At 40.5% G+C, this 57,411-nt stretch carries 61 protein-coding genes and 1 pseudogene (2 of these 62 running past the window's edge); 32 read left to right on the top strand and 30 right to left on the bottom strand.

Annotated features, from left to right (window positions below):
* The 12 genes from AC25JC_RS10255 to AC25JC_RS10200 all read right to left on the bottom strand — a co-directional run.
* Positions 1–295 carry the 5' end (the start) of a DUF4198 domain-containing protein gene (locus tag AC25JC_RS10255; RefSeq protein WP_249680180.1) on the bottom strand. 530 nt of this gene lie to the left of the window's left edge, so only the first 295 of its 825 coding nucleotides appear in the window; the start codon lies at positions 293–295; its stop codon lies off the left edge, out of view.
* Between the two features lie 136 nt (positions 296–431).
* Positions 432–1,085: a MiaE family protein gene (locus AC25JC_RS10250; protein WP_249680177.1), complete on the bottom strand. Its 654-nt coding sequence runs from the start codon at positions 1,083–1,085 to the stop codon at positions 432–434.
* Positions 1,086–1,102: 17 nt separating this feature from the next.
* A complete protein-coding gene (pdxJ, locus tag AC25JC_RS10245) occupies positions 1,103–1,828 on the bottom strand; it encodes a pyridoxine 5'-phosphate synthase (protein WP_180003244.1) in 726 nt (241 codons plus the stop codon).
* Between the two features lie 9 nt (positions 1,829–1,837).
* Positions 1,838–2,554: a DNA repair protein RecO gene (recO, locus tag AC25JC_RS10240; RefSeq protein ID WP_249680314.1), complete on the bottom strand. Its 717-nt coding sequence runs from the start codon at positions 2,552–2,554 to the stop codon at positions 1,838–1,840.
* Between the two features lie 8 nt (positions 2,555–2,562).
* Positions 2,563–2,757 (bottom strand): NF038104 family lipoprotein, encoded by a 195-nt coding sequence (locus AC25JC_RS10235; protein WP_078192000.1) that lies wholly within the window; start codon positions 2,755–2,757, stop codon positions 2,563–2,565.
* Positions 2,758–2,788: 31 nt separating this feature from the next.
* On the bottom strand, positions 2,789–3,817 hold the full coding sequence (gene era / locus AC25JC_RS10230) for a GTPase Era (RefSeq protein ID WP_067765139.1): 1,029 nt from the start codon (positions 3,815–3,817) through the stop codon (positions 2,789–2,791).
* A complete protein-coding gene (rnc, locus tag AC25JC_RS10225; protein WP_111883979.1) occupies positions 3,817–4,515 on the bottom strand; it encodes a ribonuclease III in 699 nt (232 codons plus the stop codon). Before rnc ends, era begins: the two co-directional genes overlap by 1 nt.
* The gene (locus AC25JC_RS10220) at positions 4,487–4,855 is read right to left on the bottom strand and encodes a DUF4845 domain-containing protein (protein ID WP_078190327.1); all 369 of its coding nucleotides are present in this window, start codon (positions 4,853–4,855) and stop codon (positions 4,487–4,489) included. Before AC25JC_RS10220 ends, rnc begins: the two co-directional genes overlap by 29 nt.
* 22 nt (positions 4,856–4,877) lie before the next feature.
* Positions 4,878–5,705: a signal peptidase I gene (gene lepB, locus AC25JC_RS10215; RefSeq protein ID WP_180023354.1), complete on the bottom strand. Its 828-nt coding sequence runs from the start codon at positions 5,703–5,705 to the stop codon at positions 4,878–4,880.
* Between the two features lie 21 nt (positions 5,706–5,726).
* The gene (gene lepA, locus AC25JC_RS10210; RefSeq protein WP_111883977.1) at positions 5,727–7,544 is read right to left on the bottom strand and encodes a translation elongation factor 4; all 1,818 of its coding nucleotides are present in this window, start codon (positions 7,542–7,544) and stop codon (positions 5,727–5,729) included.
* A 195-nt stretch (positions 7,545–7,739) separates the two neighbouring features.
* On the bottom strand, positions 7,740–8,189 hold the full coding sequence (locus AC25JC_RS10205) for an acyl-CoA thioesterase (protein WP_180003252.1): 450 nt from the start codon (positions 8,187–8,189) through the stop codon (positions 7,740–7,742).
* A gap of 120 nt (positions 8,190–8,309) precedes the next feature.
* On the bottom strand, positions 8,310–9,692 hold the full coding sequence (locus AC25JC_RS10200; RefSeq protein WP_111883975.1) for a Do family serine endopeptidase: 1,383 nt from the start codon (positions 9,690–9,692) through the stop codon (positions 8,310–8,312).
* A gap of 229 nt (positions 9,693–9,921) precedes the next feature.
* Here AC25JC_RS10200 and nadB point away from each other — a divergent pair, with 229 nt between their 5' ends.
* Positions 9,922–11,568, top strand: a complete 1,647-nt coding sequence (gene nadB / locus AC25JC_RS10195) for an L-aspartate oxidase (RefSeq protein ID WP_486923976.1) — start codon at positions 9,922–9,924, stop codon at positions 11,566–11,568.
* Positions 11,569–11,622: 54 nt separating this feature from the next.
* Here nadB and AC25JC_RS10190 read toward each other — a convergent pair whose 3' ends face one another.
* The 6 genes from AC25JC_RS10190 to pabC form a co-directional block, all read right to left on the bottom strand.
* The gene (locus AC25JC_RS10190) at positions 11,623–12,489 is read right to left on the bottom strand and encodes an arginase family protein (protein ID WP_078190334.1); all 867 of its coding nucleotides are present in this window, start codon (positions 12,487–12,489) and stop codon (positions 11,623–11,625) included.
* Between the two features lie 11 nt (positions 12,490–12,500).
* Positions 12,501–13,469, bottom strand: a complete 969-nt coding sequence (locus AC25JC_RS10185) for a hypothetical protein (RefSeq protein WP_486923975.1) — start codon at positions 13,467–13,469, stop codon at positions 12,501–12,503.
* A gap of 195 nt (positions 13,470–13,664) precedes the next feature.
* Positions 13,665–14,084: a PaaI family thioesterase gene (locus AC25JC_RS10180; protein WP_486923974.1), complete on the bottom strand. Its 420-nt coding sequence runs from the start codon at positions 14,082–14,084 to the stop codon at positions 13,665–13,667.
* 68 nt (positions 14,085–14,152) lie between these two features.
* Positions 14,153–14,758: a dTMP kinase gene (gene tmk, locus AC25JC_RS10175; RefSeq protein WP_486923973.1), complete on the bottom strand. Its 606-nt coding sequence runs from the start codon at positions 14,756–14,758 to the stop codon at positions 14,153–14,155.
* Between the two features lie 9 nt (positions 14,759–14,767).
* Positions 14,768–15,820 carry an endolytic transglycosylase MltG gene (mltG, locus tag AC25JC_RS10170; RefSeq protein WP_180022488.1) on the bottom strand — a complete coding sequence of 351 codons (1,053 nt, stop codon included), beginning with the start codon at positions 15,818–15,820 and terminating at the stop codon, positions 14,768–14,770.
* A gap of 1 nt (position 15,821) precedes the next feature.
* Complete coding sequence (gene pabC / locus AC25JC_RS10165) at positions 15,822–16,631, bottom strand: aminodeoxychorismate lyase (protein WP_486923972.1); 810 nt, start codon at positions 16,629–16,631, stop codon at positions 15,822–15,824.
* Positions 16,632–16,792: 161 nt separating this feature from the next.
* Here pabC and AC25JC_RS10160 point away from each other — a divergent pair, with 161 nt between their 5' ends.
* The 8 genes from AC25JC_RS10160 to AC25JC_RS10125 all read left to right on the top strand — a co-directional run bounded on the left by AC25JC_RS10160 (position 16,793) and on the right by AC25JC_RS10125 (position 24,861).
* Positions 16,793–17,800, top strand: coding sequence for a sulfate ABC transporter substrate-binding protein (locus AC25JC_RS10160; protein ID WP_180054964.1), 1,008 nt, complete (start codon positions 16,793–16,795; stop codon positions 17,798–17,800).
* Between the two features lie 176 nt (positions 17,801–17,976).
* Positions 17,977–18,990, top strand: a complete 1,014-nt coding sequence (locus AC25JC_RS10155; protein WP_180115008.1) for a sulfate ABC transporter substrate-binding protein — start codon at positions 17,977–17,979, stop codon at positions 18,988–18,990.
* Positions 18,991–19,023: 33 nt separating this feature from the next.
* Positions 19,024–19,629, top strand: a complete 606-nt coding sequence (locus tag AC25JC_RS10150; protein ID WP_180115007.1) for an alpha/beta hydrolase — start codon at positions 19,024–19,026, stop codon at positions 19,627–19,629.
* An 85-nt stretch (positions 19,630–19,714) separates the two neighbouring features.
* Entirely contained in the window at positions 19,715–20,548 is an 834-nt protein-coding gene (cysT, locus tag AC25JC_RS10145; protein ID WP_078190342.1) for a sulfate ABC transporter permease subunit CysT, read from the top strand.
* Positions 20,545–21,432, top strand: coding sequence for a sulfate ABC transporter permease subunit CysW (gene cysW / locus AC25JC_RS10140; RefSeq protein ID WP_078192018.1), 888 nt, complete (start codon positions 20,545–20,547; stop codon positions 21,430–21,432). Before cysT ends, cysW begins: the two co-directional genes overlap by 4 nt.
* Before the next feature lie 11 nt (positions 21,433–21,443).
* Positions 21,444–22,505, top strand: coding sequence for a sulfate/molybdate ABC transporter ATP-binding protein (locus AC25JC_RS10135; protein WP_180048716.1), 1,062 nt, complete (start codon positions 21,444–21,446; stop codon positions 22,503–22,505).
* 55 nt (positions 22,506–22,560) lie between these two features.
* Positions 22,561–23,484: a CysB family HTH-type transcriptional regulator gene (locus tag AC25JC_RS10130; protein WP_078192020.1), complete on the top strand. Its 924-nt coding sequence runs from the start codon at positions 22,561–22,563 to the stop codon at positions 23,482–23,484.
* 162 nt (positions 23,485–23,646) lie between these two features.
* Positions 23,647–24,861: an OmpP1/FadL family transporter gene (locus tag AC25JC_RS10125; RefSeq protein WP_180115006.1), complete on the top strand. Its 1,215-nt coding sequence runs from the start codon at positions 23,647–23,649 to the stop codon at positions 24,859–24,861.
* A gap of 56 nt (positions 24,862–24,917) precedes the next feature.
* On the opposite strand, the gene carO is transcribed toward AC25JC_RS10125, so the two are convergent.
* Positions 24,918–25,628: an ornithine uptake porin CarO gene (carO, locus tag AC25JC_RS10120; protein WP_180023341.1), complete on the bottom strand. Its 711-nt coding sequence runs from the start codon at positions 25,626–25,628 to the stop codon at positions 24,918–24,920.
* Between the two features lie 374 nt (positions 25,629–26,002).
* Here carO and dapD point away from each other — a divergent pair, with 374 nt between their 5' ends.
* From dapD to AC25JC_RS10095, 5 genes are all read left to right on the top strand, one after another.
* Positions 26,003–26,824 (top strand): 2,3,4,5-tetrahydropyridine-2,6-dicarboxylate N-succinyltransferase, encoded by an 822-nt coding sequence (dapD, locus tag AC25JC_RS10115; RefSeq protein WP_249680155.1) that lies wholly within the window; start codon positions 26,003–26,005, stop codon positions 26,822–26,824.
* Positions 26,825–26,937: 113 nt separating this feature from the next.
* Positions 26,938–27,648, top strand: a complete 711-nt coding sequence (queE, locus tag AC25JC_RS10110; RefSeq protein ID WP_180111169.1) for a 7-carboxy-7-deazaguanine synthase QueE — start codon at positions 26,938–26,940, stop codon at positions 27,646–27,648.
* A gap of 29 nt (positions 27,649–27,677) precedes the next feature.
* Positions 27,678–28,349 carry a 7-cyano-7-deazaguanine synthase QueC gene (gene queC / locus AC25JC_RS10105; protein ID WP_078190349.1) on the top strand — a complete coding sequence of 224 codons (672 nt, stop codon included), beginning with the start codon at positions 27,678–27,680 and terminating at the stop codon, positions 28,347–28,349.
* Between the two features lie 13 nt (positions 28,350–28,362).
* Positions 28,363–28,770, top strand: coding sequence for a hypothetical protein (locus AC25JC_RS10100; RefSeq protein ID WP_078190350.1), 408 nt, complete (start codon positions 28,363–28,365; stop codon positions 28,768–28,770).
* Positions 28,771–28,905: 135 nt separating this feature from the next.
* Positions 28,906–29,364: a peroxiredoxin gene (locus AC25JC_RS10095; RefSeq protein WP_180007697.1), complete on the top strand. Its 459-nt coding sequence runs from the start codon at positions 28,906–28,908 to the stop codon at positions 29,362–29,364.
* A 60-nt stretch (positions 29,365–29,424) separates the two neighbouring features.
* On the opposite strand, the gene AC25JC_RS10090 is transcribed toward AC25JC_RS10095, so the two are convergent.
* Positions 29,425–30,024: a LysE/ArgO family amino acid transporter gene (locus tag AC25JC_RS10090; RefSeq protein ID WP_486923971.1), complete on the bottom strand. Its 600-nt coding sequence runs from the start codon at positions 30,022–30,024 to the stop codon at positions 29,425–29,427.
* 138 nt (positions 30,025–30,162) lie between these two features.
* Between AC25JC_RS10090 and AC25JC_RS10085 the strand changes: the two genes are divergently transcribed.
* On the top strand, positions 30,163–31,050 hold the full coding sequence (locus tag AC25JC_RS10085; RefSeq protein ID WP_486923970.1) for a LysR family transcriptional regulator ArgP: 888 nt from the start codon (positions 30,163–30,165) through the stop codon (positions 31,048–31,050).
* Positions 31,051–31,067: 17 nt separating this feature from the next.
* Here the strand turns inward: AC25JC_RS10085 and AC25JC_RS10080 are convergent, their stop codons facing one another.
* Positions 31,068–31,634 (bottom strand): YceI family protein, encoded by a 567-nt coding sequence (locus AC25JC_RS10080; protein WP_486923969.1) that lies wholly within the window; start codon positions 31,632–31,634, stop codon positions 31,068–31,070.
* Between the two features lie 87 nt (positions 31,635–31,721).
* Positions 31,722–32,291 carry a nicotinate-nicotinamide nucleotide adenylyltransferase gene (locus AC25JC_RS10075; protein WP_486923968.1) on the bottom strand — a complete coding sequence of 190 codons (570 nt, stop codon included), beginning with the start codon at positions 32,289–32,291 and terminating at the stop codon, positions 31,722–31,724.
* Positions 32,292–32,397: 106 nt separating this feature from the next.
* Here AC25JC_RS10075 and AC25JC_RS10070 point away from each other — a divergent pair, with 106 nt between their 5' ends.
* Positions 32,398–33,198: an enoyl-CoA hydratase-related protein gene (locus tag AC25JC_RS10070; RefSeq protein WP_078192396.1), complete on the top strand. Its 801-nt coding sequence runs from the start codon at positions 32,398–32,400 to the stop codon at positions 33,196–33,198.
* A 94-nt stretch (positions 33,199–33,292) separates the two neighbouring features.
* Entirely contained in the window at positions 33,293–34,066 is a 774-nt protein-coding gene (locus AC25JC_RS10065) for a nitroreductase family protein (RefSeq protein ID WP_078192029.1), read from the top strand.
* A 208-nt stretch (positions 34,067–34,274) separates the two neighbouring features.
* Here the strand turns inward: AC25JC_RS10065 and AC25JC_RS10060 are convergent, their stop codons facing one another.
* Together AC25JC_RS10060 and AC25JC_RS10055 are read right to left on the bottom strand one after the other, a co-directional pair.
* Positions 34,275–34,592, bottom strand: a complete 318-nt coding sequence (locus AC25JC_RS10060; protein WP_180171298.1) for a YqfO family protein — start codon at positions 34,590–34,592, stop codon at positions 34,275–34,277.
* Between the two features lie 15 nt (positions 34,593–34,607).
* Positions 34,608–35,489 carry a LysR family transcriptional regulator gene (locus tag AC25JC_RS10055; RefSeq protein ID WP_180115001.1) on the bottom strand — a complete coding sequence of 294 codons (882 nt, stop codon included), beginning with the start codon at positions 35,487–35,489 and terminating at the stop codon, positions 34,608–34,610.
* A gap of 156 nt (positions 35,490–35,645) precedes the next feature.
* On the opposite strand from AC25JC_RS10055, the gene AC25JC_RS10050 reads away from it, so the two are divergent.
* Positions 35,646–37,388, top strand: a complete 1,743-nt coding sequence (locus tag AC25JC_RS10050) for an FAD-dependent monooxygenase (protein WP_486923967.1) — start codon at positions 35,646–35,648, stop codon at positions 37,386–37,388.
* A 41-nt stretch (positions 37,389–37,429) separates the two neighbouring features.
* Here the strand turns inward: AC25JC_RS10050 and AC25JC_RS10045 are convergent, their stop codons facing one another.
* From AC25JC_RS10045 to AC25JC_RS10025, 5 genes are all read right to left on the bottom strand, one after another.
* Positions 37,430–37,885, bottom strand: a complete 456-nt coding sequence (locus tag AC25JC_RS10045) for a hypothetical protein (protein WP_180023331.1) — start codon at positions 37,883–37,885, stop codon at positions 37,430–37,432.
* A gap of 78 nt (positions 37,886–37,963) precedes the next feature.
* The gene (locus AC25JC_RS10040; RefSeq protein WP_257223223.1) at positions 37,964–38,092 is read right to left on the bottom strand and encodes a KGW motif small protein; all 129 of its coding nucleotides are present in this window, start codon (positions 38,090–38,092) and stop codon (positions 37,964–37,966) included.
* Positions 38,093–38,419: 327 nt separating this feature from the next.
* A complete protein-coding gene (gene purL / locus AC25JC_RS10035) occupies positions 38,420–42,256 on the bottom strand; it encodes a phosphoribosylformylglycinamidine synthase (protein WP_486923966.1) in 3,837 nt (1,278 codons plus the stop codon).
* A 387-nt stretch (positions 42,257–42,643) separates the two neighbouring features.
* Positions 42,644–43,672: a M20/M25/M40 family metallo-hydrolase gene (locus tag AC25JC_RS10030; RefSeq protein WP_486923965.1), complete on the bottom strand. Its 1,029-nt coding sequence runs from the start codon at positions 43,670–43,672 to the stop codon at positions 42,644–42,646.
* Between the two features lie 148 nt (positions 43,673–43,820).
* Complete coding sequence (locus AC25JC_RS10025) at positions 43,821–45,455, bottom strand: arylsulfatase (protein ID WP_180114996.1); 1,635 nt, start codon at positions 45,453–45,455, stop codon at positions 43,821–43,823.
* Between the two features lie 206 nt (positions 45,456–45,661).
* Between AC25JC_RS10025 and AC25JC_RS10020 the strand changes: the two genes are divergently transcribed.
* The 13 genes and pseudogenes from AC25JC_RS10020 (at position 45,662) to pal (ending at position 56,183) form a co-directional block, all read left to right on the top strand.
* Positions 45,662–47,002, top strand: coding sequence for a deoxyguanosinetriphosphate triphosphohydrolase (locus tag AC25JC_RS10020; protein ID WP_180114995.1), 1,341 nt, complete (start codon positions 45,662–45,664; stop codon positions 47,000–47,002).
* Between the two features lie 110 nt (positions 47,003–47,112).
* Positions 47,113–47,715 carry a Holliday junction branch migration protein RuvA gene (gene ruvA, locus AC25JC_RS10015; RefSeq protein ID WP_180114993.1) on the top strand — a complete coding sequence of 201 codons (603 nt, stop codon included), beginning with the start codon at positions 47,113–47,115 and terminating at the stop codon, positions 47,713–47,715.
* Between the two features lie 245 nt (positions 47,716–47,960).
* A complete protein-coding gene (ruvB, locus tag AC25JC_RS10010; RefSeq protein ID WP_180114991.1) occupies positions 47,961–48,968 on the top strand; it encodes a Holliday junction branch migration DNA helicase RuvB in 1,008 nt (335 codons plus the stop codon).
* Positions 48,969–49,065: 97 nt separating this feature from the next.
* Positions 49,066–49,713 (top strand): hypothetical protein, encoded by a 648-nt coding sequence (locus AC25JC_RS10005; protein WP_180114989.1) that lies wholly within the window; start codon positions 49,066–49,068, stop codon positions 49,711–49,713.
* A 24-nt stretch (positions 49,714–49,737) separates the two neighbouring features.
* Positions 49,738–49,863 carry a hypothetical protein gene (locus tag AC25JC_RS10000; RefSeq protein ID WP_257223222.1) on the top strand — a complete coding sequence of 42 codons (126 nt, stop codon included), beginning with the start codon at positions 49,738–49,740 and terminating at the stop codon, positions 49,861–49,863.
* A 66-nt stretch (positions 49,864–49,929) separates the two neighbouring features.
* Positions 49,930–50,337: a tol-pal system-associated acyl-CoA thioesterase gene (ybgC, locus tag AC25JC_RS09995; RefSeq protein ID WP_078190367.1), complete on the top strand. Its 408-nt coding sequence runs from the start codon at positions 49,930–49,932 to the stop codon at positions 50,335–50,337.
* Positions 50,338–50,364: 27 nt separating this feature from the next.
* Positions 50,365–51,063, top strand: coding sequence for a protein TolQ (gene tolQ, locus AC25JC_RS09990; protein WP_180114986.1), 699 nt, complete (start codon positions 50,365–50,367; stop codon positions 51,061–51,063).
* Positions 51,063–51,512 (top strand): protein TolR, encoded by a 450-nt coding sequence (tolR, locus tag AC25JC_RS09985; RefSeq protein WP_078190369.1) that lies wholly within the window; start codon positions 51,063–51,065, stop codon positions 51,510–51,512. The genes tolQ and tolR overlap by 1 nt, the downstream gene beginning before the upstream one ends.
* Positions 51,513–51,515: 3 nt before the next feature.
* On the top strand, positions 51,516–52,883 hold the full coding sequence (gene tolA, locus AC25JC_RS09980) for a cell envelope integrity protein TolA (protein ID WP_486923964.1): 1,368 nt from the start codon (positions 51,516–51,518) through the stop codon (positions 52,881–52,883).
* Between the two features lie 264 nt (positions 52,884–53,147).
* Positions 53,148–53,468 (top strand): annotated as a pseudogene (locus AC25JC_RS09975) (cell envelope integrity TolA family protein); the annotation flags it as partial.
* A gap of 79 nt (positions 53,469–53,547) precedes the next feature.
* Positions 53,548–54,069 carry a TonB C-terminal domain-containing protein gene (locus AC25JC_RS09970; RefSeq protein WP_257223684.1) on the top strand — a complete coding sequence of 174 codons (522 nt, stop codon included), beginning with the start codon at positions 53,548–53,550 and terminating at the stop codon, positions 54,067–54,069.
* A 192-nt stretch (positions 54,070–54,261) separates the two neighbouring features.
* Positions 54,262–55,545, top strand: a complete 1,284-nt coding sequence (tolB, locus tag AC25JC_RS09965) for a Tol-Pal system beta propeller repeat protein TolB (protein WP_171319182.1) — start codon at positions 54,262–54,264, stop codon at positions 55,543–55,545.
* 68 nt (positions 55,546–55,613) lie between these two features.
* On the top strand, positions 55,614–56,183 hold the full coding sequence (gene pal, locus AC25JC_RS09960) for a peptidoglycan-associated lipoprotein Pal (RefSeq protein ID WP_078192040.1): 570 nt from the start codon (positions 55,614–55,616) through the stop codon (positions 56,181–56,183).
* A 255-nt stretch (positions 56,184–56,438) separates the two neighbouring features.
* Here pal and AC25JC_RS09955 read toward each other — a convergent pair whose 3' ends face one another.
* The gene (locus tag AC25JC_RS09955; RefSeq protein WP_078190373.1) at positions 56,439–56,636 is read right to left on the bottom strand and encodes an NF038105 family protein; all 198 of its coding nucleotides are present in this window, start codon (positions 56,634–56,636) and stop codon (positions 56,439–56,441) included.
* A gap of 184 nt (positions 56,637–56,820) precedes the next feature.
* Between AC25JC_RS09955 and AC25JC_RS09950 the strand changes: the two genes are divergently transcribed.
* On the top strand, positions 56,821–57,411 hold the 5' portion of the coding sequence (locus AC25JC_RS09950) for a class 1 fructose-bisphosphatase (RefSeq protein WP_180073584.1). The gene runs 384 nt beyond the window's last position; 591 of the gene's 975 nt are visible here — the first part of the coding sequence; it begins with the start codon at positions 56,821–56,823; the stop codon falls past the right edge of the window.

Genomic DNA, 57,411 nt, shown 5'->3' with positions numbered 1-57,411 from the left:
CACGAATACGATACGTGCCATCCTGCTTATTTTCTAAACTATAACTGCTGACTGTTTGAGTTTTTGCCCAATCAGCATCCGTTAAATGCAGCTTTTCACCTGACGGTGTATGTACATGGAAATTAAAATTTTTAATGGCTATTTCAGAAACAAACGGATTGTCATAAAAACCAGAAAGAATGGCACTATGATTATTAAATGTTTGATAGTTTAGAGGTGCAACATAAGGATAATGCGCTTCAGCCTGACCAACCGCACACAAAGCGATACAGAGTAAAGTGAATTGTAATTTCATATTGAATAAGTGAGCTTAAATTGTTTGATTCATAGAGATCGTTTCATTTTAGATTCACCCAAGACAATTGTAAATAATTCTTATTATCGTTTATTTTAAGTGCATAAAAAATCCCCCATTTTGGAGGATTATTTTATCAAGCTGCTTTGACTGGCACACCACTATGAAAGCGGAATAAATCATCTGGGCTGCTAATCAGATTTTTTTCAACTTCACGAATATACTCAATACGCATCTGAATATCTTCTTTCGGGTTCTTTAGCTTATTGGTCATCGCCACATCCATGGCCAATGCTAAATAGTCCTCATAATGGCGTGATTCAGACTTTAGCAAATAGCGGTAGTAACGCCCCAACTCTTCATCCACATGTGGTGCAAGCGCATAGAAACGCTCACATGACCGTGCTTCAACAAATGCGCCGATCACCAAGATATCAATTAACGCTTCTGGCTCATAAGTCCGCACTTCTTTGCGTAGACCACCTGCATACCGACCAGCACTGATTGCAGTCCATTCCTGACCACGTTTTGCCATCAGTTCCAGCACTTGCTCATAGTGCAGCATTTCTTCACGAACTAGCTGTGCTAGTTTGATTTGTAAATCAGAGAAAAAACTATAACGAAACATCAAATTCATTGCTGTACTTGCAGCTTTCTTTTCACAATTGGCATGATCCTGCATTAGGATATCCAAATTATTTAAAGCTTCATCTAGCCATGCTTTTGGTGTTTCACACCCCAAGAAGCCAATGACTGGCTTCATTAGGGCATCATAATCAATATTTGACATATACTTTACTTAAAAAATTAACGTGCGGCTTTAATCGCAGCTTTCATTTGTTTCACAGACTGTGCCAATCCAATAAATACAGCATCAGCAATAATCGAGTGACCAATATTCAATTCATGAATTTGCGCAATGCGCGCAATCGGAGTGACATTGTCAATATTTAAGCCATGGCCAGCATTCACAATCAATCCTTTAGATGCCGCATATTCAGCACCTTGAATAATACGTTCCAGCTCTGCTTTCTGCGCCTCAGGTGTTTCAGCATCTGCATATGCACCTGTATGCAACTCAATCGTAGGCGCACCACAGGCAATCGCTGCATCAATTTGAGCAAAGTCAGCATCAATAAATAATGAAACTTCGCAACCAATCGCCGCAAGTGCTTGAGTCGCGTTTTTTACATCTTCAAAATGCCCAACCACATCTAGACCGCCTTCAGTCGTGACTTCTTCACGCTTTTCAGGAACAAAGCATACATGATGCGGCTGAATCTCTTTGGCAAATTCAACCATTTCATTGGTCACTGCCATTTCAAGATTCATATGGGTTTTTAATACAGAACGCATACGACGTACATCATCATCTTTAATATGGCGACGATCTTCACGTAAATGCAGCGTAATCCCTTCCGCCCCCGCTTGCTCACAAATAATTGCGGCATTCACAGGATCTGGATAAGTTGTCCCACGTGCATTTCGTAGTGTTGCCACATGGTCAATATTTACACCAAGCAAAGCTGCCATAATTCTTTCCTAATGACGTTGAGTTTGATAATTCTGTATCCACAATTGACGACTTTTTAATGGACGATCGCCAAGCAAGGAAGTAATCATTTGTCGGTACAACTTAGACAGTAATTGTAACTGTTCAGGATTAAATTCCCCACCTTTTTCATAATCACACATACTTAAAATATGTTGACCTGACAATGTTGCGCGTGAGGCTTTAATGACAGGTTGAAAACCTTCGTTTAAATAAAATTGATAATTTTCATGAGGCTGAATTTGCTGTTGATTTGCATCAGTTGAAAAATCCAACGCAAAACCCAACTCTTCAAGCAGCACATGCTCAAATTGTCTAAGGATTTGCCGTAAGAATAGATCAGGGTTGGCCTGGACAGACATGCATTGAAGTTGTTCCAAGGTGTGTGCATATTGAGCAAATGTCTCAGGCATCTCAACCTCTAACGGACATAGCCTCAATAAGACTTCATTTAGATAAAATCCTGAAAAAAAAGCATCCCCAAAAAAGAAAATCGGTTGATTTACAATTTCGAGTTTACTAAAGTTTTTAAGTTCGGACTTACCAGATGCTTGCAAGCAAATTGGTTGATACTGGGGAGGTGGCGTTTGCCTGAGAATACCATCAATTCGACCATGCTCCTGAGTAAACAAGTGCACAATATGACTTTTTTCACGATATTTACGATGGTGAATTAAATAACCATGCAGTATCTCATTACGCATGATTTGAAATATTAATCCTTGTCTTTCTTTTTCTTGTCGTCTTCATCTTCATCCCCATCTGGAATGACTGCACCCACAACTGCAGCAGTACCTTTAACCACGCCTTTTGTGGTTTTATAAGCCACTTTGACAGGAACAGTAACGATTTTATGAATACACCCTTGTAGAAACAAAACACATGCAACTACGGCCAATACTTTCATCATTACTCTTCCCTCAAAGTTTGTTATTTAACGATTAGATATCGCTATAACCCAAGCTTTTCAACGCACGCTCATCATCAGACCAACCGCCTTTGACTTTCACCCAAAGCGTCAACATGATCTTTTGCTCGAACATTTTTTCCATATCTACACGTGCATCCATACCGATTTTCTTCAGTTTGGCGCCCTTCTCACCAATAACAATGGCTTTTTGGCCAGAGCGATCGACAAAAATCGTCGCATCAATATAGGTACACGCCGCTTTAGGACGACCAGTTTTTGGATTAACTGTTGCTTCTTCTGTTTTAAACGACTCAATTTGAACCGTTAAATCATAAGGAAGCTCTTCACCCAATTGACGCATGATTTTTTCACGAATAATTTCAGAGGCAAGGAAGCGCTCTGAACGATCCGTTAATTGCTCAAGTGAATACAGTGGTGGTTGGAATGGTAAATATTTCTCAATCGTGCTGCGCAAATGATCTAAATTTGCACCACGTAATGCTGATACAGGAACAATTTCTGCAAAATTCATTAATTTTGCACGCTCTTGTATCAATGGTAATGCATGGTTTTTATTCTCTAGTGTATCAATTTTATTGATCACAAGAATCACTGGCATATCGGCATTTTTTAGCTTTTCTAACACTAAATCATCATTCTGTGTCCATTTGTCTGCATCAATCACAAACAAAACTAAGTTCACATCACGAAGTGCAGAATGTGCCGCACGGTTCATCATTTTATTAATGGCACGGACTTCTTTTTTGTGCATCCCCGGGGTATCTACAAATACCGCTTGAGATTTTTCGCGTGAGTCAATACCCACAATTTTATGACGTGTGGTCTGTGGTTTACGAGAGGTAATGGAAAGTTTTTGACCCAAAATATGGTTCATCAACGTTGATTTACCCACGTTTGGACGACCAACAATCGCCACAAACCCACTTTTAAAATCGGCAGGAATTTCAGTGCCTTGTGCACTAAAAAACTGACTAATTAAATCGTTACTGTCGCCTTGCGACTCGTGATCAGCATCTACGTGATCGGAATGAGTAGTCATTAAGACTTTTTCTCCAAAATTTCTAAGATTTCTGCCGCTACTGCCTGTTCAGCAAAGCGACGGCTTGAACCTTCACCGTATTTAACAGGGAGCCCTTCAACTGTACATTCAACTTTAAAATGTTGGTTCGGAGCATCACCCTGAATATCTACAACCTCGTAAACCGGGAGAGGTTTTTTACGTGCTTGTAAATACTCTTGCAAACGTGATTTAGGATCTTTCAGTTGATCAGTTGGTTCAATATGATCTAAATATGGCACATACCATTTAAGAACAATCGGTTCCAGAATTTTTAAATCCTGACAATCGACATAGATTGCACCAATGATCGATTCAACAGTATCCGCAAGTATAGACTCACGATGATGACCGCCAGATTTCAACTCACCTGTACTCAAGATTAATTCTTGACTGAGTTTTAAGTCATTGGCAATTTTTCCTAGCGCTTCCTGACGAACCAGTGTCGCACGCATACGCGTTAGACGCCCTTCATTTTCATGCGGGTAGGCATGGTACAGATAATTGGCAATTATCATACCCAATAATGAATCGCCCAGATATTCTAGGCGTTCATAATTGTATTTATGGCTCACCGATCGGTGGGTCAAGGCCAGTTGTAACAATTCAGGTTGTTTAAACTGATAACCGATACGACTTGCTAAACGAGCTTCATTTAGCTTGGACTGAGCTTTGATCAAAACTTTTCTCGAACTTCAACACAATATCAATATTCAATAAGAAAGGTTTTCTTATTTCATAATTTTTTTCCACGCGTAAACCATTATCATTGTTTACTTGTGCAATATCTGAAAATTTAATATCAATCATATTCATATTAAATCGTTTATCCATTTCCTTTACAAATCCAGCTGGACTAATATTCTTAGGAGCACTAACAAGTTGCTCACGGATCTGACTATTAATCATCCGATCCTCAAAATATGGCCCCCATACTGCAATTGCAACCTTCGCCATAAATGCAAAACCAACTACAGCTAACATTATAGCTAAATAAGACGTTCCCCGTTGATGTCTCATTTTATATTCCTATTTTTATAGACTAATCAATACTGCCATTACGACTAAATGAAGGCAGTTTTAAACCAGGTTCCTTATGCATCCACTTGTAAAAAGCACGTCCAGTGAGGTTTTCTTCAGGCACAAAGCCCCAAAAACGACTGTCCGCACTTTGATCACGATTATCCCCCATCGCGAAATAGTGACCTTCAGGAACCTTAACTTCCCAATATAAACCATTTTCTGTTGAATATTTACCATTTTCAACATAGTTGATAAATGGCGCTTGGCGCGCAACATTGACACCTTCAAGCTCGCGCATAGTAAACGTATGCTTACCCATAGTTTCTTTATGATAAATCGATGTAGGTGTGTCGAGTTGATCTTTTTCACGGCTAAATTCAACTGGAACTTTTGCCACTTTCTGACCATTCACACTCAGTTGACCATGATCATAAACAATATGATCCCCTGGCAAACCGACCACACGTTTAATATAGCTAATGGTTGGTTGTGGTGGATAACGGAATACAATTACATCTCCACGTTCAGGCTCACCAACATCAATAATTTTTTTATTAATAATAGGTAATCGTACGCCATACTGATATTTATTCACCACAATAAAATCACCTGTCTCTAAGGTTGGCACCATAGAGTCAGATGGAATATTAAATGGCTCATATAAGAATGAACGCATCACCAAGACTATCGCTAGAATCGGCCAGAAATCATAAGCCCATGCGATAACGACATTTTCATTCCCCTTACCTTTAGTCTGCCGTTGCTTCCAAACAAACTTATCCAATAGCCAAATTAAGAAAAAAATGACTGTGGCAGGAACAAGGATCAAATTAAAGTCAAAATCCATGAGCTCATAAACCTCTATTTATTATCTTTCTACTTTCAATACAGCAAGGAACGCTTCTTGTGGGATTTCGACGCTGCCCACTTGTTTCATACGTTTCTTACCTTCTTTTTGTTTCGCAAGAAGTTTCTTCTTACGCGACACGTCACCACCATAACATTTAGCCAAAACGTTTTTACGCATCGCTTTTACAGTTGAACGTGCAATGATTTGTGCACCAATCGCTGCTTGAATAGCCACATCGAACATTTGACGTGGAATTAAATCTTTCATTTTTTCCACAAGTGCAATACCACGATGGCGAGCATCTTGTCGGTGGCAAATCATGGCCAAGGCATCAACCTTTTCACCGTTGATTAACACATCCACCTTAACTAGAGATGAACTCTCAAAACGCACAAAGTTATAGTCTAACGATGCAAAACCGCGTGAACATGATTTCAATTTATCAAAGAAATCCATCACTACTTCAGCCATTGGAATTTCAAACGTAATGGCCACTTGGTTCGCCATAAACTTCATATTCTTTTGAACGCCGCGACGTTCAACACATAAAGTCATCACATTACCCAAGTATTCTTGCGGTACTAAAATGTGACATTCAGCAATTGGCTCACGTAAATCTTCAACTGTTGAACCATCCGGCATTTTAGAAGGACTATCGATGTAAATAGTTTGACCATTTTTCATCACCGCTTCATAAATTACGGTTGGTGCTGAAGAAATCAGGTCAAGATCATACTCACGCTCTAAACGCTCTTGTACGATTTCCATGTGCAGCATACCCAAGAAGCCACAACGGAAACCAAAACCGAGTGCATCCGAACTTTCAGGTTCAAAGAATAATGCGGAGTCATTAATTTGCAGTTTGTGCAGCGCTTCACGGAAGGGTTCAAATTCACTTGAATCGATTGGGAATAAACCTGCATAGACCTGTGGTTTCACTTTTTTGAAACCCGGTAAGCTTTCAACTTCTGGTGTAGTTGCCAAGGTAATCGTATCACCAACTGGAGCACCAAAAATATCTTTAATACCCGCAATCACGAAACCAACTTCACCTGCTTCGAGCATGTCAGTTTCTGTATGTTTAGGATTAAAAATACCTACTGAGGTGATAATGTGCGTTTGACCAGTTGATTTCATCAACATTTTATCGCCTTTACGCACACGACCTTCTTTAATACGAACTAAAGAAACCACGCCCAAATAGTTGTCGAACCAAGAGTCAACAATTAAGGCTTGTAATGGTGCATTACGATCGCCTTCGGGTGCAGGAATGACATTGACTAGTGTTTCAAGCACCCCTTCAATGCCTAGACCGGTTTTAGCTGAACATGTAGGTGCTTCAGTCGCTTCGATACCAATAATGTCTTCAATTTCTTGAATAACACGCTCTGGCTCTGCTTGCGGCAAATCAATTTTATTTAAAACAGGTAGGACTTCTAAACCTTGTTCAATTGCTGTATAGCAGTTAGCAACAGACTGTGCTTCGACACCTTGTGCAGCATCGACAACCAATAATGCGCCTTCACATGCAGCAAGTGAACGTGAAACTTCATAAGAAAAGTCAACGTGCCCAGGTGTGTCAATAAAGTTAAGCTGGTATTCTTCACCGTTAGGATGAGTGTAATACAAAGTCACAGATGTAGCTTTAATCGTAATACCACGCTCACGTTCTAATTCCATAGAATCTAGAACCTGTGCCTGCATTTCACGATCTTGCAGGCCACCACAAGTTTGAATAAATCGGTCGGCAAGCGTCGACTTACCATGGTCGATATGCGCAATGATCGAGAAGTTACGAATGTTTTTTATATCAACAGATTTTTTAGCTTGCGCCATGGGCTACCTTGGAAAAATAAAAGCGCTATGCATGCAATTCTTTATGCATAGCAAAAGCCGAATAGAAATTGCCGAGGATTATAGCAGATGGATTTTTCAAAGTATCGAAAATAATGCATTGCTTTTATGCTAACCACTTATCCTGCGTGTAGAACTTAACTAGTCTTCGCTTTAATATGAGGTTTCAATTAAAAATCAGAAATCATAAGCACTAAAATCAAGCGGATTTATGCTATCTGCGATGGGTTGATAAGCTTGGGTAAATGTTGGCGACATGCGCTTTGGACGGCCTGTAGCAATTTCAATGCATGCCCACTGTGTATTGCCTGTAAATAATATCGCTTTGTCTTTAGGGCGATAAAATACATACTGCCGAAACGAATACAATGCATTGATATCATTTAGCCAAGTTCGTAAAATAATCTCCTCACCTTCGAGCGCTGCTTTACGATATTGCACATGATGCTCAACAGCGACCATGGCATGCTTCAATTCAATATATTCTTTTAAGCCTAAACCCAAAGCTTCAATATGTGCTGTCGCGACATCTTGCATCCAACTGACGTACACCACGTTATTCACATGATTTAATGTGTCGATATGTTCAGCTTGAACTGTAATTTTTAAATCAAAGATATCGCTCATAGCGTCCTGCAAATTTTAAATTGTGGCCCACAGTCTACCCATTTTTATCTAAGGGTGAATTGCAAAAACGCTAAAGTTAAAAAAACCACTCGCTTGGAGTGGTTTTCATTTAGTAACTCATTACTGAATACGCATGCCCACAATCGCACGCTGTCCCTGACGAATCAAAGAAACACGTGCAATGCTACCATTTTTCAACTCAGAAATAACTTTCACAAAATCTTCAGCATTGTTTACGACTTTATTATTAACTTGGGTGACAACATCCCCCGGCTGAATTCTCGCTTGTGAAGCTATACCACCAGCTCGCACATCTTGAATCAAGACACCGCCTTTTAGACTCAATTGTTTTAATTCATCTGCGTTTAAGTTGCGGATCGACACCCCAATCACTGGACCTTTTTTCACAGATGTCGTTTCAGCTTTTGCAGGCGTATCATCTGGTGCTGTGATCAAGGTTGCTGAAATATTTTGGCGTTTATCATCACGCAGCACTTCAAGCTGAATACTTTGATTTGGACCTGTACGATTAAGATAATTCAGCAGTTCACCTGTACGTGAAATTGGTGTGCCATTAAATTTCAAAATGACATCACCCACTTTAAAGCCAGCTTTTGCAGCAGGTGAATTTGGTGCAACTTGAGTAATCAAAGAGCCTTCTGGTTTTGAAAGGTTATAAGACTCTGCAAGATTACGATCAATATCTTGTAGCATGACGCCTAAATAAGCACGTGTTACCTTGCCGTTTTTCTTTAATTGGTCTGCAACATCCATTGCAACATCAATGGGAATCGAGAACGATAACCCCATATAACCGCCTGTACCACTAAAGATACGAGAATTTACCCCGACCACTTCACCAGACTGATTAAATAATGGACCACCAGAATTACCCGGGTTCAATGCCACGTCAGTTTGAATGAATGGAACCGAGGTTTCTCCCATCATATTACGCATTTTAGCACTAACGATTCCTGCCGAAGCTGAATAGTCAAAGCCAAATGGTGAACCAATGGCCAACACTGGCTCACCTACACGTAAACGGTCAACATTGCCTGTGCGTAGCTCAGGAAAATTTGAACCTTTGACCTTTAACAAAGCCACGTCAGTCCGCTCATCACTACCCACAACTGTGGCATCAATTTCACGGCGGTCATTCAGTACGATGGTGACTTTCGAGGCATCTTCTACCACATGGTGATTTGTCAATAAATAACCATCTTTACTAATAAAGAATGCGCTTCCATAACCGGTCTTTTCTTGCGGCATTTTTTGCTGCGGAATAACCACCTGATTACCGAAAAAGCGTCGTAATATTTCTGGGACTTGTTGCTGCAAAAGCTCTTCTTGACTAAGCTTTTTAACCACATTCACGCTTACGACAGCTGGGCTGACTTGTTCAACCAAATTGGAAAAATCAACAGGACCCGCTGCCTGAGTCTGCACGCTAGCAACCGTAAACACAGCTGCATAGAGTCCCTTTTGTAAATACGATTTATTCATTGTTAGCATTCACTCAATTGTGCTTATCATTTGAAATACGTTAGTTTTTATCACAATGCAAGTCTAAGCTTCGTAATAAAATGTTTGATGATTATTTATGATAAACAATCTTAAACATTCCTTAAATATTACAGATCTATGAATATTTTTCATTATTTAGTTAATTTATAGTCATTGCGTTTATAAGAAAAAACAGTTGTGATGATCGGACATTTTTTAAAATTAGCTGATGGACATGTCTAATTTAAACACGACACATCAATTTGATGTGATTATTGTGGGAAGTGGCGGTGCAGGCCTAAGTTTAGCCCTATCGTTACCAGATCATTTTAATATTGCTGTTTTAGCTAAATCGACGCTGACGGATGCCAGTACATATTATGCCCAAGGTGGTGTTGCTGCCGTCCTCGATAAAACAGATTCTATTGAACAACATATCAATGACACCATGATTGCCGGTGCGCATTTATGTGAAATGGCAGCGGTAAAACAAACCGTTGAAGGTGGTAAATCTTCTGTCGATTTTCTACTGAATCAGGGTGTGCAATTTACTTTGGACGACCAAGAACAGTTACATCTGACACGTGAAGGTGGTCACTCTCACCGGCGGATTATCCATGCAGCAGATGCCACAGGTCGTGCTATTTCCACAACATTGGTTGAACGTGCGCAAGAAAAAGCCAATATTCATATTTTTGAAAATTTTATTGCAATCGATTTAATCACGGCACAAAAATTAAATCCTGAAGCTGAAAACCGTGCTCTCGGTCTGTATGCTTTAGATGAAAAAACCGAAAAAGTACATACCTTTTTAGCACCCTTCACTGCCCTTGCCTGTGGTGGTGCCATGAAGGCATATTTATATACATCAAATCCCGACATTGCGACGGGTGATGGTATTGCCATGGCGTATCGTGCAGGCTGCCGTGTTGCCAATATGGAGTTTAACCAATTCCATCCAACCTGCTTATACCATCCTCAAGCTCGCTCTTTCTTAATTACCGAAGCGATGCGTGGCGAAGGTGCCTATTTACGTCTTCCAGATGGTGAACGCTTTATGCTGCGCTTTGATGAGCGTGCCGAATTAGCACCACGCGATATCGTAGCGCGCGCTATTGATTATGAAATCAAACGTCTAGGAATCCGTCATGTTTGGCTTGATATCACCCATAAACCTGCAGAATTTGTCAAAGAACATTTCCCAACATTGTATGCACGCTTAATGCAACTCGGTATTGATATTACCAAAGAAATGATTCCGGTGGTTCCGGCAGCACACTACACCTGTGGTGGCGTTGTGGTTGATGAAAACAGTCAGACCGATATTCCAGGCCTATATGCCATTGGGGAAACCTCTTATACCGGCCTACATGGTGCAAACCGTATGGCGAGTAACTCCTTACTGGAATGTTTCGTTTATGGCATGAGTGCTTCAGCACATATCACAGCACAACATCAAGGGATTTATCAGGCGCCTCATGTCCCAGAATGGGATGACTCGCAAGTGACCAACCCTGATGAAGACGTGGTGATTTTGCAGAATTGGGACGAGCTTCGCCAAACCATGTGGAACTACGTGGGTATTGTCAGAACAACCAAGCGGCTTCAACGAGCGCTTCATCGTATTGAAATGCTCAATCGTGAAATTACCGAGTATTACCAAGACTACCAAGTCAGTAAAAATCTGATTGAACTACGTAACTTAGTATTGGTTTCAGAAATGATTGTGCGCTGTGCAATGGAACGTAAAGAATCTCGTGGACTGCATTTCACTTTGGACTATCCTGAACAAGCAGACGAACTACGTAAAACGGTGTTAAGTCCACCCGATTTCACGGTTGATTGCCCTGTAGTTAATACTGAGTTAGTCTCTTAAAACTTTTAAATTAAAAAAAAAGCCGCACATGATGTCGGCTTTTTTTTGATTTTACTACCCATAAATATGTAATGCCGCTTTGAAAGTTTCTAAGTGCAGATTTACAAGATCATTCATATTTTGATAGCCCCCAGCCAATACAAACATCAGCGGAATATCTGCACGTTTAGCCAATTTAAAGACCATTTCTTCGCGTTTCTGTATCAAAGCGGTACTAAACCATGATGAGCCAAATGGGTCAGCTTGATGACAATCCATTCCTGCTTGATAAATGATTAAATCTGCACCCCATGCTTTGGCATGCTGTATTCCCTCATGTATAGCCAAGGTATATTGTGCAAAATTTCCACGATCTTTATGCACATGCCGAGTTAAAGAACGTTCATAAGTAGGGCAACCAAAACGTAGCCCATAAATACTAAAGTTAAAAAGGTTCTCTAAGCGTCTAGTAAACTCAGCTGTACCATTCCCCCCATGTTGATCGCAATCGAGTACAAAGATTTTTTTATTCGGATTCTGCTGTGCCACAAAAGCCAAACCATTGAAGGTGCAAAATGATCCACCATATTCATACACTGCATGGTGAAAACCTTGTGCAACATTCGCTGCGATACCTTTTTGCAAAGCCAAATCTGCAGCCATCAACTGCCCTGCATTGATTCTCAGCACAGCATCTCGAAGCTGAGTATTCCAAGGCTTAAAACCTGAAAAGGTCGCAAGCTTAGCGGGCTGCCCTGTCATAAAAGCATCCACATAAACAGGATCATGTACTTGGCTTAAAATTTCAGCGTCGATACACTCAGGCTCATGTATTCTGATGTTCTGCCATTGTTCTAAAGCTGTTCCAACCGCCAATAATTTTTCCATACTATTGGTATGAGTATGAGCAAAATATTTTGGCGAAAAGCATACATCTAACATGATGGAAACACTCAAAGTTGCGCTATTGCCACATCTATTAATTGCTGAAGCTCAGTCGTACCTGGACTATACAGACCATTATCCACTTGCTGCTGAAAATGTGTACTGAATGCACGCTTTCGATTTTGAGGTGACACTGACAAGGTGGTTAAACGTAAAAACCACCACCCAGAAATGGCCTGATAAGGAATCACAAAACCTTTAAACTCACGATTTTGTCGTTTTTCAACTAATTGTTCAGCATCATAACTCACGGAAAAAAGTGAACCCGCTGGAATACGAACACCATTCATGAGTACAGGTTTCAAGCTGATACAAGAATGGTTATCCCCCATATTTAACTTTTCCATAAATAAGGGCTGACCGTATTCATCTACAAAAATATTAATTTCACCGCTACGAAATACACGTCGATGTGCAATTTTTAAAAAGAAATTTTCAGCCATCGGACAAGAGCCAACTTTTGGCTTATTAGCCAGTGCTTGCACTTCAACGATTTGGTTTTCAGTTGACGATTTTGGCAAAATCAGATCTTCAATCAAGGTACAAATAAGCTTACTTTCTTCCAAATTTGCATGTTGCTGAATTTGACGCAAACTTTTTTGAAGATGTAATTCTATCTGTAAAACCTCGTAAAAGTCTGTAAATTGTTTCAATTGCTGAATGTTTTGATTTAAATTTTGATTTAAATCTAGATGACGCCAACTAGACAAATCTAAATGATAAGCACGACTTTGATCTAAAATTTTGCGTAAACCATGCGTGTCATATTGATCAAAGAGTTTGAGATCTTGAAATTCATGTGATGCACGCGGCAAATTAATATATTCAGCTAATACTCGTGTGGCTTGAGTATATCCACAGCCACGTCGTTCTGTTTGATGTGAGTAATGCTCATTCAGCATTTCTGTCAATTTTTCTGACAAAGGATATGCATGCTCCTGAAAGAGCCGAACAACTTCATGTGCAGTAGCAGTCATGTATTTAACCAATCAAATCTGTGATTCAATTATAGATTTAAAATAACACTTATGAGTTGATTGATTTCCACTAAGCTCTTGAAATTATGCAAATAAAAATACACTATGCAGAAAATTCACCAACCAATGCACAATTTATTTAGACAGACTGCTGCATTTTAATCCAATCTAATGGATCAACTGCATATTTTCAGTTCAATGTCGCTGCGGAGGAATCGAATAACTCCCTGTTATATGTGCAACGGGCTCATCCACACCTACTGAATACACCAACACTTCACCATAAATTATACTTTTACCGACTTTAAGTAATCGACATTCTCCCCGCAAATCTTTATTCGCCTCAGGCTTCCTTAAAAAGTTAATATTCATACTTGTGGTGACTGCAAGTCCGACAATTCCAATCTCTGCAAGTATTGCCACATACAATGCAAAGTCCGCCAAAGTCATCATAGTCGGGCCTGAAACAGTATTGCCAGGCCGCAAATCTTTTTCAGTCACATGCCAAATTAAAGTGGCAGCCTTTTCACCAACTTCAACGATAGTGCAATGCTTTAAGCTTGGCGCAAATTCAGTCTTAAGGAAATTGATAATCTCCTGTTTTGTAGTATGCATAAAAAATCATCCATAACTTTTGCTATGAATGATTTTTAAATCAATTACCTAACAAATACTATGGCATTTTAGATCTGCTGTAGTTGCGATAATGCCTGTTGGAATACATGCTCAGGTGTTTGGGTTGCGTCAAGGCGTTTCATTCGTTCAGGATGCGTTTGATGAATCTCAGCAAAACCTGATCTTACTTTCTCAAAGAAAGTTGCTTTCTCTTGTTCAAAACGGTCTAAAGCACCACGCTCTCTTGCTCTTAACATTCCTGTTTCAATCGGTGCATCAAGCCAAAAAGTAATATCCGGTATACGCGCCACAAAACCGTCATTTAAAACTTTCAGTTTTTCTCGATCCAAACCACGACCTGCACACTGATATGCAAAACTCGAATCTGTAAAACGGTCACATAAAACGATTTTACCTTCTGCCAATGCAGGTAAAATCACGCGCGCCAAATGCTGTGCGCGTGCAGCATACATAAGTAACAACTCTGTATCATCACTCATTGCTTCATCATGATTGACGGCCAGAAGTAATGCACGAATTTGTTCAGCCATAGGTGTACCACCCGGCTCACGTGTAAGTACGACATTTTTACCCAAATTTTGGAAATGATCATGTAATTTACGAATGAGTGTAGTTTTACCCACACCTTCCGTACCTTCAAAGCTAATAAACATGCTCACTCCTTAGTTTTTCGCACGAATTACAGATAAATATTCTTGTACCGCGCGGTTATGGTCTTGCAAATTACTGCTAAATTTATGGCCGCCATTTCCTGTTGCAACAAAATATATATTGTTAGATGAATCAGGATGCATCGCGGCTTCAATTGCTTTTTGACTCGGCAAAGCAATCGGTGTTGGTGGTAAACCATTAATCGTGTAAGTGTTATAGGCTGTTGGTGTACGTAAGTCCTGACGAGTTATATTACCGTTGTACTTATCGCCCATGCCATAAATAACCGTAGGGTCCGTTTGTAAACGCATGCCTTGTTGCAAACGACGGACAAACACCCCTGATACTTGCTCTAACTCACGATCAAGACTGGTTTCTTTTTCAATAATCGACGCCATAATTAAGGCTTCATATTTATCTTTGTACGGTAAATTTTGAGCTCGATTAGTCCAAGCCTGATCTAAGGCTTTGATTTGTCTGTTATACAAATCTTTTAAAATTTTACGATCAGACTCGCCTTTTGCAAAGAAATACGTATTCGGTGCAAATAATCCTTCAGGGTGTGAATACGGAATGCCGAGCTCTTTTAAGATTTCTGCATACGGTAAATGACTGATGTCATGCGTCACCAAAGGGTCATTTTTTAAAGCATCTATCAGTTGCTTAAATGTCGTACCTTCGATCACTAGAATTCGATTCATTTGCGCATTTTCAGAATTCGAAATCAACTCCATAACTTCTCGTACACTCATACCTTCATGAATTTCATACACACCTGCTTTTAAGGTGTCATTAATCATGAACTTTTGGTACAACTTCAAAATAATAGGAAAATGAACTTGTTTCTCTTTGGCCAGTCGGTCAATAAAACCTGAATAGGTATCCCCTGCACCAATCGCCAACATTTGCTTTTTGCCTTCCACGGGATAGGCTTTAAATAAACTCGACCACAGTAAAATCGCCACAAGTACAACGATGCCAAGTAGCACAACCAAACATGCTTTAAATGGAAAACCTGCTTTGGCAGATTTTTTCTTATTTGTTTTTTTAGACGCGGTGGACATATTAACGAATCTGACTTAATTGAAGTGTTCGGAAAAGTTCAATACAAGATTGAACATCTAACTCAACTCCATTCAGAGTTGATGCAATTTTCATGGGACTTAAGGCATTACAGAAAAAAACACTCTGAAAATGCGTAATTTCATCCATATTGACGTGACGTTGAGTACATGGAATCTGATGCTGCAGCATCCGTTTTAAAATTTCTGCACGCATGACACCATGCACGCCATTATAACGAAGTTCGGGTGTAATCCATCCTTCATTTGTGCGAATAAAACAATTACTGCTCACACCTTCAACAACTGTACCTTGCACATCCGTCACCAAAGCTTCGCCCCATGGGGTTTGATCCAACTCTGCTTTGAGCATAACTTGTTCTAATCGATTTAAGGACTTCAAACCCACCAAACTTGGCATGGTTAACCCAATGGCTTGATGTAATACACCACTTTCGACAGTTTCGTACTCAAAATCTGCAACAGCTTTGGGGTAATAAAACACCCAAACATCTGCTGGATGCTCAGGCAAACTATAGCCACGCTGACCAATACCACGACTCAACACAATTTTTAAAGTGCCATTGACGATATCTTGTTTACGTAACAATTTTAAAGTGTCTTCAATAAGGTTTAAATCTGCATTTAGCTTTAATCGCTCATTGCTCAATTTTAATCGTGCAATATGCAAAGCTAAAAGTTCTATTTGTCCTTGGCGAATACGTGCCGTGCTAAAACAGCCATCGCCATAGTGAAAGGCTCGATCAAGTAAATTAACTTGTTCTATTTGCTGCGCATTTTTAAAACACTGCATACGTCGTCATCCCAATTACATCACTTTATTTTAAAAAATAATCGCTCAGCATATATTTCTTTTTTGTTCATATTAAATTCTTTTTTAATTATTTTTTCTGCATAAAAACTACAGATATTCTTGCCTCATCCAACAAAACATGTATAAAAATTGAGGACAACATGAATCTATCTAAATTAAAACTTGGGGTTTTGGCTGCATTCATTTCTGCCACAGCATTCAGTGCATCTGCCAAAGATTTCTTAAATGTGTCATATGATCCAACCCGTGAATTGTATGACAACTTCAATAAAGACTTTAGTGTTTACTGGAAAAAAACCACAGGCCAAGACATTAACTTTAAACAATCTCATGGTGGATCAGGTAAACAGGCTCGTGCAGTTATTGATGGTCTAGATGCAGATGTCGTCACTTTGGCTTTGGCTGCAGATATTGATGAAATTGCTGCACGTGGTTTAGTTGCAAAAGACTGGCAAAAGAAATTTCCGCAAAACTCAACCCCCTATACATCGACCATTGTTTTCTTAGTGCATAAAGGCAACCCGAAAGGCATTAAAGACTGGGGCGATTTAATTAAACCGGGTGTCGACATTATTACCCCGAACCCAAAAACATCCGGTGGTGCGCGTTGGAACTATTTAGCTGCGTGGGCTTGGGCCAAACACCAAGCAGGTGGTAATGATACAAAAGCCCAAGAATTTGTCCGCCAAATCTATAAGCAAACCAAAGTCCTCGACTCAGGCGCACGTGGTGCAACAACTACATTCGCTGAACGTGGTATTGGTGACGTGTTATTGGCTTGGGAAAATGAAGCACATCTGGCAGTTCGTGAACAGCCGGGTAAGTTTGAGATTGTGACCCCTTCACTTTCTATCTTGGCCGAGCCACCAGTTGCGATTGTAGAAAAAAATGCCAAGAAAGATGGCAATGAAAATTTAGCCAAAGCGTATTTAAATTATCTGTACTCACCTGCAGGTCAAACTATTGCCGCACAGAACTATTATCGTCCACGTAATGCGGCAGTTTTAGCAAAATATAAAAATGTTTTTAAACCTTTAAAACTCGTCACGATTGATAAAGAGTTTGGTGGTTGGAGCAAAGTGCAGAAAAAACATTTTGAAAATGGTGGTGTCTTTGATCAAATCGTGAAGATCAATAATTCAAAATAATGCTTTAAATACTGAAAAGCATCTTCCTTGCGCATAAGGTCGATGCTTTTTTTTCATAGACATGCCTTTTATCTTTTTTATTCATATAAAATTCGTTTTTAATTATTTTTTATGCATAAAGATTGGCGCTATTCTTCACCCATGTTACAGATAAAGTAAAAATTATTGAGGTTCACATGAGTATTTCCGCAAAATTAAAATTGGGTGTTCTTGCTGCAGTCATTTCGACGGTTTCTTTTGGCGCAGCTGCAAAAGACTTCTTAAACGTATCTTACGACCCAACGCGTGAACTCTATGAAAGTGTGAATAAAGACTTCAGTAAATATTGGGAAAGCCGTACAGGTCAAAAAATTAATTTTAAACAATCTCATGGTGGTTCAGGTAAACAAGCGCGTGCCGTCATTGATGGCTTAGATGCCGATGTGGTGACTTTAGCTCTCGCAGCAGATATTGATGTGATTGCAGAAAAAGCCAAACTTTTACCTGCAGATTGGCAAAAGAAACTTCCGCAAAACTCAACGCCATATACCTCAACTATTGTGTTCTTAGTACGCAAAGGCAACCCAAAAGCGATTAAAGATTGGGGCGATCTAGTTAAACCAGGCGTGGGTATTATTACCCCAAACCCGAAAACTTCAGGCGGTGCGCGTTGGAACTATTTAGCTGCATGGGCGTGGGCAAAACATCAAGCGGGTGGTAATGATACAACGGCTCAAGAATTTGTCCGTAAAATTTATAAAAACACCAAAGTGCTCGATTCAGGCGCACGTGGTTCGACTACGACCTTTGCTGAACGTGGTATTGGTGATGTATTGCTGGCTTGGGAAAATGAAGCACATTTAGCGATTCGTGAACAACCGGGTAAATTTGAAATTGTGACCCCTTCACTTTCAATTTTAGCTGAGCCCCCTGTTGCTATTTTAGAAAAAAACGCAGAGAAAAAAGGTAATCTTTATTTAGCCAAAGGTTATTTAAACTTCCTTTATTCACCACGTGGTCAGCAAATCGCAGCTCAGAACTTTTACCGTCCACGTAACGCTACAACGCTTGCACAATACGCATCAGTATTTAAGCCACTTAAACTCGTAACCATTGATAAAGAATTTGGTGGTTGGGATAAAGTCCAAAAAGCACACTTTGAAAATGGCGGCGTGTTTGACCAAATCGTCAAAGCCAACAATGGAAAATAAGACCATTCATTGACTGAATCAGGAGAACTTGACATGACACATACAGTAATTGTCCCGGGTGTAGGCGGTAGTGAACACGCACATTGGCAATCTTGGTTACAACGTCAGCTCATGTCTAGCTCTCGTGTTCAGCAAAAAGATTGGAATCATCCTGTACTAAAAGACTGGATTAAACAATTCGTTCAAACCGTACGACCTTTACAGGGTGAAATTCAAATTGTGGCGCATAGCTTTGGTTGTTTAACCACGGTGGCAGCATTGGCCTTGTATCCAGAACTTAATAAAAAAATCAAAAATTTAGTTTTGGTTGCGCCAGCCAATCCAGCACGCTTTGGAGAAAACGGCTTTGCACGCGACAGTACGACGGATTACAAAGCATTTTTTCATCAGTTAAGTATTCGTGTGCCGACAACGATGTTGATTAGTGAAAATGATCCTTGGCTAGCATTTGACGATGCAAAACAACTTGCTGATGCTTGGAAGCTCTACCCTGTAAATATGGGCGCTGTGGGTCACATTAATGTTGCATCAGGTTTTGGACCATTTCCTGAAATTTTCAATTACTTAATTTCAGAAAACCACATGAAACATATCAGCTTTACTGATGAAAACAAGTATTTATTTCAATTTGCTTTTTAAGTACTGAGCATTAAGCTTGTCGCAAAATCATTTATTCAATTTTGCTGACCTTTTAAGTCAGCTTTTCTCATTTTGAGGAGTCATCATGTCGCAGCGATCCCGAGTGCTGCCAGGATTTGGTCTTTCTCTAGGCTTTACCCTAGCGTATTTATCCTTAATTGTGCTCATTCCCCTTTCAGCCGTATTTATTAAGTCTTTAGGTATCGGTTGGGATGGACTATGGGAGATTTTAAGCTCAGAACGTATTTTAAAATCGTTACAACTGAGTTTTAGTGCCGCCATTATTGCTGCGTTAGTTAATGTGGTTTTTGGTTTACTCTTAGCATGGTGCTTGGTTCGTTATACCTTCCCGGGTAAACGTATTGTCGATGCATTGGTTGATTTACCTTTTGCATTGCCAACTGCCGTTGCTGGTATTGCATTAACTTCGTTATATGCACCGACTGGTTGGATCGGTCAGTACCTTGAACCCATTGGCATTAAAGTCGCATATACCCCGATCGGTATTACCTTGGCTCTCATCTTTATTGGTATTCCTTTTGTGGTTCGTACTGTACAGCCTGTACTGAGTGATCTAGAAACTGAACTTGAAGAAGCAGCTTCGGCACTGGGCGCAAACCGCTTTCAGATCGTGACCAAAGTGATCTTACCTATTCTATTTCCAGCGCTGTTAACAGGTTTTGCTTTGGCCTTTGCTCGTGGTGTGGGTGAATATGGATCGGTGATTTTTATCGCAGGTAACCAACCCTTCAAGACTGAAATTGCCCCATTGATGATTATCTCTCGCCTTGAAGAATATGATTATGCAGGTGCGACCACGATTGCTGTTGTGATGCTGGTGATTTCTTTTGCCATTTTATTCTTAATTAACTTGGTTCAAGCATGGGCAAGTCGCCGTACAGGGAGAACTGCACGATGAATACGAACAGTAATGCGCTTGCGGAAAAATTACAGTCGCGTGATGCAACGCGTGAACCGACATGGGTTCGTTATACCCTGATCATCATTGCTTTAATTTTCTTCTTAAGCTGCCTGATTCTGCCATTGGTTTTGGTTTTCGTTGAAGCCTTTAAACAAGGTGTTGGCGTTTACTTCCAAGCACTGGTACATCCAGATACATTATCAGCAGTAAAACTTACGTTACTGACAGCTGTGATTGCCGTACCGTTGAACGTCGTCTTTGGTGTAGCTGCGGCATGGTCTGTTGCCAAGTTTAATTTCCGTGGTAAATCTATTTTAACCACGATTATTGATATGCCATTTTCAGTCTCTCCAGTTATTGCTGGCTTAATGTTGGTATTGATTTTTGGTACTCAAGGTTGGTTAGGCGGCTGGCTGATGGATAACGACATCAAAATTTTATATGCCGTTCCAGCCATTGTCCTTGCTACTGTGTTTATTACCGTTCCTTTTGTGGCACGTGAGTTGATTCCATTAATGGAAGCTCAAGGGACTGAGGAAGAAGAAGCAGCTATCGTATTGGGTGCTTCAGGCTGGCAGACTTTCTGGAAAGTGACACTTCCAAATATCAAATGGGGCTTAATCTACGGCGTGATTCTATGTAATGCACGTGCAATGGGTGAGTTTGGTGCTGTTTCTGTAGTTTCAGGTCACATTCGTGGCGAAACCAACACCTTACCGCTACACGTAGAAATCCTTTATAACGAATATACCTTTAGTGCTGCTTTTGCTGTGTCTTCACTATTAGCGCTCTTGGCGATTGTGACCCTGATTTTAAAAACATGGGTTGAACTACGTCAGGAACGACAAGACAAGCGTAAAGAAGATTCACAAGTTTCTTAAGGAATGACCTCATGAGTATTCAAGTAAAAAATATTGAAAAACACTTTGGTGCATTCCATGCACTTAAAAATATCTCTTTAGATTTCCCAGATGGTCAGCTCGTTGCGCTGCTTGGCCCATCAGGCTGTGGCAAAACCACCCTGCTCCGTATCATTGCAGGACTTGAATCTGCCGATAGCGGTCAAGTCATTCTAGAAGGTGAAGATGCCACTAAAGTTCATGTCCGTGAACGTGAAGTTGGTTTTGTATTCCAACATTATGCACTGTTCCGCCATATGACCGTATTTGACAACATTGCTTTTGGTTTACGTGTACGCCCACGTGCAACACGCCCATCTGAAGCCGAGATCAAAAAGCGGGTTACTCGTTTGCTTGATCTTGTTCAGCTTGGTTTCTTGGCTGACCGTTACCCTGCTCAACTTTCAGGTGGTCAACGTCAACGTATTGCACTAGCACGTGCTTTAGCGGTTGAACCGCGTGTGTTATTACTGGATGAACCTTTTGGTGCATTGGATGCCAAAGTTCGTAAAGAATTACGCCGCTGGTTACGTACCTTGCATGACGAACTCCACATCACCTCTATTTTCGTGACCCATGACCAAGAAGAAGCGCTTGAAGTGGCCGATCAAATCATTGTGATGAATAAAGGCAACGTAGAACAGATTGGCTCGCCGCGTGAAGTTTATGAAAAACCTGCAACACCGTTTGTATTTGACTTTTTAGGTCAAGCCAACCGTTTTGAAGGTCAAAATAGCAATGGCCTTTTTCAAATTGGTGAAGACCGAATTTTGTTGCCACAAAATGCCAATGCACCGCAAGGCAATGTCATTGCCTTTGCTCGTCCGGATGAACTGCGTATTCATGCACAGCCGCAAGAAAATGCCATCCAAGCGACTTTTGTACGTGAGCTTTGGATTGCAGGTAAAGTCATTGCTGAACTGCATGACCGCCAAGGCAATCTGATCGAAATTTCATTAACGGCTGATGAAGCGAAAGCACATCAATTCCGCCCAAATCAAACGGTATGGTTAAGTGCAACGAACTTGCATTTATTTGAAAACCAAGTTGCATAAAACAATAAGTTGGGGCCTTCACAAGCCCCACTTGCTTTTAAGGTAAAATAAAATTATGAATTTCCAACAATTAAGAATTATTCGAGAAACAGTACGTCAGAATTTTAATTTAACAGAAGCGTCTGCTGCACTTTACACCTCGCAGTCAGGCGTGAGTAAACACATCAAAGATCTAGAAGATGAACTTGGTGTACAGCTGTTCATCCGTAAAGGTAAACGTTTACTCGGTTTAACCGAACCAGGCCAGTCATTATTGGGTATCGTTGAACGCATGCTTGTAGATGCAGACAATATTAAACGTCTAGCAGATGACTTCAACAAAGTAGATGAAGGGACATTGACGATTGCGACCACACATACGCAAGCACGTTATGTCTTGCCGCCGATTGTGAACCAATTTAAAAAAGAATTTCCAAAAGTTCATCTAATTTTGCAACAAGCAAGCCCTATTGAAATTACAGAAATGCTCCTTCAAGGTGAAGCGGATATCGGGATCGCAACCGAATCATTAACCAATGAAGATAACCTGGCAAGCGTGCCTTACTACAACTGGCAACACAGCATCATTACGCCTAAAGAGCACCCACTGACCCAAAAATCAAATATCACCATTGAAGATTTATCGAACTATCCAATTATTACCTATCACGGTGGTTTTACAGGTCGTTCAAAAATTGATAAAGCCTTTGAAGATTCAGGCTTTGATGTTGATATCGTGATGTCCGCACTTGATGCAGACGTTATTAAAACCTATGTTGAACTTAATATGGGAGTGGGTATTGTCAACGATGTGGCATATGACCCAGAACGAGATTACCGTTTAAAACAGATTCCTACCGATATTTTTGGTGTTAATACCACTTGGATTGCTGTTCGCAAAGGACATTTACTACGCGGTTATGGCTATGAGTTTATTTCTTTATGTTCACCAGATGCTGACATCAAAGCGTTGAAAAAAGTCGCTTACCCAGAAGACTGATAGACCAATTAACGAATTAAAGAGGACACCTACTGTCCTCTTTTTTTGGTAAACACATATTTTATCTAGGTTTTCTTGGCTTTATTTTTAATTGTGATTAAAATACATCCAACACAATAAAAATTAAAACCTCATTACTTCCGACCCATAAGCCAGGACTTTATGAAAAATCAATTCGTCGCAGTGGCAGTCGGTATCGTCTGCCCCATACAAATCATGTATGCAGCAGGGATAGAAAACTCGGATCAATCGATCTCGGCCTTTCTTGAACCCGGAAATTATACTGAAGCCAGTTTCGCTTATGTTGATGCTCAAATTGACGGGAAAGTGCAGAACCAAGCTTCAATTAGTGAACTAGGCGTAACTGATTTTTCTACAGGGAATCTCGCCCATCAACAATTTTCTGGGAAATTGGCACTCAAAATTCAAGCACATGAAAATATTTCTGCGGGACTAATTTATGAGCAACCTTTTCATACTGATATCAGTTATCAATATAGTCCTCGCTTACCAGATAGCTCAAATATCGATATTGAAAGCGCCGATATTAACTTTAGAACGCATAACCTAACTGGACTGGTAGGCTATCAACCCAATAATAATTGGAATATTTATAGCGGTTTAAGCCTACAAACATTTAAAGGTGATTTAAAAATTTCTGGGCAACAATATGCTGCTCTCAATGGCTACCATGCCGATTTTAAACAAGATGAAGCGCTTGGTTGGCTGCTCGGATTCAGTTATCAAATCCCTGAATATGCTATTAAAACTAGCCTAACCTATCGTTCAACAATCAAACATGAAAATAAGACCTTTGAATCAACTTTATATTCAAATGGTCCTTTTCAATTAGTACCAGACACCCATACCTCCATTCAAACGCCACAAAGCGTCAATTTTGAATTTCAAACAGCCATTAGCCCATACAATGTTGTATATGGCACAGTTCGGTGGATTAATTGGAAAGATTTCAACATTCAGCCACCGCAGTTTAATGCCGTGCTTCAATACGCAGCACTCGATCCACAATACCGTGATTTAGCTGATATCCAATTGGTGGAATATCAAAAAGATCAATGGTCAGGAAAGTTGGGCATTGCACATCAATTGAATCCGAGTTGGCTCGCTGCTGCAGAATTTATTTGGGACAACGGGACAGGAAATGCGGCGTCTACCTTAAACCCAAGTGATGGCTATCGAGGTTTAGGTTTAGGTATGATGCATAAATTTAACCCGAACAATTTTCTAGCAACTGGCTTGTATTATCTGAAACTCTCAAAACCATCAAATACTGAAACATCTCATATTTCAGGTCTTGCAAGTGTCTCAGACAATGATGCCATGATCTATGGTCTGAAATTTGGTCACAGATTTTAAACGCTTTCAAAAAAAAAAAACGAGCCGAAGCTCGTTTTTTTTGTTTCAGTAAGAACTTACCAATGGTAGCTCACACCTACTTTACCTACTGGAAGCCATTCATATTTGTCATCTTGTTCGATGCTACGTTCATGGTCAGCAAGTAATTCGCGGTCAGCAGCAGTACCACCAACAGCCGTTAATTTTGCAGTTGGGTTACCAGTGTAATAAGCACCTACTTCACCGAATACGCCCCAGTTTTTATTTAATTTTGGTGCAAAACCAAAACCTAGGTATGGTGCGATATCGTTATCGTAAGACACTTTACCGTTTAGGCGTTCGAAAGAAGTTTCTTTACCATCAATTTCGATTTCACCGCTTTTCGCTGTAGATTTCAAACCATATTCAGTGTCGATATAACCTACACCCGCAGCAACATAAAGACCTTGAGCCCATGGATTAGCACTTGCACCCCAAGGACGAACTTCTGCATTTAAGTAACCAACTTTGTTATCCATATCCATGTCGTATTTTACGCCATCGACAGATAAGTCATCAGACCATGAAATATCACCACCGTTATAACCTAATGCAAGGCCGACGTATGGGTTCGCAGTCCAAAGTAACGCACCACCATAACCAGTCGTACCCACTTCTAGACGAGCGCCAGTTGGGATAAGTTGGTTTTGATCAAATGCATAGCCATCATGAACTACAGAGGTATCTGCCATTGCAGTACCTGCAGCAGTAAGTAGAGCAGCTACTGTTAATAAACGTAATGATTTCATGTGTTTCTCCTCAAAATAAACTGTTATTCAGATTTTACAGACTTGTTATATGGCACATGTTAAAAGGAAACACAGCTCAACATTTATGCAAATTTACTGATTTTTTGTTAACTTTTGATACATTTAGATTTTAATATTGATTAATAAAGAGTTTTTGTTTCATTTTTTTAAATATAATAATGATGTTAAGGAACAATTCTGTATATTTTGCGTATTTTTTATACAAACCTTATGAAAATGCTAAATTCATCACTCTTAATTTCTTGGTTTTAGTGCTTGCTTAATAATTAATTCCGATCCTAGGCCGATTTACCATCTATTTTTAACTCGATTTAGTGTAAAATCTTGGAAAATTTTTTTCTGGATGGAAGAACATGTCTCAGCTTTCAACAATCATTGAACAAGCGTTTGAAGACCGTGCTAATTTCACTGCAGCTGACTGTCCTGCTGAAATACGTGCAGCAGTAGAAGAAGTGATCGCTGGCCTAGATAACGGTACATTACGTGTTGCTGAAAAAATTGATGGTGAATGGATTGTTCATCAATGGGTGAAAAAAGCCGTTTTGCTTTCATTCAAATTGAACGACAACAAACCAATGGAAGCTTGTGACTTACGCTTCTATGACAAAGTTGATACTAAGTTCTCTGACTGGACTGAAGAACAATTTAAAGCTGCAGGTGTACGTGTAGTACCACCTGCTGTAGCACGTAAAGGTTCTTTCCAAGCAAAAAATGTTGTATTGATGCCTTCATATGTCAATATTGGTGCATATGTTGATGAAGGTACAATGGTTGATACATGGGCAACTGTTGGTTCATGTGCTCAAATTGGTAAAAATGTTCACTTATCTGGTGGCGTTGGTATTGGTGGCGTTCTTGAACCACTTCAAGCGAATCCAACAATCATTGAAGACAACTGCTTTATCGGCGCGCGTTCTGAAATCGTTGAAGGTGTGATCGTAGAAGAAGGTTCTGTGATTTCAATGGGTGTATTCATTGGTCAATCGACTAAAATTTATGACCGTGAAACTGGCGAAATCCATTACGGCCGTGTTCCTGCTGGCTCTGTTGTGGTTTCTGGTAGCCTGCCTTCAAAATGCGGCAAATACAGCCTATATGCTGCAGTAATCGTTAAAAAAGTTGACGCGAAAACTCGTGCGAAAACAAGCTTGAACGAATTATTACGCGAAGACTAAGTTTTTATTTCAGCGGAGCATTCTTGTTCCGTGGAGCTTCTATCGCTCCTCGTCTCTACGGTTAGCAATAATCGTAGAGATTTTTTGTTTTTTTATATCTGGTTAATTTTGTTATGAGTACCCTTCGATCTTCCGCTATTCCTGTTTCTGATCCGTCTGCGGGTTTACGTATTACGGAGATTTTTTATTCATTGCAAGGTGAAGCCAATACCGCAGGTTTGCCTACGGTCTTTATCCGCTTAACGGGCTGTCCGTTACGTTGCACTTATTGTGATACAACCTATTCGTTTGAAGGCGGTGAGCGCCAATCATTAGAAGAAATTATTCAAACTACTTTAGATTTTAAAACCCCTTATATTTGCGTGACGGGTGGTGAGCCGCTTGCTCAACCGAACGCCCTTCCCCTCATGACTCGTCTGGCCGATTTAGGCTGCGAAGTCTCTTTAGAAACCAGCGGTGCTTTAGATGTGTCTAAAGTTGACCCACGTGTTTCAAAGGTTATGGATTTAAAAACCCCGACATCGGGTGAAGTTGCACGAAACTTGCTTAGCAACTTCGACCATTTAACAGCGCATGATCAGATCAAATTTGTGATTTGTAATCGTGAAGACTATGAATGGTCAAAACAGCAAGTTGAGCGCTATAAGCTAAACGAAAAGGTCAGCACTATTTGGTTCTCTCCGGCCTTTGCCGTTGAGAAAGGCGCTGTTCGCTTACCTCAGCTTGCACGTGATTTAGCACAATGGATTTTAGAAGACCATCTCCCTGTTCGCTTCCAATTGCAATTACATAAATTGCTTTGGAACGATGAAACTGGTCGTTAAGTTTTAAAGAATTATTTGGAGTAATGCATATGCGCCCTCGTGCCATAGTTTTATTGTCTGGCGGCTTAGACTCAACCACTTGTTTAGCTTGGGCTCAAGCACGTTATGAATGTATCGCCTTAAGTTTTATGTATGGTCAACGTTCTACAACAGAACTGGATGCTGCTCGTGAGTTAACTAAGCAGGCTGGTGTAGAACATCGTGTCATTAATATCGATTTAGGTAACTTAGGTGGCTCTGCGTTAACTGACCATAGCATTGAAGTTCCTGATCATGAACAAGCCGGTATTCCTGTAACTTATGTACCAGCGCGTAACACTATTTTCTTGTCATATGCTTTAGCTGCGGCGGAAGTTTTTGGTGCAGAAGCAATTGTCATTGGTATCAATGCAGTTGATTACTCAGGCTATCCAGACTGCCGTCCAGAGTTTATCGAAGCATTTGCCAACATGGCTCGCCTTGCAACGAAGGTTGGCGTTGAAGGAAAACCACTTAAATTTGAAACACCTCTGTTACATTTATCCAAAGCAAATATCATTCGCTTAGGTATAGAACATGGCGTAGACTACAGTCAAACGGTGTCTTGCTATCAAGCAGATGACCAAGGTCGTGCTTGCGGTAAATGCGATAGCTGCCGTCTTCGTAAACAAGGTTTCGTTGACGCAGGTGTTGAAGATCCGACACGTTACATACCGAAATAACAAGGTAGGGTTTATGAAAAATTTAAAATCAAACATTATTCTTTCTGCTGCTTTCTCTGCAGCTGCGTTGTTTGCTTCAGTTGCACACGCTGACAACGACAAGCTTCAACAAGCATATAAGAGCACTAACGTAAAATCTTCGTTAATTAATGTTTGTAAAGAAGAAACTGGCAAAGGTAAAAAACTAACTGCCGCTGAAGTTAGCAAATACTGTACTTGTGCTGTTGAAGCAGATGGTCGTTTAACCAATGCTCAAAAATGGGAAATCCAAAGCACAATCAACCAGAAGAAAAGCCCTGCAACACTCGCTTTTGTTCAAAAACAAAATAAAGACCTTCAAGCATGTTTCGGTCCTCAGTTAACAGGTAAATTAAAAACTTTAACTGAAGAAGCAATGAAATCAGCTCAAGCGAAAAAATAATTTTTCGTCTCAAAAAAGCCTGCAATTGCAGGCTTTTTTATTGCTTTAAGTTCAAAGTAAATTCTGTATGATGGTCATATTTCACATACTTTGTTTAAGCCCGTTTAGGGATAAGACATGAAAAAGGAAATCTTCATGACTGAAATTAGCTTACCAAATCAAACCTTCCCAACCACCTCAGGTGAAGTCAACCTTGCAGAAGTCAACAATGACTGGCTGATCGTCTACTTCTATCCTAAAGATTCAACACCAGGATGTACGACGCAAGCCATTGGGTTTTCATGCTTAAAAGATCAGTTTGATGCGCTTAATACCCCAATCTACGGCATTTCTCGTGACTCGGTTAAAGCCCATCAAAACTTCACTGAAAAGCAAAATCTAAGCATTGATTTAATCAGTGATAAAGAAGAAGTGCTATGTCAGCATTTTGACGTGATTAAAGAAAAAAATATGTATGGCAAAAAGGTTATGGGCATCGAACGTTCAACCTTTATTTTCCATCATGGCAAGCTGGTAAAAGAATATCGCAAAGTCAAAGCTGCAGGCCATGCAGAACAAGTCTTAGAAGATTTAAAAGCACTACAAGCAGCATAACAGTAATGATTTGAGCCCGCTCCTTTAGGAATGGGCTCAAACTTAATAAGAAGCTTCTAACTAGAGCAATAATGAGGCTGCAATTCCCCACATCACAACGCCAATAATAAAGTCTAAAACTTTCCATGCCTTTGCACTTTGGAAAAGCGGTAATAAATAGCGCGCACCAAAACCGAGGACAAAGAAAAATACCCATGAAGCTGTAATTGCCCCAATCGCAAAATATACTGCGGTCGATTCAAACTTCGTGGAAATAGACCCAATCAGCACAACCGTATCAAGATATACATGTGGATTTAACCATGTTAAAGCCAAGCAGATTAGTACCAACTTCAATAGTTTGGTTTCATTCTTCTCACTGGGCGCTAAACTGCTCGAAGTTTTAAAGGCTTGCAGAAAATGCTGTACCCCATAAACTGCTAAAAACGTTGCGCCCAAATATTTCGCTGCATTGACAATTTCCGGATGACTTTCAACCAATTGGGAGAATCCGAGCACTCCCAATAAGATGAGTATCGAATCAGAAGCAGCACAAATAGCGCAGAGCCAAAAGACATACTGCTTTTTTAACCCTTGCTTGAGAATAAACGCATTTTGCGCACCAATCGCGATAATTAGGCTAAATCCAATTGCGAGCCCTTGCATATAACTGTGCAACATTTTTAACTACACTTTCAAAGCTTTAAATGAATGTTGCTATTATCCAAGCTTATTGCTAAAAATAAGTATTTATAAATAAATATCAATATAACTAAGTTTTTCTTAGTTTATAGAATTTCTAATGCTCATAGGTGACTCATGTTACAAAGCAAACATAGTGAAGCATTTCTTGCGGTTGCAGAAACAGGAAGCTTTGAACAAGCGGCACTACGTTTAAACATTACGGCATCTGCGGTCACACTCAGGCTGCAAACCTTAGAAAAGAAATTAGGTCATGTACTCATTGTGCGTGAACGACCTTGCCGCCCAACGCTCGCGGGCCAATCTTTATTGCATTATTTACAACACAGCAAATTACTAGAACATAATTTTCTGCAAAATCTAACAGGACAAACAGCGAATGCTTTCTATCAAGTCAATATTGCAACCAATGCTGACTCACTTGCGACATGGTTGCTTCCGCTACTCAAAGATCTCTTAATTGAAGAAAAAATCGTGATTCATTTTCAGGTCGATGATCAGTCACAAACACATCATTTATTAGAAGCAGGACTGGTCAATGCCTGTGTTACAACAGAATCAGAAGCCATGAAAGGCTGCGTTGCAGAATATCTGGGAGAAATGCATTATCGATTTGTAGCAACCCCTGATTTTATCCAAAGATGGTTCGGTCAAGGTGTGACGCGAAATGCGTTAAGGGCTGCGCCTGCACTGATTTTTAATGAGAAGGATGACCTGCATACGCAATCGATTCAGAAAAATTTCGGACTCAATCCTTCACAATATCCACATCATTTCATTCCCTCTTCAACAGCATTTTTTGATGCCATTACGATGGGCTTGGGCTACGGATGGTTACCCGACTATCAAAGTAAAGACTTATTAGCAGTGGGAAAATTGATAGAGCTTTCAACGGAACTCAGTATTGATTTAGCCTTGTATTGGCATCACTGGAACCAACAATCTGTTCAATTACAAAAATTGACTGCTGTTGTGCTGCAACATGCCAAAGATCATATGAGTTAAATCCAATAAGACTGGGTTTATTCAAGTCGCCATTGGCCTTTGAGTTGTATCAATACTTGCTCACCTACTCCACCGAGTGCTTTACGCATACCAAAATCACTACGCTTAATGATTGCTAAAGATTGAACATCCAACACTTTTGGATTTTGCGGACTTGGGGTGAGTGTGGTATCGAAGATCACAGGCTTAGTGATACCACGAATGGTGAGATCCCCTCGAATCATATACTTCGCATATGCCACTGGTTCGATTTGTTTACTAACGAACTTCACTTGCTTAAATTCAGCGGCATCAAAATATTCACTGCCCAAGATTAATCCCTTTAAGCTTGGGTTACTAAAACTGATGCTATCTACATCTAACAGTAAATGCGCTGAACCTTTATGCGGAACTTCAGGATCAAACTTAAGATTCGATTGAACCTTATTAAAGCGGCCTTCTACAATAGACAGCCCCACAGATTTAATGCCAAAAGTGACCTGACTATTAGGCGTGAGCGTCCACTCAGCAGCATGTAGGGGCAATACGCAGCATAAAGCGAAGGCTCCCATATATTTTGCTAACGTTCCGTGACGCAAATTCATGTTTTTCTCCTGAATAAAACACAGCCTAAAATCACTACAACGTTTATTTTTTTGCTCCATTGTAGTGCTAGAAATTTTAGCGTTTTTTTATAGCAGATTTGTTTTATCCTGAGTCATAAATTTGTGTTGAAGTTGTTTATAAATGTCTGTCTGTTGAAATTTTTGCAAAAATTCGACGGTACCTTGAGGAAAAGCATCATGCTGAATTTCACCACGATAATACGCCTCGCGTAACGGTGTCGCAGAGATCGCCCCTTCTAGACTATCCAGCTCAACCATTTCCCACTCGGGGAAGAATTTTAAATAATAAGAAGAATCATCTTTAAAATGCCCAATCAAACCGACTTTTGCATTCGTTTCAACCACCTCATTTACCAAAGATTTGACTAACTTTTGCCATTTTTCATCGTTATATACATCTATCACATGCACAAACTTGATTCGCTTCTGATCTTGCTCTGAAAAATTCGACAAGATCATTCGCTCACGTTCTGTCGCTAAAAATGGATTTTTGATATTACGTTCATTTTGCGCTGAACCCAGTGCTAAAAGCACATACTGACTTTGTTGTAAGGCAATTTTAATGGTTTGCAGATGTGCTAAATGGAACGGCTGAAAACGCCCAATGAAAACCAAATAATCAAATGTATATTTCATATCAAATCAAACTTTTTATGAACTGAGCAGTTGTGCCACAGGCTGAAATATGCGACATAATGTCGAGCATAAAATCAAAACGAAACTTTTACGCAAGGATAGTACGATGACACTGAGCTGTATTCAACAACCCCATGAACATTTGAATGCGAATTTGGACAATGGCGTACTGACCTTAGCCATTAACCGACCTCAGGCGAAGAACGCGCTGTATACAGAATTATATCTGTGGATTGCAAAAGCATTAGATGAAGCTGATCAGGATACTTCAGTGCGTGTAGTTGTACTCCGTGGTCAAGATGCAGACTTCAGTGCGGGCAATGACATGCAAGATTTTATGAAATCTGCTGCTCAAAAAGGACAAGCTCCAGCTTCAGAAGGCGCACCTTTTATTTTGTTAAAATCTGCTGCTCAATTTTCTAAGCCGCTGATTGCTGCGGTTCGCGGTGTTGCCATTGGGATTGGTGTTACGATTCTGCTTCATTGCGATCTTGTCTACAGCGACAATACTGCCCTATTCCAAATTCCGTTTGTGAGCCTTGGTCTATCGCCTGAAGGTGCATCGAGCAAGCTATTGGTTCAACAAGCCGGCTACCATAAAGCGGCGGAATTACTGTTAACTGCTCAGAAGTTTGATAGTGCGACAGCGCTTTCAGCAAATTTGGTCAATAGCATTGAAGAAGATGCTTATGCGACAGCTGCGAAAAAAGCAGCACAGTTATCTGCACTTCCACTAGCATCTTTGGTTCAATCAAAAGCATTAATGAAACATAATGTAGATGAAATCGTGGCATGGATTGACCATGAAGCTGAAATTTTCATGGATCGAGTAGGCTCTCCAGAAATGATGGAAGCTGTTGCAGCCTTTATGCAAAAACGTAAACCTGACTTCTCTCAGTTCAATTAATTTGTAATGGAACTAAAAAACCACTCATATTTGGGTGGTTTTTTTCATCTCAGCCCCAATCTATTTTCTAAATTAAAAAACTGGATGTTTCCACATGACTGCAGTATCACAAACTGAAACTAAACCTGAAAAGAAACGCTACTACGAGCCTGCGCCTGAAGGCATCGATATCGAGAATTTTAAAAAAGTTGTACAAAGCCGTCGTTCTGTACGTAAGTTTACCGACAAGGCCATTCCAAACGACGTTTTAGATGAATGCTTAGACCTCGCCTTGCTTGCACCCAATTCATCGAATTTACAACCGTGGACATTCTATGTCGTTCAGAATCCCGCAAAGAAAAAACAATTGGTGAAAGCTTGTTTAGGGCAATTAGCTGCAAAAACTGCTGCTGAATTGATTGTCTGTGTCGCGCGTACCGACCGTGTAGATGAAATGGCAAAACGGAATATTTCGGAATTTCCATTTCCTGAAGCACCTGCAGCGGTACAGAAGTATTACAAGTTTATTCCTTATAACTATAAAACTGGTTACTTCAACGCCCTAGGTAACTTTAAGAAAGTTGCTTTCAAAGTTGCACGTACACTGGATAAACAATTGCCTGTAACAGCATTTAATGAAGCAGATGCTAAACTTTGGGCGAGCAAAACTACAGCATTGGCTTGTGAAAACTTAGTTTTGGCTTTACGCGCCTATGGTTTTGACAGTTGTATGATGGAAGGTTTTGATGAACCTTTGGTGAAGAAGATTTTAGGATTAAATGCTCAGCAATACCCAGTGATGGTGATTGGTGCAGGTGAACGTGCTAAAGATGGTGTATTCTTCCCGCAGTATCGTTTTGATCGTGATTTATTTATTCAGAAGGTTTAACTTGCTTTCAATTGAATACTCACAACCTCAATTAGCTACGTGACTTTAGTGTATAACGCGTAGGTATTACGTTACTTTGAAGGATCAAAGTAACCAAAATCCCTTGTTAGACAGAAGATTCATCCTTGAATCTCTGTCTAACGGGTGACATCCATGTCACCCTTCGTGTATCTACTTTTTTCTATAACTTAAAAATTTAAAAGCATCATTAAAATTGAATATCCACCATTTGAATAAACTCAAATGCTGGCTCTTCATAAGGATGACTTACTTTTAAAGCCCTTGCGACCTCACTCGCTTTATCTTCAGGCACTATGGTTTCCACACGCCATTCAGGGATAGATTCAAGCTGATCCAACTCACCTATAAAAGGATTTGCACCTTTTACAGGTTTAAATTGCCCCGTCCCTAAAACTTGCCAAGCACAGTGTTCATAGTTACCAATACCACCTGCTCCTGCTTCAAAAACAGCCAGTTTAGTCGACTCTAGGTGAGACTCAGGTACATAATAAATCAGTTTTAACATTGGCTATTCCAGACGCTATTGTGCAGTTACATTATTTAAAGCACTGTAAATCATTTTCAATGCAACATTATTCGATGCATGCGGATAGGTTGCATATAAACCTAGTTTCGGTAATTCCACATCTGTTTGAATGACTTTAACCGAATCATTTAAAAACTTGAGTAAATATTCGGGCACAAAACTCAGGCCCATGCCCATATTAATCAAATTTAAATGCTGCATGACATTTGTTACCGACAGCATATGATCATGTTGATGCTGATCAAAAGGAATCAAGGCATTTAAGGTATCGTAAAAAACAGGAGAAGCATTTTGCTCACACATAATAATGGTGTGATTTTTTAATTCTTGAAGTTTTAAGATTCGATCTGATGGATGCAGATGCGCTGCACCGACTAGATAGATCTGCTCACTTAAAACCTGAATATTGGTAAAGTCGTCATGACTTAAGTGATAACGAGTAAAGCTAATATCCAATTCAGTATTTTTTAGTTTTTGAATCTGCTCTGTACACGTCAAGCTATGTAAATGAATTTTCAAATCAGGGATATATTGTTTTAATTGCGCCAAAATACTCGGCATAATTTTCAATTCTGCGACATTTAAAAAGCCAATATGTATTTGATTATTTTTGGCTTGCGCCACGTGGCGAGCTGCTGCTATAGCTTGTTTGGCATTTTCTAGTGCTTGCTCTGCATATTTCAGAAAAGCCTGCCCCTCATCGGTCAGTAAGACTTTTCGGGCAGAACGTTCAAATAATTGCACCCCAACCTCCTGCTCTAAGTCTTTAATTTGCTGACTGAGCGATGGTTGTGCTGTAAATAGTTTTTCCGCTGCCTTAGTGAAACTCTGTTCTTTCGCCACCGTCACAAAATAACGTAAATGTCGTAATTCCATTCGCTTCACTCCACACACTCACTACATCACCCGTGTCATGCAGTCAAAATACCAATAGATCTATAGTTTATATGAATATCCATTCTACTCGGAAAATCATTTGCCTAGACTGCGGACTATTCCAAGTTTGCGCTTCACATACACATGGAGTTTTGTATGACACAGCAATACGATACCGATGTTCTGATTATTGGCACAGGGCCTGCAGGTTCTACTTTAGGTTTAGCCTTGGCAAATTACGGTATTCAGGTTCAGCTTTTTACCCAATTTAATTGGTTAGCCAATAGTCCTCGTGCCCATATTACCAACCAACGTGCGATGGAAGTGTTACGTGACTTAGGTATCGAAGAACAGGTCAAAAAAATTGCAACGCCTTGGGAACAGATGGGTGAAAGCCTCATTACCACGAGCCTTGTCGGTGAAGAAATTGCCCGTATGAGTGCTTGGGGAACCGGTGATGAACGTCATGGCGATTATATTAAAGGCAGTCCTTGTCCATTGGTCGATCTCATTCAGCCGAAAATGGAAGCTTTGTTGGTAAAAAATGCGGCTGAACGTGGTGCAATTTATAATTTTAATACTGAATATTTGTCCCATGTGCAAGATGAGCATGGTGTAACAGCAACCTTTTTAAATCGTATTACCCAAACTGAATTCAGCTTACGTGCCAAATATTTGGTCGGTATGGATGGGGCAAAATCCAGAGTCCTTGAACAGCTTGATTTACCCCTTGAAGGGGTGATGTCTCGTGCAGGTACAGTCTATGTAACCTTTAAAGCTGATCTTTCCAAATACGTGCAACACCGCCCTGCTATTTTGCAATGGATTGTTAACCCTGAAGCGAGCTTTGGTGATTTGGGCATGGGCTTACTCCGTGCTATTACACCTTGGAATGAATGGATTATGGGTTGGGGCTTTGATATTTCCAAAGGCGAACCACAAGTCACCGAAGAGCAAGTTCGTGCGCGTTTAAATGCCTTTGTCGGTGCTGAAGTAGAAAATGTCGAAATTCAAAAATTATCCTATTGGTATGTAAACCAAACGTGGGCAACTGAATATTCTAAAGGCCGTGTGTTCTGCGGTGGTGATGCGGTACATCGTCATCCACCATCAAGTGGCTTAGGCTCAAATACCTGTATGCAAGATGCGTTTAACTTGGGTTGGAAATTGGCGTATGCCATCAAAGGTTGGGCTGCTCCTGCTCTACTTGAATCTTATACCACTGAGCGTGCACCTGTCGGCAAGCAAATCGTGGCGCGTGCCAATCAATCTCGCTTTGACTATAAGCATCTCAAAGAGGTATTTGGTTTTGACCAAGGCATCACAACTCAAGCTCAAATGATGCAACGTATTTTTGCGGAAGATGAACAAGCTACAGAAATTCGTCAAAAGCTATATCAAGCCTTAGAAATTAAAAACTTTGAGTTTAATGCCCAAGGTGTAGAGTTGAATCAACGTTATACGTCCAATGCAGTGATGGTTGAATCTGAACCTGAAGTATTTGAAAAAGACCAACAACTGTATTTACAAGCGACCACACGTCCGGGAGCAAAAGTTCCGCATACATGGTTGATTAATACCAAAGGCCAAAAAATTTCAACCTTAGACATCACAGGCAAAGGGCGTTTTACCTTAATTACGGGCTTGTCTGGCAAAGGCTGGAAGCAAGCTACAGAAGCTTTGGATTTGCCTTATTTGGATGTTATTCAAGTTGGTTCTCGTGAATACCGTGACGTTTATGGTACATGGAATGCGAAATCTGAAATTCATGAATCAGGCGCTGTCTTAGTTCGTCCAGATGGTTATGTCGCTTGGCGATACCAAGACAGTACTAATGCTGCTTTTGATTATGAAAATACGTTGAAGGCGGTGTTAAAACAGATTCAATTGGCTGTTTAATCAAAAAAACCACCTTCGGGTGGTTTTATTAATTCAATATTTTAGGATTTTTCTTTCCAACAATGTTGTTTTTTTTCTACACCTATTTCAGCTTTATCTAACAACAATACTAAATTTTGTGTTCGATTATTTGAACTTTTTGGCACAAAACTATTTTGACTATATCCATTTTTATAAACGCAAATCGACCAACTATATTTTGCTGGAAATATATGAATAAATTGCAAACTTTTCTCTGCAGAAAATGTAGCAATTCCGTCCTGTGTTTTTTTTAATGTAGATTCAGTAAAAGACTTGCCTTGCCATGTTGTAAGATTTAAAAATACTTCTGCATCGTCCAACTTTTCATTTTGATCATTGATAACAGTTATATTAATTTTCGGATGCTTCGTTTTTAAAATAGGAAAGCACCCACTTAACAATGTTGACGGAAACATAAAGCCTAAAAGTAAAAATATTTTTATATCTTTTAATAATACAAATTGTTTAAAGCTCATTATTAATTTTTGCAGTTTTTTAATTATGCATTAGTTTACATAAAAAACCGCCTCACGGCGGTTTCAATTGTTCAAATATTACATCTGCAAAGCATAACCCAAAACTAAAAACACCAACTGCAAACACACGACTGCACTAAAAAGCTTCCAGCCCTTTTTACGCAGCGCAGACTTATCCACTGCCGAATATTCTACTATTTTAATCATGTCATCACCTCATCATGAGTGTTGATACTGAACTCGTTTAGTTATCCATCTTTCTTTTATCTTGCTAGTCTTTAATCTTGCATAGTTATTGTGCATAAATTACACACTAGCATGTTTCCACAAATATAAAAGCAAAATCTAAACCAAGTTCAGTGGGAGAAATAAAAATTTAAAACCAACAAAAAACCACCCGCAGGTGGTTAAAAATCGAAAGCGATTATATGTGTAAAAATAAGCATTCACAATAATTAATATATCTTTTGGTAAATTTTAACCATAAAAAAGCCACCCGAAGGCGGCTCTTTTCTATGATTCATCTATCTAAGATTAACCAATAAATTTACGTGCATTACGGAACATACGTAACCAAGCACCGTCTTGATCCCAATCTTCTGGTTTCCAAGAATGCTGAATCGCACGGAAGTTACGTTCAGGGTGCGGCATCATAATCGTTGCACGACCGTCTTTAGACGTTACACCTGAAATCGCTTCTGGCGAACCATTCGGGTTCATTGGGTAATGCTGCGTTGGGTTGCCTTGGCTATCTACATAACGCAAGATCACTTGATCGCCAGCATTCAATGCTGCAATGTTTTCCGCGCTAGCAACCACACGGCCTTCACCATGTGCAACAGCGATAGGAAGAATCGAACCTTCCATACCTTCTAACAATACAGAGTTAGATTTTTCAACACGTACGTTGACTGCACGAGCTTCAAACATCTCTGAAGTATTGCGGTGGAAACGAGGCCAAGCGTCTGCACCTGGAATTAATGGTGCAAGCTGAGACAGCATTTGACAGCCGTTACAAATACCTAGGGAGAATGTTTCGTCACGGTTAAAGAATTTCTCAAATTGGTCACGAAGTTTAGGATTGAACAATACAGATTTAGCCCAACCGCCGCCTGCGCCCAATACGTCACCGTAAGAGAAACCGCCACATGCCACTAAGCCTTCAAAGTCATCAAGACTGATACGGCCAGCAAGCAAGTCGCTCATGTGTACGTCTACAGTGTTGAAGCCGACTTTATCGAATGCAGCAGCCATTTCTACATGACCGTTTACACCTTGTTCACGCAGAATCACCATGTTTGGACGGCGTTCATTGATGTACGGTGCTTCGATAGGCTCGTTCAAATCAAATGTTGGTTTTGCAATTAAACCTGCATGTGATTTGTTAGCGATTAACGCATATTCTTGATCCGCAGTTTCTACGTTGTCACGCAGACGTTGGATTTGATAAGACACTTCAGTCCATGCTTGTTGCAAGTCTGCACGCTCAAATACAAGACCATTTACAGACAATTGATCTGTACTGTTCACTGTACCAACCACTGCAATCGCATCTTTTAAGCTAGATGCTGCAACTTCAGCTTCAAGTGTTGCCCAATCTGCTTTCGAAATTTGCAATACTGCACCAATTTCTTCTGCAAATAATGATTCAACAGATTGATCTTCAAGTGCTACACCTAGGCGTGAAGCGAACATCATTTCTGCAACAGTTGCCAATAGACCGCCATCACCGATGTCATGGTAAGCCTTGATTAGACCACGGTTGTTCCAGTCTTGAACCAATGCAAAGAATGCTTTGAAGTCATCGAAGCTGTCTACGTCAGGTGTTACAGAACCAATTGCTTTATAAACCTGAGCAAGGATCGAACCGCCAAGACGGAATTGACCTTTAGACAAATCAATACGTACCAGTACAGACTCGATATTTTTAAGTTCAGGTGTAAGTGTTTTGCGAACATCAGTCACAGGTGCAAATGCAGTGATCACGCCTGTCATAGGAGATGTTACAGATTTATCAACACCGTCATCATTCCAAGTTGTACGCATAGACAATGAGTCTTTACCTACAGGAATTGCGATACCTAAAGCAGGACACATTTCCATACCGATGGCTTTAACGCCTTCGAATAGCGCTTGGTCTTCACCCGGTTGACCTGCTGCAGCCATCCAGTTTGCAGACAATTTAATGTCACTGATCTGGTCGATTTTTGCAGACATGATGTTTGAAATTGATTCTGCTACAGATAAACGTGCAGAAGCAGCAGGATTCAACAACGCAACTGGTGGACGCTCACCCATTGCCATCGCTTCACCTGTATAACCAACAAGGCTAGTCGTTGTTACTGCAGCATCCGCTACAGGCACTTGCCACTTACCGACGAACTGATCACGTGCAACCATACCTGTAATCGAACGGTCACCAATGGTGATGAGGAACGATTTAGATGCAACAGTTGGATTCTTAAGAACGCGATAAATCGCATCTTTCAAATCTGTTACTGTTTCAGCAGTGAAGTCATCGCCTTTACGTTCAATGGTTTCGTATGAACGGCTCATGCGTGGTGTACCGCCAAGCATCACTTGCATTGGCATATCCACAGCTTTGTTTTCAAACAATGGATCTTCAACGGTTAAATGGCGCGCTTCAGTCGCTTCACCCAATACCGCAAACGGACAACGCTCACGTGCACACAGTGATTCAAAGAGTTCTAAAGATGATGGACGGATCGCCAAAACATAACGTTCTTGCGCTTCATTCGACCAGATCTCCATCGGAGACATGCCTTTTTCAAGCGATGGAATTTTACGCAGATCAAGTACCGCACCTAACTCGTGATCGTTCACAAGTTCAGGCATTGCATTTGAGATACCGCCCGCGCCTACGTCATGTACAGACACGATTGGGTTATGATCTTCCATACGCCAGCAAGCATCGATGACTTCTTGGCAACGGCGTTCCATTTCTGGGTTTTCACGTTGTACAGAAGCGAAATCTAGGTTTTCACCCAACTTACCGCTGTCTACAGAAGACGCTGCGCCACCGCCTAGACCGATCAACATTGCAGGACCGCCAAGTACGATTAAAAGATCGCCCGGTTGGATTGCATCTTTTTCTACATGATCAGGACGGATGTTACCGTAACCGCCGGCAATCATAATTGGCTTATGGAAGCCTTTTACATCGCCATTGACATTTTGTTCAAATGTACGGAAGTAACCATTTAAAGCAGGACGACCAAATTCGTTGTTAAAGGCTGCACCGCCCAATGGGCCTTCAATCATAATTTGAAGTGGAGATGCCATACGAGATGGTTTGCCGTAGTTTTCTTCCCAAGGCTGTTCAAAGCCCGGAATGTTCAAGTTAGATACGGTAAAACCTGTTAAACCTGCTTTTGGCTTACCGCCACGACCTGTTGCGCCTTCGTCACGGATTTCACCGCCCGAACCTGTTGCTGCACCAGCAAATGGAGCAATCGCTGTCGGATGGTTATGGGTTTCCACTTTCATAAGAATGTGAGCAGCTTGGCTCTTATACTTATAAACATGGTGACCTGTTTCAGCATCTTGCTTTGGATAGAAGCGTTGTGTGTCAAAACCCACAATTACAGAAGCGTTATCTTTATATGCCGACAATACATCTGTAGGTGATTCTTTATAGGTGTTTTTAATCATTTGGAACAATGACAATGGTTGAACTTCACCATCAATTGTCCATTCAGAACCGAAAATTTTGTGACGGCAATGCTCTGAGTTCGCTTGGGCAAACATCATCAATTCGATGTCATGCGGGTTGCGACCCATTTTTGTGAAAGCATCGGTTAAATAATCGATTTCTTCATCAGAAAGCGCAAAACCAAATTCAGAGTTAGCTTTCACCAACGCTTCTTTACCTTGACCCAAAATATCAATTGAGTTTAAAGGCTTTGGTTCAGTTTCAGAGAAAAGTGCCGCAGCATCTTCAATAGCATTAAAAACGCTTTCAGTCATGCGATCATGTAATGCTAGTTTTACTTCATCAGAAACAGCATTTACGCCCTTCAAAGTAAACAAAACACCGCGTTCAAGGCGATGAACCGGTGTATTACAGTTGGCAAAAATGTCTGTTGCCTTAGACGACCACGGAGAGATGGTTCCAACACGTGGCGTCACTAAAATTTGGACTTCGTCACTTGCTGCTTGGTGCAATTCAAAAGATTGACCATCGTTGAGAAGCTGTAAAGCGGATTGCTGTTGTTGCTCGTTGAGCGCTTGGTCAAAAAGGTAAACCCATTGACTTTCAATTGATTGAACAGAACTAATTGACGTTAAACGTGATAATAGTTGAGTTTTCTTAAATGAAGAATGTGCAGGTGCACCGGCAACGATAAACATGCTGATTTTGGCTCCACGGGATGATCGAAAAGACCATGCCACAATGTGACTTGAGAGAGCGCATATTCTACTGTGTATTAGTTAAATCAGCTAGATGTGAAAGTGAAATTGTAGTGCTTATATCGGGAAGTTTAGGCAATAATGCTTTTATTTTTAAATAATAAAATTGAATTTAGTCGCACAGATTAACACAAAATTATCTGATTTTTTCATTTCATCCTAAGAATAATATTCAAACTATAAAAATGTTTTATTTTTCAACAACAACTCACTTTTTAATCAAGCGTTCAAATCATATTTGAAAATTAATTTCAGGTCTAAATGTGTGAGATTTAAACCTGAAATTCATAAAGACTAAAATCAATTCACATTTGAAATTGAAACATTTTATTTATTCAAATCTGACAATAGATGTTGAATTACATTAAGGGCTAAGTTCAGTGAGTTTACATCTACACCATCAATCGTATCGCAAGCCTTGTGGTAGCACGGTGCAAATTCGAGTTCATCACCTTTCATTTGCTCATTAAATAAAATTAGTGAAGTAACGGGAACTTTCCCTAAAAATGGCAAAGTATCGCTTGCTGTTAAAGTCGTTACATCATCTTTAATCTGCATATTATTGGTTTTAAAATATTGACGCATACTTTGTTCTAATGCAGCATCCTGCGGGTGCTTAGGTAATTGACTCATGCTGTCTAAAATTGGCTGATAATCACTTTGTGCAAGTCCATTGGCTTTAAACTGTGCCGCCATTTCTCCAATTGATGAATGGTCACCATCGGCAATCATGATATTCGGATTCTTTGTTCCCACCATATCAACATTGATATAGGCTTGAATGCCTTGAAGCTGTTTCTCGCTGAGTGATTTCACAAAAGTTTGTGAACCTGCAATACCAACCTCTTCCGAATCCCAAAAGGCAAGATATAGTGTGTGTTTAGGTTTTACCTTTTGCTTCGCATAGTCTTGTAATAATGCTAACAATACTGCAACACCTGAAGCATTATCATTAATCCCAGGCCCCATTTTCACCGAATCATAGTGTGCGCCGACAATCACAGCGGTATCTTTGGATTGCCCTTCAATCTCAATCACAATATTTTGCCCAACGGTCTTTTCTCGATTTTCAAATGGCAACATTTGCGCGTGCAAGCCTGCTTTCTTGGCTTGTTCAAGAATATATTGTGCAGAAGCCAATCCACCTGCTGTACCTACTGCACGGTTACCACCATTGCTGGTCGCAATTTTTTGAAAAGCATCTAAATGCGCCATCATTTTTGTACTGTCTAAACTGATTTGCGAAGGTTGAACTGCTACGCTGGAAACTACTGGCTTTTGCATAGCAGTACATCCACTTAGCGCAAAGCCACAACTGATCAGCACACATGATCCCAATAAATACTTCATCTTCATTTTCAACCCTCTTTTTTATTACCATCTATTCATGGAAATTTTAAGTGAGCCACAACATGAAGATAAAGACACTTTAAGTAAGCTACTCAAAGTAGTGGACATAAAAAAGGAGCCTTTTTCAAAACCCCCTTTTGTGTGGCAGTTTTAATTAAGCAGATTTATTCAATGCAACATTCGCATCTGCAAACTCAATCACGCCATTTTCTTTCACATAAACTTTCCAGTCTTCTAAGAGTTCATGCAGTTTTTCTGGATATTGCTCGGCCAAGTCATTTGTTTCGCCCGCATCTTCAATCAAGTTATACAACTGCCACTTGTTTGGCCCATTTGGCGCGGGGATAAACAGCGCTTTCCAGTCACCTTTACGCAGTGCCTTTTGCCCAAACAGTTCCCAGCCCGTAATGTGGTCTGCATCGTGTATGCGGTCTTGTTGCTGATTTAAATACGCTAAAATACTTTTACCGCGTAATGGCACCAAGTCACGGCCTTTATAGGTTGCCCCCGGATGCTGTACTTCCAATACATCTAATAATGTAGGTAGCCAATCCATCACGGTAAGAAATTCATGACTAATCCCTTGCTGGCGTTTCACACCTGCATATTTAATAAAGGCAGGTGTACGAATGCCACCTTCACTGGTATGGGCTTTATATAAACGCGATGGTGCTGTGGCAGCTTGCGCCCAATGTTCACCATACCAAACATAGGAATTGCCATTGCCAATATTATCTAAAGCATTGTCATAGTATTGAGCAATCACCGTCGAAAGATCGGGGCCAAATACAGGTAAAGCTTCCAGCTGTGCGCCTTCTGCACCATTATCAGACAAGAAAATAATCAGTGTATTGTCATATTCACCAGTTTGTTTTAGGTGCTCAATCACCCGTCCTACGTTTTGATCCAAACGATCCACCATGGCCGCATACACTTCCATCGTTCGGGCAGATTGCTGTTTTTCGGCATCTGCCAGTTCATCCCAAAATTTTGTTTTTGCTAATACGGGATGAATCGTTGCATCGGCATGCACCAAACCTAACTCACGCGCGCGGGCTAAACGCTTTTGGCGAAGCGCTTCTGGGCCTGCATCATACTTTCCATGGTATTTTTCAATGTCTTCGCGTGGTGCTTGAAGTGGCCAGTGCGGTGCCGAAAAAGGCAAATACGCAAAGAATGGACGTCCTTGACGCTGCGAATCATCCTGCAAATACCCAAGCAAACGCTCAGTAAAATAATCCGAAGAATAAAAATCTTCAGGGATTGATGTTATATATTCATCATTTTCTGCATATAAACCACGGGTGACTTTAAGTAAACCCGGAACCTCTTCTTCTGGAATATCCGCTTCAAATGCATAATGATTGGCAGCCCCAGGTAACAAGGTAAATGAACGCTCAAAACCACGACGTGCAGGAAAACGCTCTGGTGTTAGTCCTAAATGCCATTTGCCTGATAAAACAGTGTAATAGCCAGCATCCTGTAACAGTTCTGGTAGTGCGGCCACTTGATCATTTAAATAACCTTCATAACCCGGTTGCCCTTTTTGCTCTGGGCGTATTGCTTCTGCCATTGATCCCAAACCAGCCAAATGATGATCTGTGCCAGACAGCAACATTGAACGGGTTGGCGAACAGGTCGAGGCCGTATGAAAATTTGTAAATCTTAGGCCTTCAAGCGCAATCGCATCTAAGTTTGGTGTCTGTATTTCCCCGCCAAAGGCGCCTAAATCGGTAAATCCCAAATCATCTGCAACAATTAATAAAATGTTTGGCTGTTGTTTTGACATCTGTTTCTATCTGCATTTTTATTTAAAAATCTACAATGCCCGAAAACAGCTTTAAACCGTGTCAAAAAATTGACATTGTCTAGCTGAATTTCCGCAAAGCTATACACAGAATAGCGCATGAAAAGTGTCAATCTATGACGCGCCACTCTAGTGCATTGCACGTAATTTTGGCATCATGCATACAGCAAATAACTGAATAACGATAAATGACTCAAATGCGTTGGCTTGAACTTCTTTCTACAGTTCGTATTGGTAGCAATAAACACAGTTCTGAACAGGCACGTAGCCCTTTTCATAAAGACTATGACCGCATCATATTTTCGCAGAGTTTTCGGCAGCTTAATCGCAAGACCCAAGTTCATCCTTTAACTCAACACGATGGTATTCACACCCGACTTACGCATTCACTTGAAGTGTCTTGTATCGGGCGTTCACTCGGCATGTTGGCTGCGGAAAAAATTAAAGATGAATTGCCAATGTGGATTTCGCCTGCCGATGTTGGCGCGATTATTCAAGCCGCGTGTTTAGCACATGATATTGGCAATCCGCCTTTTGGGCATGCTGGTGAATATGCCATTCGCGAATGGTTCGATGATGCATCACATACAGACTTTTTAAAAGATTTAAGCCCAGAAGAAGAAGCCGATGTTCGTCAGTTTGAAGGTAATGCACAAGGCTTACGTTTACTGACTAAAATTGATTATCATCCGAATGATGGTGGTATGCGTTTAACCTATGCAACTTTAGGTGCATATTTAAAATACCCATGGCTATCCAAAACCATTGCATCACAAGGAAATACGCCTGCCAGTCAGCGTGCCAAGTTTGGCTGCTATCAAGCAGAAAAAGACATCTTGCAGCAAATTGCAGAGCAACTCGGTTTAATTCAACTGGGTGAATATCACTACTGTCGGCATCCTTTGACCTATTTGCTTGAAGCCGCAGATGACATTTGTTATGCCTTAATTGACCTTGAAGATGGCATTATCCTCAACATGTTGAACTATAACGAAGTTGAGCCAATTTTCCTTGATTTGGTCGGTGACTATGGCATACCTGCCGAATTGGCGATGACGGATACCACTTGGCAGCAGAAAATTGCCGCTTTGCGTGGCCGTGTGATGAAGCGTTTGGTTGAAGAAGTAACTACAGCTTTTGCACGTCATCATAATGAAATTTTGTCTGGCCAACTTAAAGGCAGTTTATTGCAATATTGCAGTGAAGATATTGAAATCGGGATTAACCATGCCAAAGAACTGGCTCGTGATAAAATCTTTGAACATCCGCATAAGGCAGGTTTGGAAATTATTGCACACCAAAGTTTGCAAAATATTTTGGATGCCTTTATTCCACTGACCACACCCAATAAAACTTTGAGCTTTAAAGAGCAACGATTGATGTCTATTTTACATCGTTCAGGAGCACATTTTGGTATGTCGCATTATGACAATATTATGCAAGTGCTCGATATCATCTCTAAGTTTTCAGATCATCAAGCCTATAATTTAGCGCAAGAGTTACAAGGGAATAAAGTTGGTTTCTTTTAAAGCTGAAAAAATGTGAAGGCTAGTAATTCGCTGGCCTTCACGCTAATCTCACAACAAATTGAAATTGAGCAAATAGCTCAGACTAAACTGAAATAAAGTGAATAAATGACATGATCGGATGTTTAATTGGTGAAGTGCTGGCATTGGAAGCACCAACAGTATTACTCAATGTAAATGGTGTGGGCTATGAAATTGACACCCCACTTTCAACATTTTGCCAACTACAGAAAGGTCAAAAAATTACCCTTTGGACACATTTGGCTGTTCGTGAAGATGCACAACTGCTGTATGGCTTTAGCAATGCTCAAGAAAAACTGATCTTCCGCACACTGTTAAAAGTCAACGGCGTAGGTCCTAAAATGGCGCTTGGCATTCTTTCAACGTTAAGTGTCGAAATGCTGATTCATACAGTTGAAAATGAAGATGTAAATACCTTAGTCAAAGTTCCGGGTGTAGGCAAAAAGACCGCTGAACGCCTCATGATTGAGTTACGTGATCGCTTTAAAGCGATGTCATCTGGCACAGTACCAAGCAATTCAACTTCAGAGCAAATCCAATTTACTCGTAATTCTGCCGTTGCTGAAGCTGAAGCTGCATTGCAATCACTGGGCTACAAACCACTAGAAGCACAAAAATTAGTGAATGCTGCCAAAGGTGACTTCACCGAAGCCAGTGATATCATCCGCGCTGCATTAAAGTCGATGAATAAATAATTTTTAGTTTCTAATGAGCACTGCATCCTTTGCCTTTTAGGGTTATAGACAGTATGTGAATCACGCAGGCGACAAGGATGTCGCCGTTAAACTGTGCTACAAGGACGTAGCATCAGTTTAACAAATGGGTTTTGTCACTTTTGCCCAGTCAAAAGTGAGAATCGCCTATACAATGGCATTTAAATTTCAATCGCTTTTTGAGGCTGTGATTTTTCCACAACGATATAGAGATTAGTTAAATAATTATGCAAGACCGTCTTATCAGTGGTTCAGAAAAACCCGAAGACCACTTCGACCGCGCCATTCGCCCAACTTCCCTTGATGACTACATCGGGCAGCCTGTCGTCCGTGAACAAATGGAAATCTTTATCGGTGCTGCGCGTGGCCGTGAAGAAGCGCTGGATCACACCCTGATCTTTGGCCCTCCGGGTTTAGGTAAAACCACACTGGCCAATATTATTGCGCGTGAAATGGGTGGCAACTTAAAATCGACATCAGGCCCCGTCCTTGAGCGTGCCGGCGACTTGGCAGCCATGCTGACTAACCTTGAAGAAGGTGACGTACTGTTTATTGACGAAATTCATCGTCTTTCACCGGTGATTGAAGAAATTTTATATCCAGCCATGGAAGATTATCAGTTGGATATCATGATTGGTGAAGGACCAGCTGCCCGTTCTATCAAGCTCGACTTACCTGCATTTACATTAGTTGCAGCAACCACACGTGCGGGACTACTCACCTCACCTTTACGTGATCGTTTTGGGATTGTGCAACGTTTAGAGTTCTATTCCGTAAAAGATCTGACTCATATTGTGACTCGTTCAGCAAACTTAATGGATGTACCGATTACTGAAGATGGCGCACTGGAAGTTGCACGTCGTGCACGTGGTACGCCACGTATTGCCAACCGTTTATTACGCCGTGTTCGAGATTATGCCCAAGTCAAAGGTACAGGCGAAGTAACCCAAGAAATGGCGCAACGTGCTTTAGATATGTTGAATGTCGATAAAGATGGTTTAGACACTTTAGACCGTCGTTATCTTTCAATGTTATTGGAACGTTTTGACGGCGGCCCTGCAGGTGTTGAAGCTTTGGCTGCAGCTATGGCTGAAGATTCAGGAACATTAGAAGATGTGATTGAACCGTATTTAATTCAACAAGGTTATGTCATGCGTACTGCACGTGGACGTATTGCCACCAATATGGCGTATGTACAGTTTGGTATGACACCACCAGAGCCGAAAGATAAGTAAACGATAATTCACTGAACGACTTCAGGGAGTTAAATGCTCCCTGAATGTTTATTTAAATTTTTAAATAAATTCAATCCACTACAAACAGCAAACTAAAATGATAAATCTTGAGAATAGAATAATTAACAAAATTAATAGCGAATACATTCAAAACCTACCATTAGACAGTGCCATTGAACACATTCCCAGAGAACAACCCATCAGTTCGTTAAGCCCTAAACAAATGAGTGATTTTGAAAGCTTATTTCACGCCGAATACAATTATTTTATCACTGTCGAATGTGAAAACATTCTCAGCAAAGAAACCATAGAAGTAAGTGAAGATAATATCTTAACTATTAAACAATCGCCTTCTGCATATCGTATAAAAAACCTGAGCTTCAACTATATTTCTGCCCTCATTTTTATTGGGACGTACTATCACGACGACGTACAAGTTTTGGTCAAGGAAAACTTTAAGCCAGCAAAAATTAATACATTTTATTTCAGCCTCTCATTCTTTGCTTTAGTCATACTCGTTTATGTGTTTTTCTGGATAGATCTAGCTAATAAACTTTTACTTATGTTAGTTATTGGCCTTGGCTTTTGCTGCTTAACGTATATGTATGAATCTTTAAAGGCATTACTCCCAAAGCAACAGAAAAAGAAAATGGAAGAAACTCACTTTCATATTGCGGGATATTTAGCAGCTCATCTACAGGATTTTGTCGATGCAAAATTTAAATTAGATGAACAAACAAATTAAAAGTAGTCTCTTTTTTAACCAATAATGACAACTACGAAAGTTAAAGATTTACGTGAGTTGAAACCTTGTGCCATTGGACTGATGACTCACGGTGCTAAACTGCCGGTCATTGAAGCACTTGACGAATCATTGAATTATCGCCATTTTTAAATGCTCTAATTCTTTGCTGAAGTGCAGACCAATATTTTTCAGATTTTATAAAGACGGAACACTCTCATGGCGAATAAATTCGAATTCAACATTCGTGTATATATTGAAGATACAGATGCAGGTGGCATTGTTTACCACGCAAATCATATTCGCTTTATGGAACGTACCCGCACAGAATGGCTACGCGCTTCAGGTGTAGACCATTATTGGCATCAAAAAGATTACAACTTTGTCGTTCATAAAATTAATGTGAAATATTCACGCCCTATATTAATGGATGACCTGATTACTGTTACAGCAAGTGTAGTTTCGTGTAAGGCTACGTCATTTGTGTTGCAACAAAATATTTATCGTGGTGATATTATGCTGGCATCAGGTGAGGTAGAATTGGCATGTATCAGTGCAGAGATGAAACCCCGTCGCCTTCCTGATGAAATACGTGAACTGATTCTGAAAGAATTGGAACAAGATTAAAAAAATTATTTGGCACATGTAGTAACTATGGCAACTCAACTAGAATCAACACTTAAAGTTTCAGACCTCATCTTACAAGCAAGTCCTGTCGTACAACTGGTAATGCTCCTGCTGCTCTTAGCTTCGTTATTCAGTTGGTATCTGATTGCCAAGTTACACATGAGTTATAAAAAAGCGCAGGCTGACGATGAACATTTCCAAAAAATCTTTTGGTCTGGCGCCGAACTCAACACTTTATACAACAATGCTCAGCTCAACTCGAAACGTGTTGGCCTTGAAGATGTTTTCTATCAAGGTTTAGGCGAATTTTTCAAACTTAAAAAACGTAATGCCAGCGCAGAACAATCAATTGAAGGTACAGAACGTATTCTTCGTGTGGGTTTAAGCCGTGACCAAGGACATTTAGAAAATGGTTTAGGCGCGCTTGCGAGTATTGGCTCGGTTGCACCCTATGTCGGTTTATTCGGTACTGTTTGGGGCATTATGAACGCCTTTATTGGTTTAGCAGATGTTGACCAAGTCACCCTTTCTACGGTTGCTCCTGGTATTGCAGAGGCATTGATTGCAACGGCTATTGGTCTTTTTGCGGCAATTCCTGCTGTACTTGCATTTAACCATTTCACAGCCAAAGGTGAAGCCGTTTATAATGATCGTGCTCTTTTTGCCGAAGAAATGGTTGCGTTATTACAACGCCAGTCTGTAGGTTCAACTCAGGACAATGACTAATGGCTATTCAACGTTCTGGACGCTTTGAGCGTATCAAAAAACCATTAAAAAGTGACATGAACGTCGTACCTTATATTGATGTCATGTTAGTTCTATTGGTGATTTTCATGGTCACTGCACCTATGATCACCACAGGTGTCAAAGTCGACTTACCACAGGCAAATGGCACGCCTATGCAAGCGGAAGATCGCCCTGCTATTGTTACACTTGAGGCGGATGGGACGATCAAACTCGAAGATAAAAATCATCAGAATGATGTACTCACACTTGATGAACTAAAATCTGTTTTAACTGCTTCGCAAAATGAAGCCAACGAACAGAAAAAGCAAATGAGTGTCCTGATTAACGGCAGTGAATCTCGTCCTTATGGTGAAGTCATGAAACTCATGTCTGCCCTTCAAGATGCAGGTTTAACACAAGTAGGTTTACTGACTGAGCCATTAAAGTAATTTATGAACAATTTGAAAAAGCCACCGTTTAAACAAAAAGCTGTTGCAATAGGCTTCACGCTTGGCGTGCATGTCATTGCAGTGGTTGGCTTGCTTTATCTGGGCATGAGTAAACCACCTGAGCCCCCTAAAAAAATAACCACTGTTTTGGTAAAACCGGAAGATTTAAAACCTGTAACACGTGAAGTCACTGAGTTTGATGAAACAGCACATGAAAATGTTGCTGAACACATCACCCAAACCGCAGAACCGAGTGTAGAACCCACTCCCGAAATTCCAACGGCTGCGCCGCCTAAGCCTGTCGAAACACCGAAAGCAGATCCACAGCTCGCTGCACAACAAGCACTTGCCGCAGCCAAAGCACAGCAGCTTGCTGAACAAAAAGCCGCTGATCAGGCCAAACGCGCTCAAGATCAAGCGAAAGCTGCCGAAGCAGCAAAATTAAAAGCACAGCAAGATGCGAAAGCAGAAGCTACGCGTCAACGTGCAGAAGATGCAGCTAAAGCCAAATCCGATGCGATAGCCAAAGCCAATGCTGAAGCCGCTAAACGTAAAGCCGATGCTGATGCCAAAGCCAAGGCTGAAAAAATCCGTGCCGATGCTTTAAGAAAAGCAGAAGCTGACAAAGCCAAAGCTGCAGCAACGGCAAAAGCCAATGCAGATGCAAAAGCCAAGGCCAATGCGGATGCTGCAAAACGTAAAGCAGATGCAGACGCGAAAGCTAAAGCCAATGCGGAAGCTGCAAAACGTAAAGCAGATGCTGATGCAAAAGCTAAGGCCAATGCAGAAGCTGCAAAACGTAAAGCAGACGCCGATGCAAAAGCTAAAGCCAATGCGGAAGCTGCAAAACGTAAAGCAGATGCTGATGCCAAAGCTAAGGCCAATGCGGAAGCTGCAAAACGTAAAGCAGATGCTGATGCGAAAGCCAAGGCCAATGCAGAAGCTGCAAAACGTAAAGCAGATGCCGATGCAAAAGCCAAGGCAGATGCAAAGGCTAAAGCCGATGCCGAAGCGCGTGAACGTGCAGCTGAGGAAGCCAAAGCATCATCTGCGCGCAAAGCCGCTGAAGAAGCTGCGCAGAAAAAGGCTGAAGCGAAGAAAATTGCCTTAACTGCTAAACGTGATTTTGAAAATAAAATTCGTCGTGCATGGGATACGCCAAGTGGTTCATTAGGTAAGACAGCAACTGCTCGCATTCAACTAAATGATGATGGTTCAGTTCGATCTGCTGTTGTGAATTCAAGTGATCCTGATATGGAAGCCAGTATTAAAGCGGCTATTCGTCAAGCCGCACCTTATCCGATGCCATCGGATCCTGATGCTAGACGAGAAGCTCGTTCAATTACCTCAACTTTCACATCTGCACGTTAATTTTTAAAATCCCTGCATACATTGTGGGGATTTTTTATTTACTTCTATAAAGAATCATAAAAGATGAAACCACTTTTTTTATTTTCTACACTCTTACTTATTTGCAGCCAAACAATTGCTCAAAGTCGGTCAATTTATATCCCCTCTTCGGCAACGCCTGAAAATATATCATCCGAACAATTTAAAGCTTTGCTGAAGGATAATGCTAAAACAAATCAACCTGAGCAAGCTTTACAAGAAGTACAATTTCCGCCTACAGCCATGGCAAAAAATTCAAATGATGAGGCTGCAAAGAAAAAAGCGGAAGCCAAGAAAATCGCTTCAACCGCTAAACGTGATTTTGAACATAAAATCAAACGTGCTTGGGATACACCACCTGGCTCTAGCGGTAAAACGGCCATTGCTCGCGTGATTTTATCTGAAACAGGTGCTGTCCAAGCAGTCATCGTAAGCTCCAGTGATCCTGATATGAAAGCCAGTATTGAGGCTGCAGTTCATGCTGCTGCACCATATCCGATGCCTAGCGACCCAGATGCTAGACGTGAAGCACAAAGTTTTACCTCTACATTTAGATCTTCAAATTAAGTTTGATAAATCCTTGCATTGATTGCGGGGATTTTTCTATTGATCAAAATCTCTAATCTTCCAATTGGATTAAGCTAAAATGATGCATTTCTTTAAATTTTCGTTTCTATTTTCTGTAATCGCAGGCTCATCATTAACCTTTGCAACCCCTACCAGCATTCAAACGGCTGACAAGATTCAACCTGAGAAAATAGCAGAGCGTTCCTCGAACGCAACAGCGGCTAAGACGAAGTCATATTCTGAACAAGATAAGCTTCAACTAGAACATAAAATTGCTGAAGCGAAACGGCAAGCTGAAGCAGATGCGGCTAAAAAAGCTGAAGCAAAAAAAATTGCATCTAATACAAAGAAAATAATACAGCAAACTATCCTTAGCAACTGGCAAGCGCCAGCAGAATCAACTGGGCAAAAAGCCAATGCTCGAATTACACTGACATCATTTGGTTCAATTCAATCGATAGTGATTCTTGGTGCGCCAAATCGTGCATTTAAAAAGAGTATTGAAAAAGCCATCCTTAGCTCAGCCCCTTTTGATTTACCAGAAAATCAAGATGCTCGACTTGAATCTCGCATTATCTCTATGCCCTTTCTATCTAAATAAGGTTATCCGTAAAGTGAAAGATTGTATTTTTTAAATAAAATGTCATCATCTTAGAAAAATATTTATTCACTAATTCACAGACGAATAACAGATTAATCATAATGTTGTGCTTTTAATAATTCAAAATCATGCCATTATGTGACACAACCTAATACAGACAATAACTCACATTTTTAGAGTAGTTAGCGAATGATGGAAATGACGCGTAAACATCTTCTTTGCTTAGCCGTATTCACTGCTTTGAGCCCAGTTTTAGTGACTCAAACGCATGCGCAGCTTCACCTCGAAATCACTAAAGCTCCTGAAGAAGCACCTAAAATTGCGATCGTGCCTTTTAGTAATGACTCAAATATTTATCCAGTGGTTGAAAATGACTTGAACCGCTCAGGTAAATTTACCAGTGCTTCTAAAAACTTGCCTGCAACTGCAACAATAAATTCACCTAATGCAGAAGCATGGAAAGCTGCGGGCGTACCCTATGTCGTGACAGGTACATCAAAAACAACGGCAGATGGCTCTTATGAAATTCACTACCAACTGTATGATGTTGAAAAAAAACAATACCTGTTAAATGAACTACTCACTGTACCTGCTTCACGTTACCGTCAAGCAGCGCATATGATCAGTGATGCGATCTATCAAGCTTTAACTGGCATTCCTGGTGACTTCAGCGGCCGTATTGCCTATGTATTGCGTAATGCAGCAACACCAGATCAGCGCTATACCCTACAAATTGCAGATACGGATGGTGAACAACCCCGTACCATTTTGACTTCACGTGATCCAATCCTGTCCCCTGCGTGGACACCTGATGCGAAAAAGCTAGCCTATGTTTCTTTTGAAACCAAGCGCCCTGCGATTTACATCCAAGACTTAGCAAGTGGTAACCGTGAAAAAGTAGCAAGTTTCCGTGGACTGAATGGTGCACCAAGCTTCTCACCTGATGGTAAATCTATGTTATTTACCGCTTCAATGCATGGCAATCCTGAAATCTATCAAATGGATTTACAGACTCGCCAATTAAAACGCATGACCAATGACACAGCGATTGATACAGAAGCACGTTATGCCCCTGACGGTAAATCATTTATTTTTACCTCTGACCGTGGTGGCTCTCCACAAATTTATACCTACAACTTAAGTGCTGAAAGTGTAAAACGTTTAACTTTCCGTGGTGCATTTAATGCCCGTGGCACTTTAAGTGCTGATGGTAAAAAATTAGCTTTGGTGCATCGTCCTAGCGGTAGTAACTATAAAGTTGCGGTTCAAGACATTGGTTCTGGTGTAACCAATATTTTAACACCAACAAGTTTAGATGAATCCCCAAGCTTCTCTCCAAATGGTCAAATGGTGGTGTATGCAACACGTGAAGCAAACCGTGGTTTGCTCTCGATCATGTCTTTAGATGGTCGTTTCCGCATGAACTTACCAAGTGAACAAGGTGAAGTTCGTGAACCAGCTTGGGCACCGAAATAAACACTGCATGATTTATTCAACAATAACTTTTTAATAAAACATCATAAATAACCGTCATGGAGATCAATATGAACGCGATGAAACTGATTGCATTACCTGTTTTAGCTACAGCATTAGTAATGACTGGTTGTGCCAGCCGTAAACCTGCAGCAGACGTGCAAGCAGGACAAAACCCAAATAGCTCAACCACTGTAAACACTTCTGGTTTAAGTGAAGATGCAGCACTCAATGCACAAAACCTAGCGGGTGCATCATCTAAAGGTGTAACTGAAGCGAATAAAGCATTTTTAGCGAAGCGCGTAGTACACTTTGACTACGACAGTACAGAGCTTAGCAATGAGGACTTACAAACCCTTCAAGCTCATGCTCAGTTCCTAGTTGCTAATGCAAACTCACGCGTGGCTTTAACAGGTCACACCGATGAACGTGGTACTCGTGAATACAACATGGCACTTGGTGAACGTCGTGCCAAAGCTGTTGAAAGCTTCCTGATTACAACAGGTGTAAGCCCTAATCAGCTTGAAGCAGTCAGCTATGGTAAAGAAATGCCAATCAATGCGGGTCATGATGAAAATGCATGGAAAGAAAACCGCCGCGTAGAAATTAACTACGAAGCTGTTCCTCCGCTACTTAAATAAGACTTGAAAAAGTCTGAGCTAAAAAAAAGCACTCATTAATGAGTGCTTTTTTGATTTAACCCGTATCATTTAATTTATATCATTTCTGTTGCACCGTTCTTTGCTTTAACTCAATTTAGCCCTTTAACTCAGGATAAATTCGATTAGCGGCTTTAGAACTTTAAGAAAATATCCAATTAAAAATGCAAATGAACGACTTTTAAAACGAGATCCTTAGCTTTACCAACTAGAAAATTAGCTTAACAATCCAAATCATTATGCTTCTGCTTCTGGATGTTCAGCATTTTCTTTTTCTGTTTGCATCGACTCAATGAGGTCATGTTTATTGAACTTTTTATACTCTGCTTTAGCTTCGTAACTGCTCCATGCAGCTTTTACGGTATCCGCAGAAATATCGTCTAAATTCAATCCCTCAGTTGCAGTCGGAGTCGCATCAAATTTTTGTGTGGTCATTGTTGTGCTCCCTGTCTTTCGATTTATACATTAGATTCAACATAGCATGTTATTCAGGACTTGCAAGGGTAAAATCACGACAAATAGTCTAGTTTAATTTTTCTTTTCCTTCGTTCTCATCTAAAATGTTGCACAATCACGTTTTTATCATTCTTGATAAATCAATATTTGGAGTTTTCCTGTCATGTCAAATCTCACCCTTTCCCAATTTTTACAACAACAAAGTGGTAATCTAACTCCTGCATTAGCACAAGTTATTGAAACAATTGGTAATACATGCAAAGACATCGACCTTCTTTTACAAAAAGGTGCTTTGGCTGGCGTATTGGGTAGCGCGCAACACGAAAACGTTCAAGGTGAAGAACAAAAGAAACTTGATGTCATTTCAAATGATTACCTCATCGATGCATTGAAAATTCATCCACATGTTGGTGGTTTGGCTTCTGAAGAATTAGATGAATTCACGCCAGCTCAAGAAAATGGCGATTATCTTGTCTTATTTGACCCATTAGATGGTTCAAGCAACATTGATATCAATATGTGTGTTGGCACAATTTTCTCAATTCTTCCTGCAAAAAATGCCGTAACACAAGCTGAAGATTTCATGCAAGCGGGTGTTAACCAAGCGGCTGCAGGTTATGTACTGTATGGCCCATCAACAATGATGGCTCTAACTGTCGGTGCTGGCGTAGTCTTTTTTACTTTTGATCCAGAAAGCAAAGAATTCTTATTAACTAAAGATGCGATTGCGGTTGCAGCAGATACTAAAGAATAT

The organism is Acinetobacter sp. P37 (genome assembly GCF_057480965.1).
Note: the sequence above shows the minus strand (reverse complement) of the source record. Positions and strands in the feature narration are given on the sequence as shown.

Excerpts from the sequence above, each read along its gene's own strand:
- AC25JC_RS10250 (WP_249680177.1), bottom strand. The coding sequence starts at position 1,085 with ATGTCAAATATTGATTATGATGCCCTAATGAAGCCAGTCATTGGCTTC.
- pdxJ (WP_180003244.1), bottom strand. The coding sequence starts at position 1,828 with ATGGCAGCTTTGCTTGGTGTAAATATTGACCATGTGGCAACACTACGA.
- AC25JC_RS10235 (WP_078192000.1), bottom strand. The coding sequence starts at position 2,757 with ATGATGAAAGTATTGGCCGTAGTTGCATGTGTTTTGTTTCTACAAGGG.
- era (WP_067765139.1), bottom strand. The coding sequence starts at position 3,817 with ATGACTACTCATTCCGATCACGTAGATGCTGATCACGAGTCGCAAGGC.
- AC25JC_RS10220 (WP_078190327.1), bottom strand. The coding sequence starts at position 4,855 with ATGAGACATCAACGGGGAACGTCTTATTTAGCTATAATGTTAGCTGTA.
- lepB (WP_180023354.1), bottom strand. The coding sequence starts at position 5,705 with ATGGATTTTGACTTTAATTTGATCCTTGTTCCTGCCACAGTCATTTTT.
- lepA (WP_111883977.1), bottom strand. The coding sequence starts at position 7,544 with ATGGCGCAAGCTAAAAAATCTGTTGATATAAAAAACATTCGTAACTTC.
- AC25JC_RS10205 (WP_180003252.1), bottom strand. The coding sequence starts at position 8,189 with ATGAGCGATATCTTTGATTTAAAAATTACAGTTCAAGCTGAACATATC.
- AC25JC_RS10200 (WP_111883975.1), bottom strand. The coding sequence starts at position 9,692 with ATGAATAAATCGTATTTACAAAAGGGACTCTATGCAGCTGTGTTTACG.
- nadB (WP_486923976.1), top strand. The coding sequence starts at position 9,922 with ATGGACATGTCTAATTTAAACACGACACATCAATTTGATGTGATTATT.
- AC25JC_RS10190 (WP_078190334.1), bottom strand. The coding sequence starts at position 12,489 with ATGTTAGATGTATGCTTTTCGCCAAAATATTTTGCTCATACTCATACC.
- AC25JC_RS10185 (WP_486923975.1), bottom strand. The coding sequence starts at position 13,469 with ATGACTGCTACTGCACATGAAGTTGTTCGGCTCTTTCAGGAGCATGCA.
- AC25JC_RS10180 (WP_486923974.1), bottom strand. The coding sequence starts at position 14,084 with ATGCATACTACAAAACAGGAGATTATCAATTTCCTTAAGACTGAATTT.
- tmk (WP_486923973.1), bottom strand. The coding sequence starts at position 14,758 with ATGTTTATTAGCTTTGAAGGTACGGAAGGTGTGGGTAAAACTACACTC.
- mltG (WP_180022488.1), bottom strand. The coding sequence starts at position 15,820 with ATGTCCACCGCGTCTAAAAAAACAAATAAGAAAAAATCTGCCAAAGCA.
- pabC (WP_486923972.1), bottom strand. The coding sequence starts at position 16,631 with ATGCAGTGTTTTAAAAATGCGCAGCAAATAGAACAAGTTAATTTACTT.
- AC25JC_RS10160 (WP_180054964.1), top strand. The coding sequence starts at position 16,793 with ATGAATCTATCTAAATTAAAACTTGGGGTTTTGGCTGCATTCATTTCT.
- AC25JC_RS10155 (WP_180115008.1), top strand. The coding sequence starts at position 17,977 with ATGAGTATTTCCGCAAAATTAAAATTGGGTGTTCTTGCTGCAGTCATT.
- AC25JC_RS10150 (WP_180115007.1), top strand. The coding sequence starts at position 19,024 with ATGACACATACAGTAATTGTCCCGGGTGTAGGCGGTAGTGAACACGCA.
- cysT (WP_078190342.1), top strand. The coding sequence starts at position 19,715 with ATGTCGCAGCGATCCCGAGTGCTGCCAGGATTTGGTCTTTCTCTAGGC.
- cysW (WP_078192018.1), top strand. The coding sequence starts at position 20,545 with ATGAATACGAACAGTAATGCGCTTGCGGAAAAATTACAGTCGCGTGAT.
- AC25JC_RS10135 (WP_180048716.1), top strand. The coding sequence starts at position 21,444 with ATGAGTATTCAAGTAAAAAATATTGAAAAACACTTTGGTGCATTCCAT.
- AC25JC_RS10130 (WP_078192020.1), top strand. The coding sequence starts at position 22,561 with ATGAATTTCCAACAATTAAGAATTATTCGAGAAACAGTACGTCAGAAT.
- AC25JC_RS10125 (WP_180115006.1), top strand. The coding sequence starts at position 23,647 with ATGAAAAATCAATTCGTCGCAGTGGCAGTCGGTATCGTCTGCCCCATA.
- carO (WP_180023341.1), bottom strand. The coding sequence starts at position 25,628 with ATGAAATCATTACGTTTATTAACAGTAGCTGCTCTACTTACTGCTGCA.
- dapD (WP_249680155.1), top strand. The coding sequence starts at position 26,003 with ATGTCTCAGCTTTCAACAATCATTGAACAAGCGTTTGAAGACCGTGCT.
- queE (WP_180111169.1), top strand. The coding sequence starts at position 26,938 with ATGAGTACCCTTCGATCTTCCGCTATTCCTGTTTCTGATCCGTCTGCG.
- queC (WP_078190349.1), top strand. The coding sequence starts at position 27,678 with ATGCGCCCTCGTGCCATAGTTTTATTGTCTGGCGGCTTAGACTCAACC.
- AC25JC_RS10100 (WP_078190350.1), top strand. The coding sequence starts at position 28,363 with ATGAAAAATTTAAAATCAAACATTATTCTTTCTGCTGCTTTCTCTGCA.
- AC25JC_RS10095 (WP_180007697.1), top strand. The coding sequence starts at position 28,906 with ATGACTGAAATTAGCTTACCAAATCAAACCTTCCCAACCACCTCAGGT.
- AC25JC_RS10090 (WP_486923971.1), bottom strand. The coding sequence starts at position 30,024 with ATGTTGCACAGTTATATGCAAGGGCTCGCAATTGGATTTAGCCTAATT.
- AC25JC_RS10085 (WP_486923970.1), top strand. The coding sequence starts at position 30,163 with ATGTTACAAAGCAAACATAGTGAAGCATTTCTTGCGGTTGCAGAAACA.
- AC25JC_RS10080 (WP_486923969.1), bottom strand. The coding sequence starts at position 31,634 with ATGAATTTGCGTCACGGAACGTTAGCAAAATATATGGGAGCCTTCGCT.
- AC25JC_RS10075 (WP_486923968.1), bottom strand. The coding sequence starts at position 32,291 with ATGAAATATACATTTGATTATTTGGTTTTCATTGGGCGTTTTCAGCCG.
- AC25JC_RS10070 (WP_078192396.1), top strand. The coding sequence starts at position 32,398 with ATGACACTGAGCTGTATTCAACAACCCCATGAACATTTGAATGCGAAT.
- AC25JC_RS10065 (WP_078192029.1), top strand. The coding sequence starts at position 33,293 with ATGACTGCAGTATCACAAACTGAAACTAAACCTGAAAAGAAACGCTAC.
- AC25JC_RS10060 (WP_180171298.1), bottom strand. The coding sequence starts at position 34,592 with ATGTTAAAACTGATTTATTATGTACCTGAGTCTCACCTAGAGTCGACT.
- AC25JC_RS10055 (WP_180115001.1), bottom strand. The coding sequence starts at position 35,489 with ATGGAATTACGACATTTACGTTATTTTGTGACGGTGGCGAAAGAACAG.
- AC25JC_RS10050 (WP_486923967.1), top strand. The coding sequence starts at position 35,646 with ATGACACAGCAATACGATACCGATGTTCTGATTATTGGCACAGGGCCT.
- AC25JC_RS10045 (WP_180023331.1), bottom strand. The coding sequence starts at position 37,885 with ATGAGCTTTAAACAATTTGTATTATTAAAAGATATAAAAATATTTTTA.
- AC25JC_RS10040 (WP_257223223.1), bottom strand. The coding sequence starts at position 38,092 with ATGATTAAAATAGTAGAATATTCGGCAGTGGATAAGTCTGCGCTGCGT.
- purL (WP_486923966.1), bottom strand. The coding sequence starts at position 42,256 with ATGTTTATCGTTGCCGGTGCACCTGCACATTCTTCATTTAAGAAAACT.
- AC25JC_RS10030 (WP_486923965.1), bottom strand. The coding sequence starts at position 43,672 with ATGAAGATGAAGTATTTATTGGGATCATGTGTGCTGATCAGTTGTGGC.
- AC25JC_RS10025 (WP_180114996.1), bottom strand. The coding sequence starts at position 45,455 with ATGTCAAAACAACAGCCAAACATTTTATTAATTGTTGCAGATGATTTG.
- AC25JC_RS10020 (WP_180114995.1), top strand. The coding sequence starts at position 45,662 with ATGACTCAAATGCGTTGGCTTGAACTTCTTTCTACAGTTCGTATTGGT.
- ruvA (WP_180114993.1), top strand. The coding sequence starts at position 47,113 with ATGATCGGATGTTTAATTGGTGAAGTGCTGGCATTGGAAGCACCAACA.
- ruvB (WP_180114991.1), top strand. The coding sequence starts at position 47,961 with ATGCAAGACCGTCTTATCAGTGGTTCAGAAAAACCCGAAGACCACTTC.
- AC25JC_RS10005 (WP_180114989.1), top strand. The coding sequence starts at position 49,066 with ATGATAAATCTTGAGAATAGAATAATTAACAAAATTAATAGCGAATAC.
- AC25JC_RS10000 (WP_257223222.1), top strand. The coding sequence starts at position 49,738 with ATGACAACTACGAAAGTTAAAGATTTACGTGAGTTGAAACCTTGTGCC.
- ybgC (WP_078190367.1), top strand. The coding sequence starts at position 49,930 with ATGGCGAATAAATTCGAATTCAACATTCGTGTATATATTGAAGATACA.
- tolQ (WP_180114986.1), top strand. The coding sequence starts at position 50,365 with ATGGCAACTCAACTAGAATCAACACTTAAAGTTTCAGACCTCATCTTA.
- tolR (WP_078190369.1), top strand. The coding sequence starts at position 51,063 with ATGGCTATTCAACGTTCTGGACGCTTTGAGCGTATCAAAAAACCATTA.
- tolA (WP_486923964.1), top strand. The coding sequence starts at position 51,516 with ATGAACAATTTGAAAAAGCCACCGTTTAAACAAAAAGCTGTTGCAATA.
- AC25JC_RS09970 (WP_257223684.1), top strand. The coding sequence starts at position 53,548 with ATGATGCATTTCTTTAAATTTTCGTTTCTATTTTCTGTAATCGCAGGC.
- tolB (WP_171319182.1), top strand. The coding sequence starts at position 54,262 with ATGGAAATGACGCGTAAACATCTTCTTTGCTTAGCCGTATTCACTGCT.
- pal (WP_078192040.1), top strand. The coding sequence starts at position 55,614 with ATGAACGCGATGAAACTGATTGCATTACCTGTTTTAGCTACAGCATTA.
- AC25JC_RS09955 (WP_078190373.1), bottom strand. The coding sequence starts at position 56,636 with ATGACCACACAAAAATTTGATGCGACTCCGACTGCAACTGAGGGATTG.